The sequence below is a fragment of the Bradyrhizobium sp. genome, from assembly GCF_035935975.1.
In the GTDB taxonomy this organism is placed as follows: domain Bacteria; phylum Pseudomonadota; class Alphaproteobacteria; order Rhizobiales; family Xanthobacteraceae; genus Bradyrhizobium.
Map to the genome: position 1 here is coordinate 1 of NZ_DASYWN010000063.1, position 54921 is coordinate 54921.

The window sequence follows — 54921 nt, forward strand, 5'->3', positions numbered from 1 at the left end:
GCTCTTCGCGGTTCGATTCTGTTTTGTTCTCGATCCGATTCCGCAGCTTGTATGCGTCGCGTAGGTGCAATGCTGAACCAAGCCACGGAAGAGACTCGGGAATTTCCATATGCGATAGCCCTACCGCTTGCGGGGAGAGGCGAAGAACCCTCTACTCCTGCTTCCCGTAATTCGGCGCCAGCAGACGGTTGCGGATCAGATAGCTCATCGTGCGCGACCAGGATTCATCCGTATTTCCGCGCATGTCGGCGCTGGCGGCGGTGATCATGGTGCCGGTCTTCACGTCGCGCAGGTAGATGTTGAGGTTGATGATCAGGTTGGAGACCTTCTGCACCATGCCGGTGATCTCGAGTTCAGCCCCCAGCTCCCCCGCGAGCTTGAGATCGCAGCCGCCGCAGGCCTGCAGGTTGGCGTGACGGGCCGCGTCCCTGACCGGCGCGATATCGAGCACCTGGAACCTGCCTGACTCCGTCAGCTCCTTGCGGAGCTGCTCGCTGATGCGCAAGAGCCGCGCCTCTTCAGGCTTGGAGCCGTAGAACTCGCCGGGCAGGCTGGTGTCGATCAGCTCGAAATCGAACACCGCCAGCTTCGGCGGATCGGCGAGCGCGGCCGAGCCCGTCAACAGCAAAGCTGCGAAACAAATCAGCGCTCGCATGATCGTGATTCCCCGCCCCGCCGATGTGAGGACGAAATGCGGGGTTGCATGCCCTGACAAATCGGTCATGCTTTAGCAGAAACAATTCTCCACCGGCGGTCAAGCCGGGGAGAACGCCTGGAGGAAACATGATCCGATGGTTGGTCGGCCTGATCGGCTTGAGTCTCGCCGCGACGAGCGCGCTCGCGGCCGACCCGACCCAGATCGGCGTCGGCTATCTCGGCGTCGCCGGCACCAGATCGACACTGTCATTGGTCGACCAGCCCGCCGAGAATGACGGCGTCGCCGGCGCACGCCTTGCGATCGAGGACAACAACACCACCGGAAAATTCCTCAACCAGCGCTTTACGCTGGAGGAGCGCCGGATCAAGGAAGGCGAGGACGCGGTACAGGCTGCCACCGACCTCGCCGCGCGCAACGGTTTTATTATCGCAGACCTGCCGGCCGATACGCTGCTGAAGGTGTCAGACGCGTTGCGCGATCGCGGCACGCTGCTGTTCAACGCCGGCGCCATCGACGAGCGGCTGCGCGAGGCCGATTGCCGCGCCAACGTCATCCACACCGCGCCGACGCGCGCGATGCTGGCCGATGCACTCGGCCAGTACCTGGTGTGGAAGCAGTGGAAGCGCTGGGTGCTCGTGGTCGGCTCGCATGACGAGGACAAGCTGTTTGCCGACGCGCTCCGGCGTACCGCCACACGGTTCGGCGCCAAGATCGTGCAGGAGAAGACCTTCGAGGACAAGGGCGGCGCGCGCCGCACCGATAGCGGCGTCACGCTGATCCAGCGCCAGATGCCGGTGTTCACGCAGCAATTGCCGGCCTACGACGTGCTGGTTGCCGCCGACGAGAGCGAGGTGTTCGGCGCGTACCTGCCCTATCGCACCTGGGATCCCCGCCCCGTCGCGGGCTCGGCCGGCCTCGTGCCGAAAAGCTGGGACGCATCGCAGGATCAGTGGGGCGCGATCCAGATGCAGAACCGCTTCGTCAAGCTGAACTCGCGGCGGATGACGCCACTCGACATGCAGGCCTGGACGGCGGTGCGCATGATCGGAGAAGCCACCTCACGCACCAATTCCGGCGACGTCACGAAGGTCACCGATTTCATCAAGGGACCGGATTTCTCCGTCGCCGCCTTCAAGGGCACGAAGCTGACACTGCGCGACTGGAATCTCCAGCTCCGCCAGCCGATCCTGCTGGTCGACGGCCGCATGGTGGTGTCGGTGTCGCCGCAGGAGGGCTTCCTGCACCAGGTCTCCGAGCTCGACACGCTCGGCTACGATCGTCCGGAGAGCAAATGCAAGCTGAAATGAGGACGCAGATGTTGCGCACGTGGCGTGTGGGGTTGCTGTCCGGACTGGCGCTGGCGGCAGCGCCCGCACATGCGTTCATTGCCTATGTCTCGAACGAGAAGAGCAACACGGTCTCGGTGATCGACACCGACAGCTGGACCGTGACCAAGACCATCAAGGTTGGTCAGCGCCCGCGCGGCATCGACTTCACCCGCGACGGCAAGTTCGTCATGGTCGCGGTCGGAGACGACGACACCATTCAGGTGATCGACGCGAAGACGCAAAGCGTGGTGGACAGCCTCCCCTCCGGGCCCGACCCCGAGCTGTTCGCGCAGGATGCCGCCGGAAAGATCCTCTACGTCGCCAACGAGAACGACAACACGGTCACGGTGATCGACCTTGAGAAGCGCACCCGCCTCGGCGACATCCAGGTCGGCGTCGAGCCCGAGGGCATGACTATCAGCCCGGACGGCAAGACGCTGATCAACACCTCCGAGACGACTAACATGGCGCATTTCATCGACACCACCTCGCGCCAGATCGTCGCCAATGTACTGGTCGATGCCCGGCCGCGCTTTGCCGAGTTCAAGCATGACAGCTCGGAAGTGTGGGTGTCCTCGGAGATCGGCGGCACGGTGTCGATCATCGATCCGAAAAAGCATGAAGTGATCGGCAAGGTCACTTTCGAGATCCCGGGCCTGCGGAAAGAGGCGATCCAGCCGGTCGGCATCGGCATGACCAAGGACGACAAGACCGCCTTCATCGCGCTCGGCCCCGCCAACCGCGTCGCCGTCGTCGACGTCGCCTCGCGCAAGGTGACGAAATATCTGCTGGTCGGCCAGCGCGTCTGGCACATGGCCTTCACGCCTGACGAGAAATACCTGCTCACCACCAACGGCGTGTCGAACGACGTCTCCGTCATCGACGTTGCCGCGCACAAGGTGATCAAGACGATTCAGGTCGGCGAGTTGCCCTGGGGTGTCACGATCGCGCCATGACCAGCCCTGCTCCCATCACCGAACCACAGGCGGCGGCGCGGCCCGATCCGGCGGCCGTGCCGGCACTGGCGATCGCCGGCGTCAGCCATTCCTATGGCCCGCGCCGGGCGCTGATGGATGTGTCCTTTAACGTGCAGCCGGCGAGTTTCACGGCGCTGCTCGGCCTCAACGGCGCGGGCAAGAGCACGCTGTTCTCGCTGATCACGCGCCTGTTCGGCATCCAGACCGGGCGCGTCTCGATCTTCGGCCACGACATCAGCAAGAGCCCGGGCGAGGCGCTGCGGCTGCTCGGCGTCGTGTTCCAGCCGCGCACGCTCGATCTCGACCTGTCGCTGACGCAGAACCTGCTCTATCACGCCGCCCTCCACGGCATCAGCCGCCGCGACGCCGCCGCGCGCAGCGCCGAGCTGCTCGGCCGCATCGGGCTCGAAGAGCGCGCCGCCAGCAAGGTGCGCGATCTCTCCGGCGGGCAGATGCGGCGGCTGGAGATCGCCCGCGCCCTGTTGCACCGGCCGCGGCTGCTGTTGCTGGACGAGCCGACCGTCGGTCTCGACGTCAAGGCGCGCGCCGACATCATCAGCCATGTCCGCCAGCTCGTGACCGAGCAAGGCATCGGCGTGCTCTGGGCCACGCATCTGTTCGACGAGATCATGCCCGGCGACGACCTCGTGGTGCTGCACCAAGGCAAGGTGCTGGCGCAGGGACCGATGAACCGCGTCATTACCGAGGCCGGCGCACAGGACGTCAACACCGCCTTCATGCGCCTGACCGGCGCGCAGACCATGCCGGGAGGCGGCGCATGAGCAGCATCACCACGCGCGACGCGCCGCGCGGCTTCTCGGCCAGCGAGTACATGACCTGCCTCACCGGCATCGTCTGGCGCGAGGGCCTGCGCTTCCTGCATCAGCGCGAGCGCTTCGTCTCGGCGCTGGTGCGGCCCTTGGTGTGGCTGTTCATCTTCGCCGCCGGCTTCCGCCAGGTGCTCGGCATCTCCATCATCCCGCCCTACGAGACCTACATCCTCTACGAGGTCTATATCGCGCCCGGGCTGATGGCGATGATCCAGCTGTTCAACGGCATGCAGTCCTCGCTGTCGATGGTCTATGATCGCGAGATGGGCAATATGCGAACGCTGCTGGTGAGCCCGCTGCCACGCGGCTTCCTGCTGTTCTGCAAGCTGCTCGCGGGGACCGCGGTGTCGCTGCTCCAGGTCTATGCGTTCCTGCTGATCGCTTGGTTCTGGGACATCACCCCGCCGCCATCGGGCTATCTGACCGTACTGCCGGCGCTGGTGCTGTCCGGACTGATGCTGGGCTCGCTCGGCATGCTGATCTCCTCGGGTATCAAGCAGTTGGAGAACTTCGCTGGCGTGATGAATTTTGTCATTTTCCCGATGTTCTTTGCCTCCTCGGCGCTCTACCCGCTCTGGCGCGTGCAGGAGGGAAGCCCCTATCTGTACTATGTCTGCCAGGCCAATCCGTTCACCCATGCGGTCGAGCTGATCCGGTTTGCGCTGTACGGACAGGTCAACTGGATCTCGCTGGCAGTGGTGGCCGGCTGCACAATCGTCTTCATGATCGGCGCGATCTATGCCTATGATCCCTCGCGCGGGCTGGCGCGACGGGGGCCCGCGGGAGGCGAAGGATGAGGTTTCGGGTTCTGGCCATGGCGGTGTTGGCCCTCGCGCTTGCGAGCACCGCCGCGCGCGCAGCCGATCCGCGCTATCCCGACTGGCCCTGCGCACAGGCCAAGGTTCCGGAGATCTCGCTCGCCGCCGTCTGGGCTGGCCCGCCGCTCGACGACGCCGAGACCAAGTGGAAGAACGACGCCAAGGTCACCGCGCTGGTCGCAAAACTGTCGGCGCGCAAGACGCCGATGGACGAGGCCGAGAAATCCGTGAAGGAATTTCTGGCTGGCTCCGCCGCCGACAAATCCGCCAATGCAAAGATGCTGTTCGCCGGCCTGTTCGACACGCTCAATGCCCAGCGCTCCCAGGTCATGAACGGGCTCGAACGCGTCAGCCGCAAGCAGCGTGATGCGGCCGACAAGATCCGCGAGGAGACCATTCAGCTTCAGGCGCTGCAGAGCGCGGCATCGCGCGACGACACCAAGGTCGAGGCGCTCAGTAACGAGCTGATCTGGAAGACCCGCATTTTCGAGGACCGCAACAAGGTGGTGCGCTTCGTGTGCGAGGTTCCAACCGCGATCGACCAACGCCTGTTCGCGCTCGGACGCGTGATCCAGCAGGAAATGGAATAGCGTCAGCCTCGCTGACGGCTCATAAAAAGTTCCCGCAGTTTCCACACCAACGGTAACCTTTGCCGCGCTATCTGCCGGAACCAAATCGCTCTAGGATGTCTTGTCGATGTGAAGCTCGAAATGCCGGGAGGCCTCGATGGGAACCACGAAATTCATCCTCGCAGGCGCTGCGGTCATCAGCATGCTCGCATCCAGCGCCTTCGCCGACGACATGACCGGAATGGTCACCAGGATCGATCGGCTCAACAACACGATCTCGATCCAGGAGACGCAGAAAGGCACGGTCGGCGGCAGCGCAGGCGGAGCCGGCACTTTGCAGCAGTTCAAGGCCAAGGACGCTGCAATGCTCGATGCTGTCCACGCCGGCGACCGGGTGACGTACTCGGCCACCGACAATAACGGCACGGGGACGCTGACGAAGCTGCAGAAGCAGTAGCAGTCTCATCGCGGCCATCCTTCGAGACGCCCGCCGCCGGCGGGCTCCTCAGGATGAGGTCTGAATTCGCGGCGAGATGTTAAACCCTGATGGTGAGGAGACCGCGAAGCGGTCGTCTCGAACCAGAGGCCCCCGCTGCTGCGTCTCACCTACTGCTCAGGCCGTGGCTCCGGCTGCGCCTCCTCGGTCGGCAATTTCGCATGCTCCCAGGCGTCGGTGCCGTCGGGATACCAGGCGATGTTGGAATAGCCGTAAGCCAAGGCGCGCTTGGCGGCGTTCCAGGACATCCAGCAATCGGCGAGGCAGTAAATCACCAGCAGCGCCGCCTTGTCGCCGTGCGAGGCACGCGCCAGACCGCGCTGGAAATAATCGTCCATGGCCGGCGGCAATGCGCCATAGCCTGTATCCGGCAGCCAAAGGCTACCAGGAATGTTTCTGCGCGGCATATCACGCCACACCGTGCCTTCGGGAAGGTTCTTCGGCTTCGGTGCGCGCGGCAGCACGTCGATGAAGGCGCCGCTCTTCGCGCGCCAGATCGCCTCCGCCTCCGCCGTGCCGAGCACGCGCGCACCGGCAAGCGTCGCCGGCACCGGCGCGCGGTAATTGTCGGTGCGATAGCCCTCGGGCTCGAACGGCTCCTGCTGCTGCGCGAGCGCCGGCGCCGCCAACAGGGCGGCAACCAGCGAGGCCGCAACGCGCCGCCTCATGGCGTCTTCTTGGCCGTCTCCGCGCCGAGCGGCTTGTCACTTTCGTCCAGCAGCGGGACGCCGAAGTCGAGCAGGATCTTGTTGATCTCGCCCTGGTTCTCCTGGATCAGCTTGTTGAGCTGCCGCTTCCAGTTCTGGTCGGCCGGACGCACGCCCATGCCGATGCGATAGACCAGCTTCGGTCCCGTGGTTTCCTTCACCAGCGGCGTGACATGCAGCGAGCCGGCCTTCTTCGCGTAATAGCCCGCCATCGGTCCCCACAGCACGCCGGCGTCGATCTTGCCGGCCGCGAGGTCATCGATCATCGCCTGCGCGGAATTGTCGTAGCGGGTGTCGATCATCAGCGGATAGGGCTTTGCGTCCCCCATCAGGCCCGCGAGCGCCATGTTGGTGGCCGGCGGCGTGCCGGCAACGATGCCGACATGCTTGCCCTTCAACCGTGCATCCTCGAGCGTGTCGACCTCCTCGAGCCCGCTGCCCGCTTTCGAGACCAGCGCATAGGACGTGCGGTAATAGGGATTGGTGCCCTGCACGAGGTCGTCGCCTTGCGGAAAGCCCATGATGACGTCGCAGCGATGCGCGCCCAGCGTCATCCGCACGAAGCCGGTCGCCTGCGGAAAGAATACGTAGTCGAGCTTCTTCTGGAGCTTGTCCGCAAACAATTCGGCGAGCTTGTTCTCCAGCCCCTCGCCCTTCTCGTTGGAGAACGGCAGGTTGCGCGGATCGGCGCAGACCCGCAGCACCTTGGGGTCGACCAGTTCGAACGAGAGGTCACCCGTCTCGTTCGTCTGCGCCATGGCGATATCGCCGAGCACCCAGCATGCAACCAAAGCCCACAGTGAAACCAACCAGCGACGATGTCGTCCGGCCTCCGTCATCGCGCTTCCTCCTCATTTTGTTTGAATGTTATCCATGCAACGCATGACGCGCCATGTTTTGCCAAACTTTGCGCTGGCTTCATCTTGCTGCAGTGCAATGCGTACAACCCTTTGAACTGAGGCGGAAAAGTGTCTCGCATCGCTCTCGTGATCGCAGCCTTGTCCCTGCTGGGGCTGACGACGCTAGCACGCGCCGGGGGAGCCGAATTGCCTGTGAGCGAAGTCGCGCCGGGAATCTTCGTGCACTCCGGGACCATCGCCCTGATGACCCGCGAGAACAAGGGCGACATCGCCAATGTCGGCTTCATCATCGGCGAGGATGCGGTGGCCGTGATCGACACCGGCGGCAGTTTGCGCGAGGGCGAGGCGCTGCTGGCGGCGATAAGGGCGCGCACCAAAAAGCCGATCCGCTACGTCATCAACACCCATGGCCATCCCGACCACGTCTTCGGCAATGCGGCCTTCGTCGCCGAAGGGACCGGCTTCGTCGGGCACAGCAAGCTCGCACAGGCGCTGGCAACGCGCGGGCCGTATTATCTCGACAATTTTCGCCGCATCATGGGCAACGAATTGATCGATCCCGTGAAGATCGTGCCGCCCACAATGCTCGTGACTGACACGCTGACCCTCGAGCTGGGATCGCGCCGCCTGACCTTGCGGGCATGGCCGGCCGGGCACAGCGACAATGATCTCACCGTGCTCGACGAGACGACCCGGACGCTGTTCGCGGGCGACCTGGTCTTCCGCCGCCATATTCCGGTGATGGACGGCAGCATCCGCGGCTGGCTTCGTACGATCGGGGAACTCGAGACAATTCCGGCGCAACGCGTCGTTCCCGGTCACGGCCCGGTGAGCGACTGGCCCGCCGCGCTGGCCGACGAACGGCGTTATCTCACGACGCTGCTGGCGGACGTCCGGGCGTCGAACAAGAAGGGCGAGCCGATCCGGACCGCCGCCGACAAGGCGGCCGCCGCGGAACGGCCGAACTGGGAACTGTTCGACGACTACAACGCCCGTAACGCAACCGCAGCATTTTCGGAAATTGAATGGGAGTAGCGGGCGCGCTACGCTACAGGCAACCGGACTGCTTCGTCCGCACGGGATCATGACCATGACGGGATGCACACGCCGCCTGCTGATCGCCGCATTGCTCGGCATCGCCTTCGCCGTGCCGGTGCAGGCTGAGGAGGCCTACGATCCCTGGCCGGGGCTGGTGCAGGACATCTTCAGCAACCGTCCGATCAACGACGGCAGTGACGTTATCGGCATCGAGATGCCCTATCGCGCCGAGGACGCGGCGATCGTGCCGGTGACCCTGCGCAGCAAGCTGTCACCGGCGGATAGCCGTCGCATCCGTTCGATCACGCTGGTAATCGACCGCAATCCCGCGCCGGTGGCGGCGAAGTTCGAGCTTGGTGCTGATGCCAATGTCACCGAGATCTCCACGCGCGTGCGCGTCAACAACTACACCGATGTGCACGCGGTCGCCGAGCTCAGCGACGGCCAGCTCTACGTCTCGAAGGTGTATGTGAAGGCCTCGGGCGGCTGCTCGGCGCCGGCCGGCAAGAACGCCGAGGAAGCCAACAACCGCCTCGGCCAGATGCGCTACCGGCAATTCGCGCGCGAGGAAGCGCCAGCGAGCCGCATCCGCGAAGCGCAGATCATGATCGGCCATCCCAACAATTCCGGCCTGCAGATGGACCAGGTCACCCAGCTCTATATTCCCGCCTTCTTCGTCAACCAGCTCAAGCTGACGCAGGACGACAGCCCGGTGCTGTCGATGGAAGGCGGCATCTCGATCTCGGAAGATCCCAATCTGCGCTTCACTTACGTCTCAAACGGCGCCAAGCGCTTCCGCGCGGAAGCCAAGGATACGGATGGGCACGTGTTCCGCAACGAGTGGGATGTGGAGAAGCCGGGGACGTAGTCTCTCCGTCGTCATGGCCGGGCTTGTCCCGGCCATCCACGAACTTCGTGCCGACCATAAGAACGTGGATGCCCGGGACAAGCCCGGGCATGGCGGATACGGTTGGCATTCAGCAGGCCGTCAGAAACACCTCACCTCGGCCTCGGCCTGCGCGCGGCGCAAATCATTCACCGCCGTATTCGCCTGCTCCGAGGTCCGGAACTGGACGCCGAGATTGCCGCGGACCTGGGACATGCTCAGCGCGGTCTCGGCGGTGACGTAGCGGTCGTAGGATACGATTGAAGCCACCACGTCGATCGAGCAGGAACATTGCTCGATCGACTGCCGTGACTCGCCATTGGCCTTCATGCAGCCATAGACGTATTCGGCGCGCGCCGATGTCGGATAATCATTGGCCTCCTCGGCCCGCGCCATGGAGGCGGTCGCCGCCAATACCGCCAATGCGGCGACAATCGGTCGTAGCTGTCCCGCCAGATTCATGCGCGTCCTCCCGCTGGTTGCGAGGCAAGCTATGCTATGCCTATTGTCCTGAAAAGCACTCGTTTCGAGGAAACGGCTCACAAGGCGATGAGAATTTTGGGACGAACACTGGCGCTGGCGGTGACGCTGGCCGTGATGCTGACGACACCGGGCCGCGCCGCGGATACGATCCGCCTTGCAGTGCAGAAGACCGGAACATTCTCCTGGGAGCTGGCCACCATTCGCGCTGCCGGCCTCGACAAGGAGGCCGACCTCTCGCTCGACGTGACAGAGTTGGCAAGCCCCGAAGCCGGCAAGATCGCGCTGCGCGCCGGCAATGCCGACATCATGCTGTCGGACTGGCTGTGGGTGTCGCGCGAGCGCACGCTCGGCGCCAAGCTCACCTTCTACCCCTATTCCAGCGCGCTCGGCGCGGTGATGGTGCCGGCGTCCTCGCCGCTAAAGACGCTCGCCGACCTCAAGGGCCGCAAGCTCGGCGTCGGCGGCGGCGCGATCGACAAGAGCTGGCTGCTGCTGCAGGCGCGGATGAAGCAGGACGGCATCGACCTGAAGTCGGACGCGACGATCGCCTATGGCGCCCCGCCCCTGATCGCCGCCAAGGCGCTTGACGGCGAGATGGATGCGAGCCTCAATTTCTGGAATTTCTGCGCCCAGCTCGAGGCCAAGGGCTTCAGGCGCCTCGCCGGCATCGAGGACATTTTGCCGAAGCTGGGCGCCAAGGGCGCTGTGTCCGCCGTCGGCTATGTCTTCGACGAGAATTGGGCGGCCAGCCACAAGGACGCCGTGGCGCGCTTCATCGCGATGACCCGCAAGGCCAAGCAGTTGCTGACCACCTCGGATGCGGCCTGGGAGAAGATCGCGCCGCTCACCGGCACCAGCGATGCCACCATGCTGAAAACCTATCGCGACCGCTATCGCGACGGCATTCCGCGCCGGAACATCGCCGATGAGGAGGCCGACGCGCGCGTGCTCTACCGCGTGCTGGCCGACATCGGCGGTCGCGATCTCGTCGGCCCCGCGGCCGAGCTCGATCCCGGTACCTTCTATCACGCAGTCCCCGGAGACTGAGGTGCTGCGCCTGCTCTCGTTTGCCCTGCTTCTCGCGATCTGGTGGATTGCCGCGCTGTTCGTCGGCGGTGCAAAGCTGCCCTCCCCGCCTGATGTGCTGCAGGTGATGATCGCGGAGGCATCGAGCGGCGCGCTGTTCCTGCATCTCGGGGCGACACTGGCGCGCGTCATCCTCGCCTTCGTGCTGGCGATGTCGCTCGGCAGCGCCATCGGCTATCTCATGGGCCGGGTGAAGCTCGCCGACCGGCTCGGCGACCCCTGGCTGATCCTGCTGCTCAACCTGCCCGCGCTGGTCGTGATCGTGCTGGCCTATATCTGGGCCGGGCTGACCGAGGCAGCCGCGATCGCGGCGATCGCCATCAACAAGCTGCCGACCGCCATCGTCACCTTGCGCGAAGGCACGCGCGCGCTCGACCGCTCGCTCGACGAAATGGCAACCGTGTTCGCGATGCCGCGCTGGCGCGCCTTCCGCCACGTCGTGCTGCCGCAGCTTGCGCCCTACATCGCGGCCTCCGCCCGCTCGGGTCTGTCGCTGGTCTGGAAGATCGTGCTGGTCGCCGAGCTGCTTGGACGGCCGAATGGCGTCGGCTTCGAGATCGGCGTCGCCTTCCAGCTGTTCGACACGCCGCGGCTGCTGGCCTATTCACTCACCTTCGCGGCCGTCGTGCTCGTCATCGAGACCTTGCTGGTGCAGCCGTTCGAAGCCCGCGCAACACGGTGGCGGCCCCGTGCGGCTTGAGGTCGAGATCACGGGCAAGACCTACAGGAGCGTCGCGGGCGATACGCACGAGGTGCTGGCGCCGGTCAAATTCGCGCTCCAATCGGGCGAGGTCGGTGTGCTGATCGGCCCCTCCGGCTGCGGCAAGAGCACGATGCTGCGCATCATTCTCGGGCTCGACCACGAATTCCAGGGCCGCATCGCACGGCCACCGGAGGCGCGGATCGGCATGGTGTTCCAGGAGCCGCGGCTGTTGCCGTGGCGCTCGGTCGAGCAGAATGTGCGGCTGGCGGCGCCTGATGTCAGCGACACAAAACTGTCGGAGCTGTTCAGGATCCTCGAGCTGGAGGCGCATCGCAGCCACTTTCCCGGCGAGTTGTCGCTGGGTCTTGCCCGCCGCGTCGCGTTGGCGCGCGCGTTTGCGGTCGAGCCCGACCTGCTCGTGCTCGACGAGCCCCTCGCCTCGCTCGACGACGCACTCGCCGGCCGCCTGCGCGACGAGATCGCAACGCTGGTGGCGAGCCGCCCCGTGATGACGCTGCTCGTCACTCACAGTCTCGACGATGCGATCCGCCTCGGCGACCGCCTGTTCTTTCTGTCGCCACGGCCCGCGCGCATCGTACAGGAGGTGCCGATTTCCATTCCCCGCGCCGAGCGCAGCGAAGCCGAGCTCGGCAGGATCAGGGCGGAGCTCGCGACGCTCCCGCTTGAATCGAAATGAGAACTCGTGGTCAACTGGACTTAAACGAGATTGTCGAGGGAGGTTCACCATGCGGCGTACGCTGATTGCGATCGGCATCCTCTTGGTTGCGATGCCGGGCGCAGCGCTCGCGCAGGCCAAGGGCAAAGGCATCAGGCTCTGGAATCTGACGACGGAGACGATCTCCGGCTTTCAGCTCGCGCCGGCCGGCAAGACCGACTGGGGCCCGAACCAGTGCCTCAACGACAAAGACAAGGAGGTCGACCACGACGAGCGCCTGCGCATCACCGGCGTCGAACCCGGCCGCTACGACGCCAAAGTCAGCTATCCCAATTCACGGCAATGCATCGTCCGCGACATCGAGATCAAGGCCGACGCGGTGTTCTCGATCGCCGACAAGGATTTGAGGGACTGCAGCAAGTAGCGCCAGCGCGCCACAGGCACCTCCCCTCATCCTGAGGAGCTGCGAAGCGGCGTCTCGAAGGATGAAAGGCCCGGCTGCAGCAGCGCGGCCTGCATGGTTCGAGACGCGCTACGCGCTCCTCACCACGAGGGTCTCGCTCCGCTCACGCCTTGTCGTTCGGGTGCGGATATTCGCAGCGCCAGCGCACCGCCTGCCATTTCGGATGGTCGCCGACCCATTGCGCGATATAGGGCGGCGCGGCCATCACGCATTGCCGCGGTGACCCCGCGAAGTTGAATACCAGATGCTGCTCCTCGCAGGTCGCAGGCGAGAGCACCGCACACACAGTCACCACAAGGTCGATCGGGTTCATGCCGGAATCCTCTCGCGGGGCGCTAAAGACTAGCACAAAGGGCTACGTCCCAAGAAACGGGAAGTTTCAAGGCAGAGGATGTTCCCTCTCCCCGCTTGCGGCCGCACGCGGGGAGAGGCGAAGAGCGCGGCTAGAAATTAACGCCGAACACCAATCGCGCCTGATGCCGCTCGAAATTGACGAGGTCGAGATTGGCCCCCGATCCCGCCGGGCGGCCCCAGGCCTGCATGCTCCAGCTCAGGGTCAATCGCGACTTCTCGGAGAGCTGGAAGTACGCGGTGGGACCAACGAACAGCGCCTGCCCTGAGAACTCGCCGAGGCCAATGCCCTCGTACTGCCGGAAGTAACGCATCTCACCACCGAGCAGCACATTGGGGCGCACGCGCACCAGGCCGCCGAAGGCAGCACCGATGGTTGAGCTCTTCTCGGATACCCCCGCGACCTCGAAGCGGGCCCATTCCGGCTGATAGATCAGATTGAGCGCGCCGATGACGAAGTTCGGAACGAGCTCGCGGTCGAAGGCGAGCGTGAAGTCGGTTCCGTACATCCGTCCCTTGGCGCCGCTGGTCTCGTCGATACGGTCACCGTGGAGCTCGGCGGCGACCGTGAGCCCGAACGGCGCACGCTCACGGTCGAGCAGGCGGTAACGCAAATCGAGCGAGGCGCCCTGGAAATTGAACTGGCGGCGATCGTCGAGATCGGGGACGCCGGTGATGTCGTGCAAGGTCGCGGTGCCACCGAGCTCGATGCGGAAGTTCGGCAGCGGCACGACCTCGATCTCCACTTCCTGCTGGAGGGCGCGATAGGTGCCGCCGCCCTTGCCGAAGCGCCCTGTCGTCTCGGTCTGGAATTCGCGCTCGCCGGGATTGCCGACATCGGTGCCGATCATGAAGCCGAAGATGTGCTCGGTATCAAAACCCTCTTCGGCACCGGCGCATGCGGGCGTGAGCGCAATTATGCAGGCTGCTATGGTCCGGAATGTCTGGGCTCTCGCGCGCATCCCGAACACTACCACGGCTTCAACGGCATTTGCCATCGAAGCCGCGGCAGGTCGTCAGTCTCACTTGAAGTCTTACTTGCGCGCAGCGCAGGCGTACATGTTGATTTCCATGCCGACCGGCACTTCCACGATCTTCGGAGCTTTCCAAGCCATTCGGGTCTCCCCAAGTATTGAGCGCGACATCGCGCCGGGCAAAACCTAGGGCTGCGTCAGGCACAGCGCAAGCCTGGAATCAAAGCGCAAACACAGCGATGTGCCGCATTCCACTCGCGAATTTCCCTCTCGGGCAAACCGTCTTCGCTCCCAGTCAAGCGCGGTGTCTCTCACCGCAGCAGCCGCAACAGCGCGCGGCCCGCGCGCGAATTCAGTTCCTTCGCATCCAGCGTTCCGTCCTTGTCGGGATTCGCGGCGTTGAAGCGCTGCTCCACCACGGCCAAGTATTCGTCCAGCGTGAGAGTCCCGTCGTGATCGGGATCTGCGGCCGCGAGTTCTTTCGCCGTTAACCGTCCGCGCAATTCGCGCGCGTCCAGGGTGCCGTCGTGATCGGGATCGAGCTTGGCGAACAATGCGGTGGCAGCCTTCTTCACCTCGGCGAGATCGAGCGTGCCGTCATTGTCGGTGTCGAACATTTTGACGGCGTTGCCGGATGCCGGCCAGGCCGGACCGGACAGCACGGCAAGTGTGAGCGCAAGCGCAACAGAGCGACGCGATATCATTCAGACCTCCCTGACCAACAGCCCCGATTCGAGCGGGATCGTGACAATTTAAGTCTGCATGCGGGTCCCGGTTCAAGCCCGGAATTGCAAGCTTCTCGAAGAGTGGAACCCCGATACGCATCGCGCCAATCTTCGCGGGATGGAAATTGGTGCAGCGCATTCGCGCAAGACGAGCAAAATTCATCGATGATTACCGCGCGCAGTCTGGCATGTGGCGTCCAACATATCGGCAGCACGCGTTCGACTTTCGTATTGACGGGTTTTGCATTCGGGCGGAGTGTTGCGCTCGCAGCGTCAAAAGGCGCGCATATTGGGAGGAACGGATGAAACGCTTTGCGATGGCCGCGAGCCTCGTCATGCTTGCATCGACGTGTGCAAACGCCCAGACCACCGAGCAGCTGGTCAAGGGTGCGACCGATACATCGAACGTTCTCAACTACGGGATGGGCTACAATCTGCAGCGCTTCTCGACGCTGAACCAGATCAACAGGGATACCGTCAAGAATCTCGTCCCGGTCTGGAACTACTCCTTCAACGACGATCGCAGCGAGGAATCGCAGCCGCTGGTCTACCAGGGCGTGATCTACGTGACGTCGCACAATGCGACCATGGCGGTGGACGCCAAGACCGGCAAGCAGATCTGGAAATCCAAGATCGAATATCCCGCCGAGACGCCGCGCATCGTCTGCTGCGGCATCATCAACCGCGGCGCCGCGCTCTACGACGGCAAGGTGTTCCGCACCACGCTCGACGCCAACGTGATCGCGCTCGATGCCAAGGACGGCAAGGAGCTGTGGCGGCAGAAGGCGGCCGACATCAAGGAAGGCTATTCGATGACGGTGGCCCCGCTGGTCGCCGATGGCGTCGTCATCACCGGCATCTCCGGCGCCGAGTTCGGCACCCGCGGCTTCATCGACGGCTGGGATCCGGCCACGGGCAAGCACCTTTGGCGCACCCATTCGATCCCCTCGCCGGACGAGCCCGGCGGCGATACCTGGAAGGGCGACACCTGGAAGCTCGGCGGCGGCTCGACCTGGATCACCGGCTCCTACGATCCCGAGCTGAACACGGTCTATTGGGGCATCGGCAATCCCGGGCCGTTCAACTCGGCGGTGCGCCCCGGCGACAACCTCTACACCTGCTCCGTGCTGGCGATGGATCCCAAGACCGGCAAGATCAAGTGGCACTACCAGTTCTCGCCGAACAACCCGTTCGACTATGACAGCGTCGCCGAGATGGTGCTCGCCGACATGAATGTCGAGGGCAAGCCGACCAAGGTGCTGATGGACGCCAACCGCAACGGCTTCTTCTACGTGCTCGACCGCACCAACGGAAAGCTGCTCGCGGCCAATCCTTACGTGAAGGTGAACTGGGCAACCGGCATCGACATGAAGACGGGACGCCCGATCGAGACGGACGTCTCGAAGGACGCGCGTGACGGCAAGAAGGTCACGGTCTACCCGTCGATCCTCGGCGGCAAGAACTGGGAGCCGATGTCGTTCAACCCACAGACCGGCCTCGCCTACGCCAATACGCTCGCCTTCGGCGGCAGGTACAAGACCGAGCCCGTCACCTTCAAGCAAGGTGAGTGGTATCTCGGCATGGACCTCACTGACCTCTGGGAATGGGGTGATGGCGCGCGCGGTCATCTGAAGGCGATCGATCCCATGACCGGAAAAGCCAAGTGGGAAGCACCGAGCGACATCCCGCGCTTCTCCGGCGTGCTCTCGACCGCGGGCGGCGTCGTGTTCACGGGCGCGCTGACCGGTGAGTTCGAAGCCTTCGATGCCGACAGCGGCAAGAAGCTCTGGCAGTTCCAGACCGGCTCCGGCATCGAGGGACAGCCGGTGACCTGGCAGCAGGACGGCGTGCAATACGTCGCGGTGACGAGCGGCTATGGCGGCGTCTACTCGCTGTTCTCCGGCGACGAGCGGCTTGCCAAGGTGCCGCCGGGCGGCTCGCTGTGGGTTTTTGCGGTCAAGCAGTAACCACGGCGCGATGCTGAGAGAAGGACCTCACAAGACGGTGGCGATCCTCGCCACCGTCGCGGTGCTGACGGTCGCGCTTGCGGCGACCGTTCGTGCCGCGGACGACGCAACCGGCAATCCGCTGCAGGCGCAGATCGACCACGGCAAGTCGACCTATGCCTCGAAATGCTCGCACTGTCATGGCCCCAACATGATGAACTCCGGCACCATCACGCCGGACCTGCGCGCCTTCCCGGACGACAAGACCCGCTTCGTCACCACCGTGAAGAACGGCAAGAACAACAAGATGCCGCCCTGGGGCGACATCCTCAGTGAGGATGAGATCGGCGATCTCTGGGCCTTCGTCGCGAGCCGGAGGAAGCCATGAGGAGCTGGCTGGCGGCGTGGAGCCTTGCCACAGCCCTCGCGGCGACGGCAACGCTCGCGCGCGCGGCCGATGAGCCGCTGAAGGTTTGCCTCGACGAGGACCGGCCTCCGCTCTCGATGCACCACAAGGGCAAGCCGGATGCCGGCTTCGACCTGCTGTTGGCGCAGGCGATCGCGGAGCGGATGGGGCGACCGCTGAAGATCCAGTGGTTCGAGAGCAAGCTGGACGAGGATTCCAGCCCGCAGCTCGAGGCCAACGCGCTGCTCTCCGACGGCCGCTGCTCGCTGGTCGGCGGCTACGCGCTGACGCAGGATTCCCTGGTCAAGCCCGGCATGAAGACCGCCCGCCTGCCCGACTTCGCCGGCGCCACCCGCGACGACCGGCGCCGCCGCGTTGCGCTCGGCGTGCTCACGCCGAGCCAGCCTTACGTCTATTCGCCGATGACGGTCGTGCTCGGGCCGAAGGCGCAGGGGCGCAAGATCAGCGATATCGGCGACCTCGCCGGGCTTCGTCTCGCGATCGAGAGCGGCTCGCTGGGCGACGCCATCCTGATGACGTTCGACAAGGGGCGCCTGATCGACAGCATCACCCATCTCGTCCCGGGCCGCGACGATCTCCTGGGGGCACTCGCCCGGGGCGACTACGACGCGACCCTGATCGACCTGGGCCGCTTCGACGCCCACCGCACCGCGCATCCGGACACGGCGATCACGGCATCCGGCTATTACTATCCGATCGGCGCCAATCGCGGCTATGTCGCCCTCGCCAGCGATGGTGCGCTGCTCGATGCGGTCAACAGGGCGCTGACGAAGCTTGCCTCTGAAGGCAAGATTGCCGAGTTCGGCAAGCAGGCCGGGCTGACCTACCTGCCGCCGCGCGAGCCTGCGATCTTGGGCGACGTCTGGATGAAGATCATTCAGAGGTGACGCCTCGTCATTCCGGGGCGCCCGCAGGGCGAGCCCGGAATCCATTCCTCCACAGCACATGCGGCCCCATGGATTCCGGGTCTGCGCGCTTCGCGCGCATCCCGGAATGACAGCGGGTGTGGCAGGTGCTTGGCATCGGCTAGCTCCGCGGCCCCCGGAACCGTATGATGCGCTCGATTTCATTCACCCCCTCGGTGCCCCGTGAATTCCCCGACCATCGCTGCGAGCTTGCGCGACATCACCGCCCGCGAGATCAAGACCGGCGAGCTCTTGCGCGCGTTGATCGTCGTCGGCCCCATGGTCGCCGCCTATTTCATCGCGCGCGAGACTGCGCTGCTCAACCTCGGCCTGGTCGCGGTCTCGCTGCTCATTCCCGCGCTCAGGCAGCATTTTCCGCCGAAAGTCGTTGTGTGGCATTACCTCGCCATCCTCATCACTTTCGCCGCACTCTTCCTGGCCGCCCCGATCAAGCCGCTCTTTGTGGTGCTGACGGCGCTTGCCGGCTTCCTAGCAGTCGCGGGAACGCGCTATGGCGAACACATCCGCACACTCGGCAATTGGGTGTTCATCCCCGCCGTCTATCTCGCTTGCGAGGTGCGGGAGGGCGTCAGCGCCTCGGAAGCGATGCGTCATGCCGGCCTGATCATCATGTCCTCGCCGGTCGCGCTGGCGCTGGTCTGCGCTATCCAGATCTACGACCAGCGACGGCACGGCAATGCCGCGACCTCGTTCGGCTCCCCCGCGGCGGAGTGGTTTCTGCCCGCCACCGCAACCGCCATGGCGGTCTTTGCCGCGGCAGCCCTGGTCGAGATCCTCAACCTTGAGCAGGGACAGTGGGTGATGTGGTCGGCCGCAAGCGTCGTGGTCGGCGATCTCACCGCGTCCACCGGCAAGCTGAAGCAGCGGGCGATCGGCGCCTTGGTCGGCGTGCCGCTCGGCTTTCTCGCCGGTCTGGCCCTGCCGCAAAGCCGCGTCGGATACGCGATTGCGGTCCTTGCCGCCACCCTCACCCTGATCTCGTTCTCGCGCTACATCGTCGGCTTCGGCCTGCGCTGCTTCTTCATCGCGCTCGCGGCATCCTTTGCCGGCGGCGCCGGCGGGATCGCCGAAGAGCGCATCATCAACGTGCTGATCGGCGGCACTTTCGGCCTCATTGCCGTGGCCCTGACCGAAATCGTCTGGCTGCGCGTCGTGCGAAAGGTGCGATCGTCCGGGTGACGGAAAATGAACGCCGCACCGCCTGATCGAATGCGCCAATCTGTCTCGCCTGCCGCCCATGGCGGCGCCAGCCCGATGCAGTAGGTTCGGCCAAAATCAGGAGGGAATCATGTCTGCCAAATTCGATCGCCGCCACTTCATCGCCGCCGGTACCACGGCACTCGCGCTGCCCTTCGTTGCGCGCAGCGCCTCGGCGCAAGGCACCTGGCCGTCGCGGCAGATTCGCATGATCTGCAGCTATCCTGCCGGCGGCCAGACCGATTTGCTCGCGCGCGCCTATGGTGAATTCATCTCCAAGCAAGTCGGCAAGACCGTCGTCGTCGAGAACAAGCCCGGCGCCGCCGGCGCGATCGGCACGGCGGAGGTCGCCCGCGCCGAGCCCGACGGCCACACCATCCTGTGCTCGATCTCGACCACCTACATCATGAACCGCGTGGTGATGAAGAATCCCGGTTACGACATGGACAAGGATTTGACGCTGGTCAGCGTCATTCCGGGCGCAGGCCTGCTGCTCGTGGCGAACCCGAAAACGGGTGTCAAGACGCTGGAGGATTTCGTCGCCTTCGCGCGCAAGAACGGCAAGGTGAATTTCGGCACCTACAGCGCCGGCTCGGCGCCGCACATGACGATCAACGAGCTGAACAAGCAGTACGGCCTCAACATCGAGCCGGTGCATTATCGCGGCGAAGCCCCGATGTGGACGGGCATGCTGGAAGGCACGCTCGATGCCGCCATGGGCAGCTACACGGCGGCGCAATCGGTCCTGCAGAGCGACCGCGGCACTGTGTTCGCGGTGCATTCGAAGAAGGTCGACGCGATCCCGGCCGTCAAGACACTGCCCGAGCAGGGCGCGACGTCGAAGTTCTTCACAGTGAGCGGCTTCTCCGGCTGGGCGGTGCCGAAGGCAACCCCGCAGCCGGTGGTCGTTCGCCTCGCCGAGCTCTGCGTCGCCGCCAACAATGATCCGAAGGTGAAGGAGGTGCTCGCAACTTTCGTGCTCGAACCTGCGATCGGCTTCAAGGAAACCAACGAGCTGTATCAGCGCGAGCTGCCGATCTGGATCGAGAGCGCAAAGTCGCTCGGCCTCGAGCCGGCCTGAGCCTCGCGGCACGGCGGGCAGGCTCCCCTGCCCGCCCGGCGCCCGACCAAAGCCTAGTGTCGGAAATCCATTTGCCGGCTAAGATGGTGCGCTGCCGCCGGAAGAGCGGCGCGGACGAGAAAGTCGATCGCATGAAACCCGATGCCGTCGCCGTGGCCGCCCTGGTCATTCTGCTTTTTCCGATGGGCTATTTCCTGCTGGCATCACCAGCTTTCCTGCTCGTGAAGCTCGACATCCCTCCGGTCACCCAGCTGTTGCGCGGGATGTTCAACATCCAGTTCAGAATGATGAGTGTTGCCGGCGTCATCGGGACCGCGGCATTCCTCGTCGCCGGTCGGCCGCTTTTCGCAATCGGCATCGGCCTGATCGCGGCGTTCGCGATCTGGGGACGCAAATGGTTCATGCAGCGGATGGACGACCAGCTCGACGCCAGGGACGCGGGCGATAGCGACGCCGTGCGGCGGCTACGCCGGCTGCACTGGAGCGGGATGCTCTGCAATGCGGTCCTGATCGCGGCCATCGTGGCCAGCATTCCCTACGTGGCCATGACCGCGTGAGAGGATTGCGCGCGGTCTGCGACCGCCGCTCATGGCGAGCCGCTCACGCCGCCTAATTCTGGTCCACGGCGGCTACAGCGCCCTGCTGTCCCTTGTGGATCGAGGACGGCACCACGCCGAAGTATTTCCGGAACACGCGGCTGAAATGCGATGAGCTGGAGAAGCCCCAGGAGAACGCGACATCGGTGATGGTCTTGCCGCCGTGCGCCTCGAGCTCCTGGCGGCAGTTCTGCAAGCGGGCCTGCCAGATGTAGTCGCTCACCGTGGTGCCGCGCTCGGAGAACAGCATGTGCAGATAGCGCTTGGAGCAGCCGAGCTCGGCGGAGATCTGGTCGATGCACAGATCCGGATCGCGCAGATGCTCGCGGATGAAGAACTGCGCGCGCACATACATCGCCTCGGGCCCGACGCGATCGAACATCGTGTCGGCTTCGCGCAGCGGCAGCAGCAACAGGTCGATCAGCGAATCGGCGACGCCGACCGCGCTGTTCGCCGACAGTTTTGCCGCCTCGTCAAAGGTGGCATGGACGAAATCGTGGGCGATCCGCCCCGTGCCCGTCTTCGCCGACAGCTTGCAGGCCGGCATCCGCTGCGAGGGAAATCCGCGGTCGCGCAGCAGCGCCTTCGGCACGATCACCACGTCGTGGCGCGTGAAAGCGGGACTGATGATCGAATGCGGGCAAGAGACGTCATAGGCGATGATGTCGCCGGGATTGATTTCGATATGGCGGCCTTCCTGCTCGAAATAGGACACGCCGTAGGTCTGGAAGTGGATCTTGATGTACGGGTGTTCATTGGCCCTGGCGCGCGCCAGCGTGTGCGCAATGCGATGCTGGCTGACCTCGATCTGGCAGAGCTTCAGGCGCGAGACGCTGGTGTAGTCGATGCGGCCTTCGAGCGAGGTCGCCTCCAGCGGATCGACGTCGAAATACCCGCACAGGCTCGTCAGCCCGTCGATCCAGCTCTGGATCTGCCGCTTCGGCGTCATTCCGGTCGTCGAGAGCGTGTGAATTGTGTCGGACATTAATCCAGCCACTGGTTTGATCCGGAGCTTCGACGCGAATCGCAACCAGCGCTGCTGGAGCCCTCGGCCGTGATTGCGTGACGTTTACCTCGAAATTGAGCGGTCTTTTGCAACGAGCGCCATCGTTCCATTGCCACTCTTGAAACTTAATCCTCCGCCTTAGTTGCAGCGCCGTCAAGGGGAACCTGAGCGTAGAACCTGGTCCCACAACGGTGCGGAAGCCGCTGAATTCGCTACTGCAAAATCAAAATCTTCGCGTCCGTGCGCTGTCGAGCAAACCGCCTTCTCTCTTGGGCAAGTTTCCCGATGGCGAAGTCGTTAGGAATTGCGGCAGGAACAACAAGAACGGGCCGCTCCTGCACGTGGACCCGTGGCTCTCATCAGGAGGAGAAAACCCACAGCATCGTTTCTGGTCCCAATCGTGACCGCCCTGCACGAGCAGACGCCGGACGAGAAGCCCGGTGATTAAGCAATGCTTCGGAAACAATAAACGAGACCAACGGAGGAATAACTATGCGCAAGGTGCTACTGGCGACCTTTCTTGGCTCCGCGGCGGCTCTCGCCGTCGGGGGCGCGTCCGCCAATGACGAGCTGAACAAGATGTCGCAGAACCCGAAAGACTGGGTGATGCCGACCGGCGACTACGCCAATACCCGCTATTCCAAGCTGAACCAGATCAACGCACAAAACGTGGGCAAGCTCCAGGTCGCCTGGACCTTCTCGACCGGCGTGCTGCGCGGCCACGAAGGCGGTCCGCTGATCATCGGCAACATGATGTACGTCCACACGCCGTTCCCGAACAAGGTCTACGCCATTGACCTTTCCAACGAGAACAAGATCGTCTGGAAGTACGAGCCGAAGCAGGATCCGAACGTCATCCCGGTGATGTGCTGCGATACGGTTAACCGCGGCCTCGCCTTCGGTGACGGCAAGATCTTCCTGCACCAGGCCGACACGACCCTGGTCGCGCTCGATGCCAAGACCGGTCAGGTCGCATGGACCGCCAAGAACGGCGATCCCGGCAAGGGCGAGACCGGCACCTCGGCGCCGATGGTCGTCAAGGACAAGGTGCTGATCGGCATCTCCGGCGGCGAGTTCGGCGTGCAGGCCCACATGTCGGCCTACGACATCAAGACCGGCAAGCTGGCCTGGCGCGGGTTCTCCGAAGGGCCGGACGACCAGATCCTGGTCGACGACAAGACCACTGCGCTCGGCAAGCCGGTCGGCAAGGACTCGAGCCTCAAGACCTGGCAGGGCGATCAGTGGAAGATCGGCGGCGGCGCCACCTGGGGCTGGATCTCCTACGATCCCGAGCTGAACCTGATCTATTACGGGTCGGGCAATCCCTCGACCTGGAATCCCAAGCAGCGTCCCGGCGACAACAAATGGTCGATGACGATCTGGGCACGTAACCCGGACACCGGCGTTGCCAAGTGGGTCTACCAGATGACGCCCCACGACGAGTGGGACTACGACGGCGTCAACGAGATGATCCTCTCGGATCAGTCGATCAACGGCCAGGCCCGCAAGCTGCTGACGCATTTCGATCGTAACGGCCTCGGCTATACGCTCGATCGCGCCTCCGGCGAGCTTCTGGTCGCCGAGAAGTACGATCCGAAGGTGAACTGGACCTCCGGCGTCGACATGGACAAGAACTCGGCGACCTATGGCCGTCCGAAGGTGCTCGACGCAGCTTCGACCGACAAGGCCGGCGAGGACCACAACGTGAAGGGCATCTGCCCGGCCGCGCTCGGCACCAAGGACGAGCAGCCGGCGGCCTACTCGCCGGACACGCAGCTGTTCTACGTTCCGACCAACCACGTCTGCATGGACTACGAACCGTTCAAGGTGAGCTACACCGCGGGCCAGCCCTATGTGGGTGCGACGCTCTCGATGTATCCGCCGGCTGGTGAAAGCCACATGGGCAATTTCATCGCCTGGGACGGCAAGACCGGCAAGATCGTCTGGTCGAACAAGGAGCAGTTCTCGGTCTGGTCGGGTGCGCTCGCAACCGCCGGCGGCGTGGTGTTCTACGGCACGCTCGAAGGCTATCTGAAGGCGGTCGACGCCAAGACCGGCAAGGAGCTCTACAAGTTCAAGACTCCCTCCGGCATCATCGGCAACGTCACGACCTATGAGAACGGCGGCAAGCAGTATGTCGCAGTGCTCTCGGGTGTCGGTGGCTGGGCCGGCATCGGTCTCGCCGCAGGCCTGACCGATCCGACCGCCGGTCTCGGCGCAGTCGGCGGCTACGCAGCCCTCAGCAACTACACGGCGCTCGGCGGTACGCTGACCGTGTTCTCGCTGCCGGCGAACTAGCCCTCCCTTCGTGTCGCTCCGGCGCGTGGATCAACTCCACGCGCCGGCTCGTCTCACCTGATGTCTGCGAGGACAAATCTCTTGCGTAAAATCTGCTCTGCTCTTGCTGCGATCATCTTCGTTGCTTCGGGGGGAATTGCTGCTGCGGAAGGTCCGGGAGACCCGACCGCCGTGAAGAAGGAAGACGACGGAAAGTGGCTCGATAAGGAAGGCAACCCGACCTACAAGATCACCGACGGCACCGTGGACTGGTTCACCTATTCCGGATACCGCCGCTATCACTCCGACTGCCACGTCTGTCACGGCCCCGACGGCATGGGGTCCACCTACGCACCGGCGTTGAAGGACTCGGTCAAGACCATGAGCTACGGCGACTTCCTCGGCGTCGTCGCCTCGGGCCGCAAGAACATCTCGACCGCGCAGGAGAACGTGATGCCGGCGTTCGGCGACAATCCCAACGTCGCCTGCTACATGGACGATCTCTACGTCTATCTGCGCGCTCGCTCCGACGAGGCGTGGGGCCGGCAGCGCCCCTCCAAGAAGGAGGACAAGACGGAGGCCTATACCAAGGCGGAAGACGCCTGCATGGGCCATAAATGAACGTTACGGGGACTGCCAAGACTACTTCTTGGCGTCCTTTCGAGAATTTGAGGAGTTACCTATGAAGACACGTGCCGCCGTTGCTTTCGAAGCCAAGAAGCCGCTCGAGATCGTCGAGCTCGATCTGGAAGGACCGAAGGCCGGCGAAGTCCTGGTCGAGATCAAGGCGACGGGCATCTGCCATACCGACGCCTACACGCTCGACGGCTTCGACAGCGAGGGAATCTTCCCGTCGATCCTGGGACATGAGGGTGCAGGCATCATCCGCGAGATCGGCCCCGGCGTGAGCTCGGTGAAACCGGGCGACCACGTCATCCCGCTCTACACGCCGGAATGCCGGCAGTGCAAAAGCTGCCTCAGCCAGAAAACCAATCTCTGCACCGCGATCCGCGCGACGCAGGGCAAGGGCGTGATGCCCGACGGCACCAGCCGCTTCTCCTACAAGGGCAAGCCGGTCTACCACTACATGGGCTGCTCGACCTTCTCGAACTTCACCGTGCTGCCGGAGATCGCAGTCGCGAAAATCCGCGAGGACGCGCCGTTCGACAAGAGCTGCTACATCGGCTGCGGCGTCACCACCGGCGTCGGCGCCGTCGTCAACACCGCGAAGGTCACGCCGGGCTCGAACGTCGTCGTGTTCGGCCTCGGCGGCATCGGCCTCAACGTGATCCAGGGCGCCAAGATGGCCGGCGCCGACAAGATCATCGGCGTCGACATCAACGACGCCAAGGAGGAGTGGGGCCGCAGGTTCGGCATGACCGAGTTCGTCAATCCGAAGAAGGTCACGGGCGACATCGTCCAGCATCTCGTCGGCCTCACCGACGGCGGTGCCGACTACACCTTCGACTGCACCGGCAACACCACCGTGATGCGCCAGGCGCTCGAAGCCTGCCATCGCGGCTGGGGCACCTCGATCATCATCGGCGTTGCCGAATCCGGCAAGGAGATCGCCACCCGCCCGTTCCAGCTCGTCACCGGCCGCAACTGGCGCGGCACGGCGTTCGGCGGCGCGCGCGGCCGCACCGACGTGCCGAAGATCGTCGACTGGTACATGAACGGAAAGATCCAGATCGATCCGATGATCACCCACGTGCTCAAGCTCGAAGAAATCAACAAGGGATTTGACCTCATGCATGAGGGCAAATCCATTCGTTCCGTCGTCGTGTACTGAACCGGAAAACGTCACCCCCAAGGAGGATCGACCCATGACTGTTGCACTCCACCCATCGATCGACAACGGCCTCAAACAAGGCAGCGGCAGCTTTGCCGGCGGCACCCTCGCCTGCAAATGCAAGGACCATCAGGTCAAGGTCGGCATCAAGGGCGACGTCGCCCACAACCACGCCTGTGGTTGCACCAAGTGCTGGAAGCCCCAGGGCGCGACGTTCTCCGTCGTCGCCGTGGTGCCGCGCCAGAACGTGACCGTGCTCGAGAACGGCGACAAGCTCCAGATCGTCGATCCCTCCGCGGTGATCCAGCGCCATGCCTGCAAGGCCTGCGGCACGCACATGTACGGCCGCATCGAGAACAAGAACCACCCGTTCTACGGCCTCGATTTCATCCATCCCGAGCTGTTCCAGGAGCAGGGCTCGCAGGCGCCGCAATTTGCCGCCTTCGTCTCCTCGGTGATCGAATCCGGCGTCAAGCCGGAGCAGATGGCCGGCATCCGCTCGCGGCTGAAGGAAATCGGGCTCGAGCCCTATGACTGCCTGTCGCCCGCGCTGATGGACGCGATCGCGACTCACGTGGCGAAAGCCAAGGCGGCTTAAAATATGGCGGCTTGAAAGAAGGCGGCCTGATCAAGGCAGCCTGAACACAGACCCTGCCCGTCCGCTCGCTGGCCCGACCAACGCTAGTGCAGCGGGCGGGCCCGGCCCTGGGACGAATCGCGGCGATGCAGCCGCCTCTGTACGGCGCGTAGCGTGAGGGCCATCAGCTCCTCAGTCCTGGTCTCTGAATGACTGCGCAGTGCCGCCAGCTTCCCGTTCGAAGTCTACGGCGCTGCGTTTCTCCCTCCCTCGACTGAGGCATCCTGCTTCGTCCGCGCAGTCTTTCTGGCGGACGAAGCTTTTTTCGTTGCAGGCCGTATTTGCGGAAGCGCGGCACGATGTCGCGCCAAGCTTTTGACAAACCTCCGATGCAATCTTTTCCCGGTGAGAACACTCGGCTGTGAACGCCGGGCCGGCGCGATCCCTGCTAGGGTCGCGCCGTCACGATGCCGCACGACGTTCAATCAAACAAGAACAACACGGGGAGGTATCGCGCACATCCAGACATCGCCATCGGCGTTCCTGCTTCCCTCCGGGATTTGCCCGCGCGGGATAACGGCGGGACGTGAAGGCACGACGCACGAACCACCGCCGGCCATGCCGGCGGGTTTGAATTAAACATGCTTATGAAGAGCGAGGGACGATCATGATCAAGGTGAAGATCAACGGCCAGGAACAGAGCTGGGACGGCGACCCGGATCTCCCGCTACTCTGGTTCCTGCGCGACGAGGCCGGGCTCACCGGCACCAAATTCGGCTGCGGCCAGGCCCTGTGCGGCGCCTGCACCGTCATCGTGGACAAGGAAGCCGTGCGCTCCTGCATCACGTCGATCAACGACGTCGCCGGGCGCGAGATCACGACGATCGAAGGATTGCATCCGAACGGCGATCACCCCGTGCAGAAGGCCTGGCGACAGGTCAACGTGCCGCAATGCGGCTTCTGCCAGGCCGGCCAGATCATGCAGGCCGCAGCGCTGCTGATGGACAACCCGAAGCCGTCGCACGAGCAGATCCGCGAAGCCATGGCCGGCAACATCTGCCGCTGCGGCTGCTACCAGCGCATCGAGAACGCCGTCCATCTCGCATCGACGGGAGTGTGACATGAATTTCATCGACAATCCCCGGAAGCTTCGTGGCTTCGAGAAGAACATCAAGGTCGAGAAGGTTTCGCGCCGCAGCATCCTGAAGGGTCTCGGCATCACCGGCGGGTTCGTGCTCGCCGCCCCCGTGATGACGCGCCAGGCCTTTGCCTACGAGACCGGCGCCGGCAAGATGCCGCATGGCGTCGTGGTCGATCCGCGCGTGTTCGTCGCGGTCGCGCCCGATGGCACCGTCACTATTCTTGCCCACCGCTCCGAAATGGGCACCGGCGTGCGCACCAGCCTGCCGCTGATCGTGGCCGAGGAGATGGAAGCTGACTGGTCACGCGTGAAGGTGCAGCAGGCCCATGGCGACGAGGTCAAGTTCGGCAACCAGGACACCGACGGCTCGCGCAGCACGCGGCATTATCTGATCCCGATGCGCCAGATCGGCGCCTCCGCCCGCACCATGCTGGAGCAGGCCGCAGCCAAGCGCTGGGGCGTGCCGGCGACCGAGGTCAAGGCCGTCAACCACGAGGTCGTCCACAGCGCCAGCGGCCGCAAGCTCGGCTTTGGCGAACTCGCCGCCGACGCCGCCAAGGAATCGGTGCCGAGCATCGAAGGCCTCAAGCTGAAGGACCCGAAGGACTTCCGCTACCTCGGCAAGGGCCAGGTCGGCATCGTCGATCTCCACGACATCACCACCGGCAAGGCGCGCTACGGCGCCGATGTGCGACTGCCCGGCATGAAGTATGCCGTAATCGCGCGCCCGCCCGTGACCGGCGGCACGCTGGTCAATTTCGATCCGGACGCGGCGCTGAAAATTCCCGGCGTCGAGAAGGTGATGAAGGTTCAGGGCTGGCCGTGGCCCTCGAAATTCCAGCCGCTCGGCGGCGTTGCCGTGATCGCGCGCAACACCGGCGCGGCGATCAAGGGCCGCGACGCGCTGAAGCTGACCTGGGACGACGGCGCCAACGGCAAGTACGACTCGGTTGCCTACCGCAAGGAGCTCGAGGAGGCCGCGCGCAAGCCGGGCCTCGTCGTACGCCAGGAAGGCGACGCCGACGCCGCGCTCAAGAGCGCCGACAAGGTCATCGTCGGCGAATATTATCTGCCCCACCTCGCCCATGCCAGCATGGAGCCGCCGGTCGCGGTTGCCGACGTCAAGGGCGACAAGGCGGAGATCTGGGCGCCGGTGCAGAGCCCCGGCGGCACCCGCGAGGACGTCGCCAAGACGCTCGGCATTCCCGAGGGCAACGTCACCGTCAATGTGACGCTGCTCGGCGGCGGCTTCGGCCGCAAGTCGAAATGCGACTTCGCGCTCGAGGCCGCGCTCCTCTCGAAGGAGCTCGGCGCCCCCGTGAAGGTGCAGTGGACGCGTGAGGACGATGTCCATCACGACTTCCTGCACACCGTCTCGGTCGAGCGTATCGAAGCGGGGCTCGACAAGAGCGGCAAGGTGATCGCCTGGCGCCACCGCAGCGTGGCACCGACCATTGCCTCGACATTCGCAGCCGGTGCAAACCACGCAGCGCCCTTCGAGCTCGGCATGGGCCTCGTCGACATGCCGTTCGAGATCGCCAACATCTCTTGCGAAAATCCGGAAGCCGCGGCCTTCACCCGCATCGGCTGGTTCCGCTCGGTCTCGAACATCCCGCGTGCGTTCGCGGTGCAGTCGATGGTCGGCGAGATCGCCGCTGCGACCGGCCGCGACCAGAAGGAGACGCTGCTCGCGCTGATCGGCAGCCCGCGCATTGTCAAGCCGGCGGTGAAGGACATGTGGAACTACGGCGAGCCGCAGGACAGCTACCCGATCGACACCGCGCGCCTGCGCAAGGTTGTCGAGCTGGTCGCCGAGAAGGGCGAATGGGGCCGTCAGGTACCCAAGGGCCACGGCCTCGGCATCGCCGTGCACCGCAGCTTCGTCAGCTACATCGCAACGATCGTCGAGGTCGCCGTCGACGACAAGGGCAAGCTGACGGTACCGCGGGTCGACACCGCGATCGACTGCGGCGCCTATGTCAACCCCGAGCGCATCGCCTCGCAGATCGAGGGCGCGGCGATCATGGGCTTGAGCCTCGCCAAATATGGCGAGATCACCTTCAAGGACGGCAAGGTGGAGCAGAAGAACTTTGACGACTTCCAGGTCATCAGGATGGACGAGTCTCCGTTGGTGACCAACGTCTATATCGTCCCGCCCGGACCCGACACGCCGCCAAGCGGCGTCGGCGAGCCCGGCGTTCCCCCCTTCGCGCCGGCACTGATGAATGCGATCTTCGCGGCGACCGGAAAGCGCATCCGAAATCTGCCGCTCGGCAAGCAATTGGAGGCGTAGAAGAAAGGAACACAAGCGGCCTCGCGCCGTTTCCATCGATCTGACAGGAGCAGATCGATGACCAACATCTCAAGGGCGCTCGCAGTCTCGTTGCTGTCGGGCGCCTTTTTCTTGCCCGCCGCGGCTGCGTTCGCGCAGAGCACCGCCGCGCCGCCGACCACGGCGACGCGCCCCACCTCGCCGGATCAGAACTCTCTTCCCAACGCGACCGCACCGCCCGCTTCGACCACCCAGACCACCGGGCAGAGCAGCAGCGATCCCAAGGTTCAGGAGATGAACCAGAAGGAAAAGGACAAGGTGGACAGGCAGGGGAAGTAGTGGTCTTCGCGGACTGACCTTCTCTCGCCGTCATGGCCGGGCCTGTCCCGGCCATCCACGACCTTTGCCGCAGACCTGAGAACGTGGATGCCCGGGACAAGCCCGGGCATGACGAATGCGTCGCAACGGCCGCGATCCCGTCGCTCGCGCAAAATGCGGCGGACGTTGCCGTCCGCCGCATTTGCCCCCTGACGCTCCGCGCATTTCGATCCGCCCGCGGAGCTTATTTCTTCAGCGCGAACACCCAGATCACGCCGCCCTGCGGCACGTTGGACTCGATGCCGATATTGTTGGTGGCGAGCGCGTCCTGGATGCGTTGCGCGTCCACGCCCCATCCCGACTGGATCGCGATGTATTGCGTGCCGTCGATCTCATAGGACACCGGCATGCCCATGATGCCGGAATTGGTCTTCTGCTCCCACAACAGCTCGCCTGTCTTGGCGTTGAAGGCGCGGAAGTTGCGGTCGTTGGTGCCGCCGGCGAAGACGAGATCGCCCGCGGTCGCCGTCACCGAGCCGAACAGCTGCGATTTCGGGAAGTTGTGCTGCCACACCTTCTTGCCGGTGACGGGATCCCAGGCCTGCAGCTCGCCGAAATGATCGGCGCCGGGCTTGGCCTTCAGGCCGATGTCCTCAGGCTTTGTGCCGAGCCAGAGCTCGCCGGGCTTGAGCGGGAGTTTCTCGCCGGTGAACCCGCCGCAGAAATTCTCGTTGGCGGGCACGTAAACGAGGCCGGTCTTCTGGCTGTAGGCCGCCGACGGCCAGTCCTTGCCGCCCCACAGCGACGGGCAGAACTCGACGCGCTTGCCGACGACCGGCTTGTGCGCGGGATCGACGATCGGCTTGCCGCTCTCATCGATACCCTTCCACACGTCGGTTGCGACGAACGGCCAGCCGGCGACATAGTTGATCTTGGTCGGGGTGCGCTCGAGCACCCAGAAGATCGCGTCGCGGCCCGGATGGATCAGGCTCTTGATGTTGCGGCCATCACGCTGCAGATCGACCAGGATCGGCGCTTCGACCTCGTCCCAATCCCAGGAATCGTTCTGGTGATACTGGTGATAGGTCTTGATCTTGCCGTTGCTCGGATCGAGTGCGAGCACCGACGAGGTGTAGAGATTGTCGCCGGGATGCATCTCGCCGGGCCATGGCGCGGCGTTGCCGACACCCCAATAAATCGTCTTGGTGTCCTTGTCGTAATTACCGGTCATCCAGGCCGAGCCGCCGCCGTTCTTCCAGTCGTCGCCCTGCCAAGTGTCATGGCCGGGCTCGCCTTCGCCGGGGATGGTGAAGGTCCGCCACAACTCCTTGCCGTCCTTGGCATCATAGGCGGCCACGTAGCCGCGCACGCCGAACTCGCCGCCGGAGCCGCCGACGATGACCTTGCCGTCGACGATCAGCGGCATCAGGGTCATGTACTGGCCCTTCTTGTAGTCCTGCACCTTGGTGTCCCACACCACCTTTCCGGTCTTGGCGTCGAGCGCGACCACATGATCGTCGGTGGTGGCAAGATAGAGCTTGTCCTCCCAGAGGCCGACGCCGCGGCTGGTCGGATGCAGCTGGAATAGATCGTCCGGGAGCTGCCGCTTGTAGCGCCAGTACTCATCGCCGGTTTTCGCGTTGATCGCGATCACCTGCCCCATCGGGGTCGCCACGAACATCACGCCGTTATTGACGATCGGCGGCGCCTCATGGCCTTCGACCACGCCGGTGGCGAAGGTCCAGACCGGCGTGAGGCTCTTCACGTTCGAGGTGTTGATCTGGTCGAGCGGGCTGTAGCCCTGCCCGTCATAGGTGCGCCGATAGAGCATCCAGTTGCTCGGTTCCGGATTCTCCAGGCGCTGCTGGGTGACTGGTGCGTAGTTCTCGATCGGGCCGGCGATTGCTGCGGTCGAGGCAAGACACGTGAAGGCGACGAAGCCGGACAGCAACCATTGCTTCCTGGTCATGGACGTTCCCCTTTTTCATCCGTTTGAATTCTTGTTTTGAATTCTTGTCGTTCGTCCCGACGTCCGCCCGTCGGCGGATGCGGCCTCTCGTGACGCGGGCATACCCCGCACCGTCCATCATCCTGGCTGCACGCCACCTACCTTTCCCAAGAAGTTGCCGGCAACACTGAGCGAACCGTCAGCGAGCGACAGCGGCAGCGCCGCGAGCCGTCGCGGTGCCGGCCCGAACACGACCTGCGCGCCCGCGCGGGGATCGTATTCGGAGTTGTGGCACATGCACTTGAACACGTCCTTGTCGCCGACATCGCTCTTCACCCAGGCGGTGACCGGACAGCCGGCATGCGAACAGATCGCCGAATAAGCGAGAATGCCGTCGACGGCACGCGCCTTGGTCTGTTCGTCGAGCTCGGCCGGATCGAGCCGAATGATGAGGATCTCGTTGAGGCGCGAAGCGCTGCGCACGACCGACGTCTTGGGATCCTTCGGCCAGGCATGCACCGGCGGCCCGCCGGCTGGCAGATCGGCCGCGGTGATGAGCTTTCCTTCCTGCTCTCCCTCGGAGAAAACAAGCTGGTCGCCCTTCTGCGGCCGCTCGTCCGAACCGGGTGGATCCTCGCCGGCATGCGCTTGCGCGGAACAACCGAGACAGGCGGTGGTGGCGAGCGCACCGAGCAGCAGCGTTCGCCGCGTCTGCTCCACGCCCGCGTCGACTTCAGGTTCCGCGGTGCTCTCGGACGATGATGAAGTGTTGTTGATTGATGCGCGCGCCATGCACGCTAGCAGGCGCTGGAACTCTGCCGAAAACAAGGCGAAGAATTGGCACCGCAGTGCATCAATATGTCTTTGCTCGTTTTGATTGAATGCGAATAAGCGAATTCAAGCGCGTTTTCGCAAATGCTACGTCACACCGCGCGAGCGGCATGATGATTTTGCAGATCAGACCGATGATGTTGGAATTGGTGCAGCGCGTTGTTAACAGCGCGCTGCAACCTCGAAGCGATTCAACTGCACGTTTTAAAGGCAGCTTCGCCGTGGTCAGGACCTGAGCACGTGACGCGGCGAAGCGATGCGGCCGGCGATCGTCGCCGATGCCATTTCAAAACTGTCGGCGATACGCCGCGCCTTGTCGATGAAGAGCGCAGCCGCCGCAGGCGGACAGACCTCGCGCGTGGTCTGTTCGAACAGGTCGAGCCAACGATCGAAATGATCCCCGATCAGGCTCAGTGGCATATGCGCCCGCATCGGCGAGCCGTGATAGCGGCCGCTCATCAGCACGACCGACGACCAGAAATCCCTGAGCTTGTCGAGATGCTCATCCCAATTCTGCACGACCGCGAACACCGGCCCGAGCAGCGTGTCCTCGCGGACGCGTCCGTAGAAGCGGGTGACGAGTTCCCCGATCATCTCTTCGGTGATCCCGGTACGCTCGATCGCATCCCGGGTCAGCAGGTTCCGCCGCGCGGCCGCAGCTTCCCGCTCGGCCTTCAGTCGATCCGACATGTCCTTCGTTTTCCGTTTCGTTGTTCCCGCGAAGCCGCCCGTTCGACATTGTCGGGCCCATTGCGCGCGGCGTCTTTGTCGCAGCGCAAATTGCGGGATCGAGCGGCGGGCGTTTTGGAGCCCACCGCCGGCGCCAATATCAGGCGCTGTAGGTGTAAAAGCCCTGCCCGGTCTTGCGGCCGAGATGGCCGGCATCGACCATTTCCTTGAGCAAGGGGGCCGGACGATATTTGGGGTCGTTGAAGCCCTTATAAAAGACCTCCATCACCGACAGCATGGTGTCGAGGCCGACGAGATCGGCCAACGCCAGCGGCCCGATCGGATGGTTGCAGCCGAGCTTCATGCCGGCGTCGATCTCTTCCGCCGTCGCGATCCCCTCCTGGAGCGCGAAGATCGCCTCGTTGATCATCGGGCACAGGATGCGGTTGACGGCGAAGCCCGGGCTGTTCTTCGCGGTGATCGCCACCTTGCCGACGCGCTGGGCGAAATCGAGCGCCTTGGCGTGGGTGTCGTCCGAGGTCTGCAGGCCGCGGATGAGCTCCAGCAGCGCCATCACCGGAACCGGGTTGAAGAAGTGCATGCCGATGAAACGGTCCGGGCGATCGGTCGCGGCGGCAAGCTTGGTGATCGAGATCGACGACGTGTTGGTCGCAACCAGCGTGCGCGGCGACAGCGAAGCGCAGAGGTCCTTCAGGATCTTGACCTTGAGCTCCTCGTTCTCGGTCGCGGCCTCGATGACGAGGTCGCAGTCGGAGAGCTTGGCGCGGTCGGTGGTGCCGGTGATGCGCTTGAGCGTCGCATCGCGATCGGCAGCCGACATCTTCTCCTTCTTGACCAGGCGCTCGAGGCTGCCGCCGACGGTCGAGATCCCGCGGTTCACCGCCGCATCGGAAATATCGACCATCACGACCGAAAGCCCGGCCGCCGCGCAGATTTGCGCGATGCCGTTCCCCATGGTCCCTGCCCCGATGATGCCGACGGTCTGGATCATTGCCTCTTATCCTTCATCTTTGCGGGCGTGCCGGTAGCGGCCCGGCCCATTGTTCCTGCATCAGGGTCTAGCACCGCCCACGGGCGGGTGCGACCTGATCCTGCCCCTTCCTTAAAGCATCCATGGCCGGAATAAAGCCGCCCGTCCGCGGCGAAAGGCCATGAATTGGCGCTTCCGCGGCCGGTTTTGCCCGGATTTTGTGCCGTTTCCCGCCCGACGGACGGAGGCTGCGGGGACCGGGCCTGATCGGCTGAGGCCGCGTCTCAGGGAAGCCGGAGCACCTTGCCCGGATTCATGATGTTCTTGGGGTCGAGCGCCTGCTTGATCGTCCGCATGATGTCGAGCTCGGTCCTGGAGCGGTAATGCGCGAGCTCGTCGAGCTTCTCGATGCCGATGCCGTGCTCGGCCGAGATCGAGCCGTCCATGGCGGTGATGAGGTCGTTGACGGCCCGCGTGATCGCCGCGGAATACTGGCCAAGCGTGGCGCGATCCATGCCCTTCGGACCCATGAAGGAGAAGTGCACGTTGCCGTCGCCGATGTGACCGAGTGGATAGGGACGGATCGTCGGCAGGATGTCGAGAATGGCCTTGAGACCCTTGTCGATGAACTCGGGAATCCTGGAGATGGCTACCGACACGTCGTAGCTCAGGCCCGGCCCCTCGGCGCGCGAAGCCTCGGCCACGCTCTCGCGAATCCGCCACATGTTGCGCGACTGCGCGTCGGTTTGCGCGATCACCGCATCCAGCACCCGGCCCGCCTCGAGCTGGTCGGCCAGGAACAGCTCCATCTTCTCCGACATGCCGGTGCCGCCGCCCGGCCGCGGGCGCGCCGACGACCATTCGAGCAGGAGATACCATTCGGTCTCTGCCTTGAGAGGATCCTGGGTCCCGGGAATATGGCGCAGCACCATGTCGGTGCAGGCGCGACTCATCAGCTCGCAGGAGCCGACATTGCCGTCGGATGCCGCATGCGCCTCCGACAGGAGCTCGATGGCTGCCACGGGATCGCGGATCGCAAGCCACGCCGTGCACACATCCTTCGGCGCCGGCCACAGCTTGAGCACCGCCTTGGTGATGATGCCGAGCGTCCCTTCGGCGCCCATGAACAGGTGCTTGAGGTCATAGCCCGTGTTGTCCTTCTTGAGCGCGCGCAGCCCATTCCAGACTTCACCATTGGCCAGCACCACCTCGAGACCGAGCACCAGATTTCGCGCGTTGCCGTAACGCAGCACCTGCACGCCGCCGGCATTGGTGGAGAGATTGCCTCCGATCATGCAGGAGCCCTGGGCACCGAGGCTGAGCGGAAACAGGCGGTCATGACGCGCAGCCGTCTCCTGCAGCGTCTGCAAGATGCAGCCCGCCTCAACGGTCATGGCGTAGCCGACGGCGTCGACATGCAGCACATGGTTCATGCGACCGAGCGACAACACAATGCCGCGGTGCGCAGGCCACGGCGTGGCGCCCCCCATCAAGCCGGTGTTGCCGCCCTGCGGCACGATCGCAACGCCGTTGTCATGGCAGAGCTTGACGACGGCGGAGACTTCCGCAGTGCTGGCCGGACGCACGACCGCCGCGGCCTGCCCCGCCAGCTCGCCGCGCCAATCGGTCACGAACGGCCGTTTGTCATGCTCGTCCAGGATCAGGCCCTTGTCACCCACGATGGCGCTCAAGCGGTCGAGAATGGCTGGTGTCACGGGCGCGGACGGAATCGAGGGAGCGGTCGGAAGGGCTGCACCCGGCATGGTTTCCTCTCTTTGCGGCTCTTCCGCGCAGCCTTTTGGCGGCGCGCCGGCCTTCATTATCGTTTTCAAGTCTAGACGTTTGCGTAACGAGCCTAGCATGAAGATCGCACTTGCGGGAACGTCAGGCCCCGAATTCCTTGATCCAGATCAATCGGTTGGTGGAGCGCGGAGCGAACGCTGAGCGTGAGACAGGCCGGGTTGCGAGCTCCAATTCGCACCTGCAAGTCGAACTGATCGTCGCAACGAGCCGGTCTCAGCACAGAGCGACCCGGAGGCTTTCATGTCCCGTTACCTCATCGGCGTTCTCTTTCTCGTCTTCTGTTTCGCCGAAGCGAGACCAGCGCATGCCGGGCGCTATTGTCTGCAGGGGGATCAATGGGGCTATCCCGGCAATTGCAGCTTCGCGACCCACAGCCAGTGCCGGGCATCGGCATCAGGCACGCGGGCGCATTGCGGCGTCAATCCACGCTATGCGCATCAGCGTCGCGCGCAGCAGCAATGAGCTTTGTCGCAAGCTACCGCACACAAAAGTCACACGACATTTTTGTGACATAGACCACATCGCGCCGGTGTCCGAGCTGTTAGCGTCGTGCACATGACCAAACACATCAGGCTGCCGATCGTCCTCACCGCTCTGCTCGTCGCCACGCAATGCCTGGCGGCCGAGACCAAGGGAGCCGGATCAACCTTCGTTTCGCCCGTGATGGCGAAATGGATCGACGCGTACAAGGCCAAGACCGGAAACGTCGTCAGCTATCAGGCCGTCGGCTCGAGCATCGGCGTCGGCCTGATCAAGAAGGAAGCCGTCGATTTCGGCGCAAGCGACATGCCGCTCGACCCGAAAGACCTGGACAGGCTCGGCATGATGCAATTCCCGATCGTGATCGGAGGCGTCGTGCCTGTGGTCAATATCGACGGCGTCAAGCCCGGCCAGATCCGCTTTACAGGACAGATGCTCGCCGACATCTATCTCGGCAAGCTGAAATCCTGGAACGATCCGGCCATTCGCGCGATCAATCCCGACATCAAATTGCCGAACACGGCGATCACGGTGGTCCACCGCATCGACGGATCCGGCACGACATTCAACTGGTCGAACTACCTCTCGAAGGTCAGCCCGCAATGGAAGACGAGCGTGGGCGAAGGCACCTCGGTCGAATGGCCGCTCGGCCTCGGCGGCAAGGGCAATGACGGCGTCGCCTCGCTCGTCAGCCTCGTTCCGGGCTCGATCGGCTATCTCGAATACACCTACGCGCTGCAGCGCTTGGACAAGATTTCCTTCGGCGTGGTGCAGAACAGCGCCGGCAATTTCGTGGTGCCCGACGCTGCATCGTTCCAGGCGGCGGCATCGAGCGCCGACTGGAAGGCGGAGAAGGATTTCCATCTCGTGCTCACCAACGCGCCCGGCGAAGATGCCTATCCGATCACGGCGACGACCTTCGTGCTGATGCCGAAGGCGCCGAAATCTCCGGAACGATCGGACGCCGCGATCGACTTCGTGCGGTGGTCGCTGGAGAACGGAAAAGCCCAGGCCGAGACGCTCAACTACGTTCCGCTGCCGACCGCCTTGATCGACCAGATCGAACGCTACTGGCAGCAGAGCCTGACGGCGGTCTCGGCATCGGCCAGCGTCAAGCGCTGAACTGGAAGATCCGAAGCCCTGCCGCCGGACCGCTCTCGACCTCCAAGGTGAGCGGCTCGGCGGCTCCGTTATCCGGGGGCACCACGATCCTTCTGGAAACTCCGCGGTGAATCGTGATTTAGTCGGCGAAAGGCCTGTTGCCGGCTCGCCGCGGTGAGACTACGCGAAGGCCCATGAGAAGCAGCCGAGTCGCTGCCGAGCCCGGGGACTTTCGAATGGACGCCATGAGGCCCGATCGCTTGCCGTCGCAACAGCGCCCGGCCGGATGAACGACTTCGCGCGATCGATCGCCGCCGCCTTCGCGCTGATCGGCGACGCCGACGCCGAACTGCTCGGCATCGTCGCATTGTCGGTCCGCGTCAGCCTGACCGCCGGCATCATCGCGCTGCTGATCGGCGCGCCGATCGGGGCGCTGCTTGCGATCACACGTTTTCGCGGCCGACAGGTCATCATCGTGCTGACCAATGCGCTGCTCGGACTGCCGCCGGTCGTGGTCGGATTAGCGCTCTATATTCTGCTGTCGCGATCCGGCCCGCTCGGGGCGGCCGGGCTGTTGTTCACGCCGACCGCCATGGTGATCGCGCAGACGCTGCTCGCGACTCCGATCGTGGTGGCGCTGGTGCACCGGCCGGCAAGCCTGCTCTGGGCCGAGTATGGCGACCTGGCGCGGATCGACGGGTTGTCGGCGCTCCGCAGCATGGCGCTCCTGTTCGCGCTGGGACGGACCTCGCTGCTGACGGCCTTTCTCGCGGCCTTCGGGCGCGCCATCGCCGAGGTGGGCGCGATCATCATCGTCGGCGGCAACATCCGCGGTTTCACACGCACGATGACGACCGCCATCGCGCTGGAGACGAGCAAGGGAGACCTGCCGCTGGCACTGGGGCTCGGGCTGATCCTGCTCGCGCTCAGCGTCTTCGTGTCGACCGTCGCGTTCCTGCTAGTGGGACGCGTTGGGGAAAAATAGCTGCTCGCCGCCGACCTTGTAGCCGGCGATCGCATCCTGCCCCTTCGGCGAGATCAGCCAGTCGATGAAGGCCTGCCCGTCCTTCGCCTTGACGTTCGAATGCTTGTCCGGATTCACAAGCATGACGCCATACTGATTGAACAGCCGCTTGTCGCCCTCGGTCAGGATGGCGAGCTCGCCGCGGTTCTTGAACGACAGCCAGGTGCCGCGATCCGACAGCAGATAGGCATTCGCCGACGAGGCCATGTTCAGCGCCGGGCCCATGCCCTGCCCGATCTCGCGATACCAGCTGTCCTTGCCGGCAGCGATATCGACGCCCGCGTCCTTCCACAGCCTAAGCTCCGCCGCATGCGTGCCGGACTTGTCGCCGCGCGAGATGAACGGCGCCTTCGCCGCCGCGATCTTGCGCAGCGCATCCGTGACGTCCTTGCCGCCCGCGATCTTCGCGGGGTCGCTCTTGGGCCCGACGATGATGAAATCGTTGTACATGACGTCGAAGCGCTTCACGCCCTGCCCTTCGGACATGAACTTGTCCTCGGCCGCCCTGTCGTGGACGAACACCACGTCGGCATCGCCGCGCCGCCCGATATCCAGCGCCTGGCCGGTACCGACGGCAACGACCTTCACCTCGATGCCCTCGGCCTTCGAGAACAGCGGCAGCAGATAGCCGAACAGGCCCGACTGTTCCGTCGACGTCGTCGAGGCCACGGTGATGGTGCGATCCTGCGCGAATGCGCATGTCGACCAGACCAGAACCGCTGCAATGGCTGCAAGCTTCTTCATGTGTCGTCCTCACTCCCCAGGCGTTCCAAGTTAAGCTGGAGAGGATGACGCTGGAAAGCCCAACGTTCGGCGCAGGAATCAATGGCCGGGGCAGTACCGCATCATGCAAGCGTATCCGGGCTCGGTACCGCATCTCTGTGGGGGTGGTCACATTGGTCGGCGCTCGGCGGGTTCATGACGACCGCAGCTTGTCGATAATGACGGTCACGTCGTCCAACTCAGACTTGGCCCTGGCCAGAAGATCGAGCAAATCCCGCGCCGACTGCGCGGCTCCCGCTGTGGCAGATTGATCGATCGCACTCAAGCCGTCAGTGAGACGCGAGATGATTTGCACGAGCTCGTCACGCCGGGTCTGAAGGTCCGCAAGCGTTGCGTCAAAGCGCTCGTCGAGCCGGGCGCCTTGCAACGAGCGGATCGGAACGATCCTGTCGTCGGGAGGATCGGACATGCGAGCTCTTCGCGTTGCTGCCCGCCTAGTCTAGGCGCGACCTCCCTCGCTCCGACGGTGGTGCTTTGTCGCATCCGGGTTCCCGGGACGGTTTGTCGCGCATCACGCGCCAAAGGCGGCGCGTCCACACGCCCGCCTCACGCCTTTTGAACCCCTCGTGATGTCGCATGCTGTCCGGAAATATCCGGCGTAGCGGGGCAGTCCCGTCACTGGATTGCACTGGAGCCTCCCATGACAAAGACAACCATCTTCACGGCTTTGCGGCTCGCCCTCTCACTCGCCACGGCCGGCCCGGCACACGCCGGCGGCACCGACCTCGCACCGCCGAACGCAATCGTCCTCGTTCACAGGGCGCATTCGCATCTCCGCACCAAAGAGCACGCCACCATCCAGCGCCCTCAAGCGACGCGCTCGCCGGATCGCGAGGAAGATCCGCTCGCAATGATGCATTTCGAATGAGGGATGCAGGACCGCTCGTATCGCCATCATTGAGCGGTCCAACGCCGAGGCGGCGATAACCCCACATTTTCCCGTGCGTAGCCGACGTCGATGTTCTGCAATTGGTCCCGCCCACATTGACATCGATGTGACGGCCGGGGCAGTTTTTCACATTGCTGGCGAATCAGCGATTGCCTCACGCCGAGTACCTCTTGGACAACTCCCAGTGCTTTCGAGACTGATATCGTTGCTGCGCCGCATTCCTGCGGTGAGATGGGTGTTCGACCGGCTTCGTCCCTTGCCGCAGATCGGCAGTACCGAGGTCACACCGATCGCGGCGGATGAGCCTCAGGCTCCCGTTGCGGACATCACCGAAACTTCTCCAGCGGCAGAGATCGCGGCTGCCCCGCTGCAAGAGGACGCGGCTGTCGCAGTAGCGGTTCCCGTCGCGGTCGATGAGACTGTTGTTCCCGATGTCGAGGACAGCCCGTCCGCCGCGCCGTCCGATATCAGCACCGCTGTGGATTTGTCTGGCGAACTCCCTGCCGCTATCGATCCGGTCGCCGCCGCGGAGCCTGCGATCCTTTCCATAGAGATGGAGAGCGAACAGGTTGACGTCGCTGACCACATCGACAGCAGCGACGCTTGCGCCGGCGAAGCCGCAGACGTTGAACCTGATGGTGCAGAGGACGTCTCCGCTCCGCTTGCTGACGACTTGCGGCCTGTGGCGGACTCTTCCGATCTAACCATCAGCGAGCCGGTCACTGAAGTTCTCGCGGACGCCGAATCCGCCGACGCAGAGGTCGCTTCCGTGCTGCTCGTCGAGGCCGAAAGTCCAGCGGTTGAGATTCCAGACCTCGTCGCCTGTGAGCAGTCCGCTGAAACCGCAGCGGAGGCCGAGCCCGCCTGCGCAGAGGCCGCTTCCGCGCCGCTCGCCGAAGCCGAAAGTCCAGCAGCTGAGATTCCGGACCTTATCGCCGCCGAGCAATCCGCTGAAACCGCAGCAGCTGCCGAGCCCGCCAGCGCAGAGGCCGCTTCCGTGCCGCTCGTCGAGGCCGAAAGACCAGCGGCTGAGATTCCGGACCTCGTCGGCAGCGAGCAGTTCGCTGAAATCGCAGCGGATGGCGAGCCCGTCCACATGGAAGCCGCGACCACGCCGCTCCCCGAAGCCGAAAGCCTGCCAGCTGACGTCTCCGATCTCGTCGTCGCCAGCGAACCTACCGCTGAATTCAGTGCCGACGTCGAGGTCGCAGGGCCAGACGACGCGTCCGTGGTGCTCGTCGAAGCTGAAAGCGCCGCGGCTGATGTTCCCGACCTCACCGTCGCCGGCGATCCATCTCCCGGCGTCGCCGCGGATGTCGCGCCTGTCGCGGCAGAGGTTCCGTCGCCCGCCTTGCCCGTTACTACGGACGAAGCCCCGGCAGTCTCCCCGGATTCCGGCTCGAGCGGCGCGCCCACTTTGGTCGCACTGCCGTCGCCGCCAAGGCGCAGCCGCGCACCGCGAACGCCGACGAGAGCGGCTGATCCCACCGATCGCGCCATATTGATCCGGCAGCGCTGGACGGAAACCGGGATCAGGATGTGGAATCCGCGGATTCACGGCACCGGCGACTCCGCGTTGAACATCCAGGGACGAAGCGAGCTGCTGCCGCCCGCGCCGGGCGAGACGATGCCGCGCTACGACAGGCTCGAATTCAAGATGCTCGGCGGCCAGATCGTCTGCGAAGGCGTCATCGTCGAGGCGCCCGCGCATGCAAGCCAGCGCAGCTTCACCCGGCTTGCCGAGACGGCAAAGGCCGCCCGCGAGCCGGCGCGGGAACGCCAGACCGCCCTCGCCTGATCCTTTTATCTCTGGCGGCGCTCACCATATGCTAGGCTGATGCCCTGGATGTGGGAGATCGCATGCCCGCGAAATCGCTGACATTGATCGTGATCGCCACCCTCTGCGTCTCGCAAGGCGCCTTTGCGGCGTCCAGCAAGCGGCAGCGCCACACGGTCGCGGCGACCGCCACCGATCGGGCCGCGCCGTACAAGGCCGACCGGCTCTCGTCCTCGCGCGGCGAGACGATCCTCAACACGCCCGGCCAGACCACGGTCCTGACGCGTGAGGTCCTCGACGACAAGAACGCGACGAGCCTTCGCGACGCCATGCGCTCGACCGCAGGCGTGACGATTGGGCGCTAGAGCCTTTCCCGTTCCGATGGAATCGGAACGGGGCTCTAGATTCTTGTCTTGACGCGTTTTCTTGACGCGAACCGGTATCCACCTCGCTGGAAAACGCTCTAACCCTTAGGGGATCGGATAACCCTTCCAGACCCACTCCAGCGCCGACGGCAGCGTCTGCGCGATCGTCGGCCGGTCGACGTGCTTGGCGTTGCGCACGAACAGGAACTGGTAGTGATATCCCTTCTCGGCCAGCACCTTCGCCATCAGCGCGTTGGACAGGGTCCAGTCGTGCATGCCGTCGGGAATGGTGGGGTTCGGATAGAACAGATCCTGGTCGCCGCCGAAGAACCAGAAGCGGATCGGCTTTGCCGGCGCAGCGACAATCAGCGGCACACCGGGCGGATCGGCCGGCGTGAGCACGCCGGCCTTCGAGATGAGGTTGGGACCGGCCGGCCCGGTCCATGCGCTGTGATATTCCCATGCGCCGCCGCGCAGCGATGGATCATGCGGCCATTGCTGGTTGACCATTGTCGGCGAGAAGGCCAGCACACGGTGATAGAGGTCCGGATAGAACCAGGCCATGGTGAAGGCAGCAGCCCCGCTCGAGCTCAGCCCCATGGTCGCGCGCCCGTCGGGATCCTTGGTGAGCTTGACATCCGCATTCTTCTCGACCAGCGGCAGCACCTCGCGCTCGACGAACTGCGCGTACGCGCCCGACACAGCGTCGTATTCGCGGCCGCGCTGGCTGCCTTGCGCGTCCTGCCCGCCATTGCCGATCTGGATCGCGATCATCGGCGGCACGCGGCGCTGCGCGATCAGATTGTCCAGCGTCGTGGCGAGATCCTTGTAGGCGTTCGAGCCGCCGTCGCCGACCACGATGAACGGCGCCTCGGTGCCGCGCACATATTGCGCCGGCACGTAGACGTCGATCATGCGTGACCAGATGCCGGGATGACTGGTGGTGACGATCATGTGCGACTTGTCGTCCGGCGCGGTCACCGTCGTCATGATCGAGGAGTTGGTGCAGCCGGCGACATCATCGCGGATCAGGCCGGGATTGTAGATCGTGCTCTCCTTCGACGTCAGCGTGAAGGATTTCGTCGCGCCGCGCGGCACGCCCTCTTTCGCGATGGTCTCCGGCGCAGGGTTGTGAGTGGGGCCGATGATGAAATTGCCCTCGGCGCCAGGAGGCGGCAGCGTTCCGTCAGGCAGCTCGGTCGCGCGTGGATAGTTGGCGCTCGCGGGATCGCGCGTCGGCGGCGCGGTCTTGAAGTCGAGCCCTGTCGTGTCGATGAAGAACGGCGCGGCCTTGTCGGTGGTGTTCGCGCCGGGCGGCACCGCCATGTTCTGGGTCACGCAGGCCGGCTGCGCCAGCGCCACTGAAGTCAAGGAGACGATGGAAATCAGCGCCCCCGCAAGGACGGACAATGAATTGGTCATTTCAGCTCCCATTGCTGACGAGTCTTGCCGGCTCGTCTTGCGACGAAGTATGCCGACCGGCCTGCTCGCGGTCAAACACAAGGGCCAACCGCGTTGCAGCAATGGTCGTCATGCTCAAACCGGATGGGGTTCATTATTCCACGCATGCCACAGGATATTTGTGGACATGAGGCGGTTGCTGCCGCACCTCGCACGACGTAACTTGCGCGCCGGTCGAGCGTGCGCGTCCGATCAAAACGACAAGAACAATTCGGGAGGAAGACGATGAGAAGGCTCACGGCCGCGCTGTGCGCATTGACACTGTTCACGACGGCAGCGCAGGCGCAGACCATCAAGGATTTCCTGGCGACGGTCATGCAGAAATGGACCGCGCCGTTCGAGCCGTTCCAGCTCATCGGCAACATCTATTATGTCGGCACCGACGGCATTGCCGTCTATGTCATCAAGACATCGCAGGGCCTGATCCTGATGGACACGGCGATGCCCCAGTCGACCGGGATGATCAAGGACAACATCGCCAAGCTCGGCCTCGAGGTCGCCGACATCAAGGTCATTCTCAACTCGCACGCCCATCTCGACCACACCGGCGGTTTTGCCGAGATCAAGAAAGAGACCGGTGCACAGCTCGTCGCCGGCGAGCGCGACAAGCCGCTGCTCGAGGGCGGCTACTATCCAGGCGACGAGAAGAACGAGGACCTCAGCTTCCCCGCGGTGAAGGTCGATCGCACCGTCAAGGAGGGCGACAAGGTCACGCTCGGCGACACCACGCTGACGGCGCATGCGACGCCCGGCCATTCGCCGGGCTGCACGAGCTGGGAGATGACCGTCAAGGACGGTAAGGAGGACCGCGAGGTGCTGTTCTTCTGCAGCGGCACGGTGGCATTGAACCGGCTGGTCGGGCAGCCGACCTATCCCGGCATCGTCGACGACTACCGTGCGACCTACGCCAAGGTGAAGGCGATGAAGATCGACGTGCTGCTCGGACCGCATCCGGAAGTCTATGGCATGCAGGCCAAGCGCGCCGAGATGAAGGACGGTGCACCGAACCCGTTCGTCAAGCCGGGTGAGCTCGTCACCTATGCAACGAGTCTGTCCGAGGATTTCGACAAGCAACTCGCCAAGCAGACCGCTGCGCTGGAGAAGAAGTAACGACGAGTAGACATTGTCGCACGTCGACCCGCGCAGTCGACGTGCGACAATGCAGCGACAAGCATGGTTAGCGTGACCTGACCACGAACGGCTTGGCATGAGCCGAAGTGCCCGTCGCGGGCGGTTCATATGCTTAACCGGACCTCACCAATGCACGCGGTCGGAAAACCCTGCGGTCGCGTGCAACTTGCGCTGGGCTTTCCCCGTGGAACCCGTCTAACGCGCCCTTTACCCCCGCCGTGCAAGATCACCCTCGTTTTGAAGGGATCCGGGGCGCGTATTGCAATGCCTGTCGCCAATTTGAAGTCTCTGCTCGCCGCCGTGATGCGGCTGTTTCGCGTGCCGGATGACCCGGACCTGACGCGCGCACAGTTCGACGCCTTCTCCAAGCAGATCCCGCTGCTCTACTTCATCCTGATGAGCAACACGATCGCGGTCGCCTATACCTATGTGAGCGTGGCGCCGGATTGGCTGACGATGGTCGTGCCTGGTGTGCTCACCGTGCTCGCGGCCCTGCGCACCTTCTGGTGGCTGCGCCAGCGTCACCTCGTACGCAGCGATGCCGACATCCTGCGCAATCTGCGCGCCACCAACTGGATGACATTGCCGATCGGCGCGGGCTTCACCGCCTGGTCCTTCGCGCTCTATCCTTATGGCGATCCCTTCGCTAAGAGCCAGGTCGCCTTCTACATGGCCGTGACCGTGATCGGCTGCATCTTCTCGCTGATGCATCTGCGCTCCGCGGCGCTGATCGTGACGCTGGTCGTCGACGTACCCTATGTGCTGTTCTTCTGGGCCACGGGCGAGCCGACGCTAAAGGCAATCGCCGTCAACAATCTGCTGGTCTCGGGCGCGATGGTGACGGTGCTGTTCATCTACTATCGCGACTTCGCCGATCTCGTCGCCAGCCGCAAGTCGCTGCTGGCGCAACAGGCGGCGACCCAGGCACTATCGGACGAGAACTTCCGCCTCGCCAATCTGGACTCGCTCACCGAGCTGCCGAACCGCCGCCGCTTCTTCGCCGAGCTGTCGAGCGCCTTCGCGGACGCCGAGCGCCGGAGCGTTCGCGTCGCGGTCGGGATCATCGACCTCGACGGCTTCAAGCCGATCAACGACAATTACGGGCACTCGGTCGGCGACCGCGTCCTGATCGAGGCGGGCCGGCGCATCCGCGAGGTCTGCGAGGGCTTTGGTCCGCAGCGGGTGGAATTCGCCCGGCTCGGCGGCGACGAGTTCGGCCTCGTCGTCTGCGGCGATCCCGACGATTCCGATCTGCTGCGGCTGGGCGAACGCATCGGCGACAAGGTCAAGCTTCCGTACCAGGTCGATACCGCCCATACCGGGCTGTCCTGCTCGATCGGCTTCGCATCGTTTCCGCAATCGGCAACGACGGCGGAAGCGCTCTATGAATGCGCCGACTATTCGCTCTACCACGCCAAGCGCCAGCTGCGCGGCCGCACCGTGATCTTCTCGAGCGAGCTCGAGGCCGAGATCCGTAGCCGTGGCGTCATCGAGAACCTGCTGCGCACCGCCGATTTCAGCACCGAGATGGACCTGGTGTTCCAGCCGATCGTCGATGCCATGAGCGAGCACACCGCCGGCTTCGAGGTTCTGGCACGCTGGCGCAGCTCCCGCCTCGGCGTGGTTTCGCCGGCCGACTTCATTCCGGCTGCAGAACGTATCGGCCTGATCCGGCCGCTGACGCAGGCGCTGCTGGTTCGCGCGCTCGCGACGGCAAAGACCTGGCCCGACCACATCCGCCTGTCGTTCAACCTCTCCGCCCACGACGTCTGCTCGGCCGAAGGCATCCTGCCACTGATCAGCATCGTCGAAAAGAGCGGGGTGCCGCCGCACCGGATCGATTTCGAGATCACCGAGACCGCCGTCACCTTCGACTTCGTGCGCGCGCAGCAGTCGATCGCGGCATTGAAGGCGATGGGCTGCGGCATTTCGCTGGACGATTTCGGCACCGGCTATTCCTCGCTGAGCCACGTGCACCGCCTGCCGCTCGACAAGATCAAGGTCGATCGCAGCTTCGTCGCCGACATCAACGACAACCCGGTCAGCCACAAGATCATCAAGTCGCTCACCGGCCTCTGCGACGACATGGAGATCGCCTGCGTCGTCGAGGGTGTCGAGACGCGTGCCCAGCTGGACACCTTGCGCCGCCTGGGATGCGACTACATCCAGGGCTATTACTTTGCGAAGCCGATGCCGGGCGATGCGATTGATGACTATCTCGCAGAGGAGCGGCAGCGTCTCGACGGCGCAGCGACGCCCACCGCCAAGGTCGTGGCCTGAGGCGAGCCTCCGGTCACATCAACTGAGAGTTGATCCCGCCCCTGTCAACTCGACCACTTCACATGCGTCCAAATGCCTCCGGCGACTCCGCCTGTGATGTGGATGCTTGTCAGGGTCTCCAAAAAGCGCGATAGTCAATTTCAGGGGGAAAGTCATTAAAAATACAACTAATTGATCTGTGACTTTCAACTGGGCGCGGCGGCAAACACGGTTGTGAGTTGGCAATCGGGAGGCAGGCATGTCGTCCAATGCGTCATTTCCGGCAGGGCGCCATGCCCCGCTGCAATCTCATTTCGCCATTTCGCATCCATCACGGCCACCGGCCGCGCTAGACAGCGGCGGCGTCCGCCCCGTCCGTCTCTTCATCCTGAGTGATGTACGCCTGCTCTGCGAGGGCCTCGGCTCATGCCTGGCACGGCAGGAATGCTTACACATCACCGGACACGGCGATCTCGCAACCCCGCCCGAGCAGATCATCGACAGCGGCGCGCAGGTGCTGCTGGTCGACATCGCGACGCCGCGAGGCCTGACGCAATCGGCAGCCTGTCGCGCGCTGTCACCTAGCCTCAAGGTCGTCGCTATCGCCGTCGCGGAGGTCGAACAGGACATCCTCGCCTGTGCGGAAGCCGGTGTGTCCGGCTTCGTGCTGCGTGACGGTTCCATCGGCGACGTCGTTGCTGCCGTCCACAACGCGATGCGCGACGAGCTCGTCTGCTCACCCAAGGTCGCCGCCGCCCTGTTCGGCCGGCTCGCGACACTCTCGTCCCGGGCAGCGGTACGAGAGCCCGCGGCCGGCGTCGACACGTTGACGCCGCGCGAGCACGAGATCATCCGCTTCGCCGGCGAGGGCCTCTCGAACAAGGAGATCGCGCGCGCCTTGCGGATCCGCAATTCGACCGTCAAGAACCACATGCACAACGTGCTCAGCAAGCTGCAGATTCGCCGCCGTGGCGAGATCAGCAAGCATCTGCACGCAAACGGCTGGCTGGCGTCCCCAACCTTGCGGGTCCAGACCCGCTAGACTTTTCGGCCTAGATCCTTTGATCCGGCATTGGCCCGCATAGCGCGCAGGAGCGGCACGCTGCGACGCGTCGCGCAAACGCTCGCGACATCGATAACGCCGCGCCGCGCGCATGATCTGGACCATCAGCTGCATCCTCTCTGAACCCTTTGGCTCATTCGCGCCGCCGCGCCTTGTGCAAGGCTCGCCGCAAAGGTGGCCATTGCGACAGAGACGCATCCTCATTGCAGGGTTTCCGAGGCTGATGACCGGTATTCTGGAGCATGTCGTCGCGAACGATCCGGCCTTGTCCGTGGTCGGCACGAGCGACGAGGCCAATCTGGCGAGGGAAGCCCGCCGCACCCGTGCCGACGTCATTGTGGTCGCGCAGAAGGCCCCGGACGAGCGCGACAGTCTGGCAAGCCTGCTGCACAGCCGGCCGCGGCTGAAGGTCGTCACCATCGTCGCAAGCGGCGACAGCGGCGCGCTCTACGAGCTGCGCCCGCACCGCACCGTCATCACCGAGATCACGACGCAGTCCCTGTCCGAAGCCATTCGTGATCCGCCCGGCCCGAGGCGCCGGCCGCGCCCAAGGCGCACGCGCAGGTCGGGCAAGACCATCGCTGCGATCTGACCGAGCGAGACAGACCGCCAAATCACAGGAGCCGACATGCCCTCAGCCCTTCTGCAACCCGGCGTCTATATCGAGGAAATCCCCAGCGGCGTGCGTTCGATCTCGGGCGTGGCGACGTCGATCGCGCTGTTCATCGGCTGGGCGCCGCGCGGCCCCACCGATCGCGCGGTGCGCATCTCGAGCTTTGCCGATTACGAGCGGGCCTTTGGCGGGCTCGACCGCCGCGCCTATCTCGGCTACGCGGTGCGCCAGTTCTTCGATAATGGCGGGAGTGACGCCTACATCGTGCGGATCGCGCTGTTCAATTCGGGAACGCCCGCCAACGACGCGAAGACCGCGGCCTGCGCATTCAACGATCTCGGCGTCCAGGCGAGCTCGCCGGGCCAGTGGGCCAATTCCTACAGCGTCACGCTGACGCTGCGCGCCGACGACAACACCCGCTTCCGGCTCGACGTCATCGGCCCGTCGCCAAGCACCAGCATCGTGGAGACGTTCCAGGATCTGTCGATGAACAAGGCCGATCCGCGTTACGCGCCCAGCGTCGTCAACGGCCGCTCCGCCTTCATGGACAAGCTGACCACGGCATCGGCGACTGTACCGACCGCGACCACGAAGCCATTTACGGGCGGCGCCGACGGCACGGTTCTGCTCGCCAATGACGGCACCTTCGTGAACGCGATCGATCCGTTGTTCGCGACCGGCGGGATCGTCGACCGCATCGACCTGTTCAACCTGGTCTGCGTTCCCGGACTCACCAACACCAATGCGGCGACCCAGGCCGCGCTCGCCAAGCTGCAACAGCGTTGCCACGCCCGGCGCGCCTTCCTGATCGTGGACAGTCTCCAGAACGAGACGGTCGCCAACATGAGCGGCGCCGCCGGCGAAGCCGGCCTGACCGGTAACGACGGCAATTTCTCCGCGCTGTATTATCCCTGGGTGATGCAGGCCGATCCGCTGCAATCCGGCGTCGTGCGTGACTTCCCGCCCTGCGGCTTCGCCGCCGGCGTCTATGCCCGGACGGACGCTACGCGCGGGGTCTGGAAAGCACCGGCGGGCACCGACGCCAGCGTCAACGGCGGCGTCGGCTTCGCGCTGACCTTGAGCGATGCCGAGAACGGCCAGCTCAACCCGATCGGCGTCAATTGCCTGCGCACGCTGCCGGTCTACGGCAACGTGGTCTGGGGCGCGCGCACGCTGCACGGCCAGAACGATCGCGGCTCGGAATGGAAATACGTGCCGGTGCGGCGCATGGCACTGTTCCTGGAGGAGAGCCTCTACCGCGGCACGCAATGGGTGGTGTTCGAACCCAATGACGAGCCGCTGTGGGCGCAGATCAGGCTCAACATCGGCGCCTTCTTGCAAGGGCTGTTCCGCCAGGGTGCGTTCCAGGGCCGCACGCCGCGCGAGGCCTATTTCGTCAAATGCGACCGCGAGACCACGACGCAGGCCGACATCAATCTCGGCATCGTCAACATCATCGTCGGCTTCGCGCCGCTGAAGCCGGCTGAGTTCGTCGTCATCCAGATCCAGCAGATCGCCGGCGACATCCCAACCTGAGGCAAGCAAATGGCACAGTTCTCGGTCAATCCGCAGCGCTTCGATCCCTACAAGAACTTCAAGTTCCGCGTGAAATGGGACGGCCGCTACGTCGCCGGCATCAGCAAGGTCTCGGCGTTGAAGCGCACCACCGAAGTGGTCGAGCACCGCGAGGGCGGCGATCCCTCCACGGGGCGCAAATCGCCCGGCCGCAGCAAATTTGAGGCGATCACGCTCGATCGCGGCGTCACCCACGACACCGAGTTCGAGAAATGGGCCAACAAGGTCTGGCATTTCGGAGCGGGCCTCGGCGCCGAGGTCTCGCTGAAGGATTTCCGCAAGGACATCATCCTCGAGGTCTACAACGAGGCCGGGCAACTCGCGCTCGCCTACAAGATCTTCCGCTGCTGGGTCTCGGAATACCAGTCGCTGCCTGATCTCGACGCCAACGCCAATGCGGTCGCGATCCAGCACATCAAGCTGGAGAACGAGGGCTGGGAGCGCGACCAGGCCGTCACCGAGCCGTCCGAGCCGACCTTCTCTGATCCGGCCTGAGGCAACCCATGCTCTCCGCCGCCGCACGACGCGAGCAGGACATTCTGGCGCTGTGGGACCAGGCCGCCGGTCGCGCGCGGCACCAGCGCGACGATGCCCTGCTCAACGCGGCCGGCGCCGTACCGACGGATACGATCGGCGCCGGCAATGCCGCGCTCCTGGCGTTGCGCACAAAACTGTTCGGCGCGTCCTGGCGACTGCGCGCCGCCTGCCCAGCCTGTCACGGCGACTGCGAATTCACCGCCGACAGCGCAGCGCTTGCGGATGGGCTCGCGCCACAGGCCGACGCCGTCCCGCCACGCATCGCGATCGGCGGCCAAGAACTGACGCTGCGTCTGCCGGTGCTCTCTGATCTCGCCAACCTAGCCGCAGCGCCGGACTCCCTGGCCGCGGCCCAGTCGCTGCTCGCGCGCTGCCTCGGCGATATGCCGTCGACAGCGCTCGATCAGGACACGCGCGACCGGATCGAGGCCGAGCTCGAACGTTGCGATCCCGGCGCCGTCATCGCCTTCGCCCTCGATTGCCCCGATTGCAGCCATAGCTGGCAGGCCGTCATCGATATCGCGCCGGCGCTCTGGGCCGAGATCCAGGCCGCGGCGGAGCGCAGCCTGCTCGAGGTCGATGCGCTTGCGCGCGAATATGGCTGGAGCGAAGCCGAGGTGTTGGCGCTGCCGCAGGCCCGCCGCGCCGCCTATCTGCAATTGGCGGGTGTCTCATGACGGGCCTCCTGCAAAACCTCGCGTGCCTCGGACGCGGCGAGCCGATCGCAGGTGCCGCACGCGTCGCGCTGCCGCCGCGCTTTTCCGCTCCGGTCCGGACCGACAATGCACCGATGCTCGAAACATGGCCGGCCGAAGGGCAACCGTCGCCGCCGCAGACGCCGATAGGCCGTATCGCCGAGGATCATCCGCGCATCGCAGCGCAGTCACCGCAGCCCGCGGAGACAGAGCCCGATCATGCGGAAGCGCCCCTGCGCCCGGCGGCCAAGGCCGCAGCAGTGATCCGGCCCGTTCAATCGAACACGGCGCCGCCAGGACCGCCGGCCCATGTCGCTCCCTCCGTCGCGCCGCGCGAGCTGCCAGCCATGGCGCCCGCGCGCGAGACGGTTGTACGCGAGACGCTCCGCGTTCGAAACGAGACAGCAACGCCGCCAGCGCCGCCGCTCGGCGAGGCCGTGCTCGCCGGCCAGGCACAGCGCCGGCGCGAGACGCCGCCCGTGATCAAGGTGACGATCGATCGCATCGACATCCGCTCGCCGGAGCCGCCGCGCGCAGCACGCGCCGTCAAGCCGGCATCAAAACCGTCGGTGTCACTGTCCGACTATCTGCGCCGTCCGGGATCTGGAGGCCGCGCATGAGCTCACCACTCGCGATCGGCGCGGTCAGCGCGGTGCTGCGCAACCTGCTCGACAACGGGTTGATCCAGGCCGGCCCCGCGGTCGGCAGCACGGTCAATGTCAGCGCCGTCGCGCCCGACACGATCGACCTCACCAGTCCCGAGGAGCAGCCGCGCCTCAATCTGTTCCTGCATCAAGTGACGCCAAATCCGGGTTGGCGCAACCAGGCCCTGCCGTCCCGCTCATCGAGCAGCGGCGAGCGCCTCACCAATGCACCGCTCGCGCTCGACCTTCATTATCTGCTCACGGCCTATGCCCGGGTCGATTGCCAGGCCGAGATCCTGCTCGGCTACGGCATGCATCTGCTGCACGAGCGCCCGGTGCTCGACCGTGCCGCCGTGCAGCGCGCACTGAATCCCAACCCGATCAATATCCCGATGCTGCCGCCGGCATTCCAGGCCCTCGCCGCCGCCGACCTCGCCGACCAGGCCGAGTTGATCAAGATCACGCCGGCCGTGATGGGCCCGGAGGAAATGTCGAGACTCTGGGCGGCGATCCAGTCGCATTACCGGCCGACAGCCGCCTATGTGGTGTCGGTGGTGCTGATCGAGGCTACCAAGCCCGCAATCTCGCCGCTGCCGGTGCTGTCGCGCGGGATCGTCGACCCCGCGACCAAGCGCGACCGCGGGGTCGTCGTCAATCCGGACATGCTGCCGCCATTGCCGACGCTGTTCGCCGCGACGCCGCAGTTGAAACAGGCCGGCGCGCGGCTCGGCGAGCCCGTGGTTCTCACCGGCATCCGCCTGAGCGGCAGCAATTATCGCGTCCGGCTGGCGCATCCGCTGTTTCCGGTTCCCGTCGAGCTGATTCCGGGCGCGCCCAACGCCGACGGCACCGAGCTCACCGTAACGCTGCCGAACGATGCCGCCGCGCAAGCTGCGTTGGCGCCAGGGCAATGGAGCCTGACGCTACGGTTCCTGCCAACCGGCGAAGCCAATGAGCGCGAGACCAACGCGATCGCGCTGATCATCGCGCCTGCCCTGGTGATCGCGGCCGATGCGCCGCTGTCGCTGCCAGCGGCGACCGTGCTGCGCAAGACCGCGCCGCTGCGCGTTACCGCAACGCTGTTCTCGCGCCCGCAGGTGCAGCCACGCCAGCGCGCGAGCCTCGTGCTCGGCACGGTGGAAGCCATCGCCAATCCGCGCACGGTAGCCACCGATCCGCTGGTGTTCGACTTCGCCCCGACGCTTCCTGCCGGCGCCTATCCGGCTCGGCTGCGCGTCGACGGCGTCGACAGCCTCCTGCTCGATCTCAGCGGCGATGCGCCCGCCTACGACGCCTCGCAAACCCTGAGCGTGCCGCCATGAACATGCACGACAGACCGCAAGCGCAGTCCACGCTCGATTGGGCCAGCCGCAACCAGCAATGGCTGACGGCGCAGCTCGCCGCGCTGCGCTCGCGCCTCGCGCAACAATTGGAGGATCCGTCTGCAAGTGCCGAACCGGCTCCTCCCGAATGCGACGACGATTTCGAGCCGGCGCTCGATGCGCTGACGAAGCTGTTCGGCCTGACGCCGTTCGAGCGCGACGTCGTGCTGCTGGCGGCCGGCGTCGAGCTCGACAGCGCACTGCGCCGCCTCGTCAGTGGGGCGATCGCAGAGCGGTCCGATGCAACCTCGAACCCGCAGCCGACGCTCAATTTTGCCATGCAGGTGCTGGCTGAGCCGCATTGGGATGCGCTGTCGCCGCTGCGGCCGTTGCGGCGCTGGCGCCTGATCGCCTGCGACGGCCGCGAAGCACCACCGCGCCGGCCGATCCAGATCGACGAGCGCGTGCTGCATTACCTGACTGGCGTCGCCGCGATGGACGTCCGCCTGATCGCCCTCGCCCGCTGCGAGCCGGCCGGACCGCGCGAGCCCGACACGCCACTCGCGGGCACGATTGCGCAGGCCCTCGGCAGCGGCGCGGCGGCGCTGGTCGCGCTGGGTCATGCGCGCGGCGAGATCGAGCCGCAGCGCGACCTTGCGCGTGCGGCCCTCAGCGAGTTCGGCGCGAGCGGCCTCTGGCTCCATGCCCGCGACCTGCCACATGATCCGCGCGACATCGCCGAGATCGCCCGCCTGCTCGACCGCGAGGCAGCGCTC

Annotated in this window: 58 protein-coding genes (1 of these 58 only partly in view); 41 read left to right on the top strand and 17 right to left on the bottom strand. The window is 64.7% G+C overall.

Translation table 11 applies throughout. From position 1 onward, the window contains the following. Nucleotides 1-151 precede the first annotated feature (151 nt). Nucleotides 152-724: a DUF3280 domain-containing protein gene (locus tag VGR99_RS38675; RefSeq protein ID WP_326905200.1), complete on the bottom strand. Its 573-nt coding sequence runs from the start codon at nt 722-724 to the stop codon at nt 152-154. A 59-nt stretch (nt 725-783) separates the two neighbouring features. Between VGR99_RS38675 and VGR99_RS38680 the strand changes: the two genes are divergently transcribed. The 6 genes from VGR99_RS38680 (at nt 784) to VGR99_RS38705 (ending at nt 5637) form a co-directional block, all read left to right on the top strand. After that, nucleotides 784-1965, top strand: coding sequence for an ABC transporter substrate-binding protein (locus VGR99_RS38680; RefSeq protein ID WP_326905201.1), 1182 nt, complete (start codon nt 784-786; stop codon nt 1963-1965). A gap of 8 nt (nt 1966-1973) precedes the next feature. Continuing rightward, a complete protein-coding gene (locus VGR99_RS38685; protein WP_326905202.1) occupies nt 1974-2942 on the top strand; it encodes a YVTN family beta-propeller repeat protein in 969 nt (322 codons plus the stop codon). Next, on the top strand, nt 2939-3745 hold the full coding sequence (locus VGR99_RS38690; protein ID WP_326905203.1) for an ABC transporter ATP-binding protein: 807 nt from the start codon (nt 2939-2941) through the stop codon (nt 3743-3745). The genes VGR99_RS38685 and VGR99_RS38690 overlap by 4 nt, the downstream gene beginning before the upstream one ends. Further along, nucleotides 3742-4590 (top strand): ABC transporter permease, encoded by an 849-nt coding sequence (locus VGR99_RS38695; RefSeq protein WP_326905204.1) that lies wholly within the window; start codon nt 3742-3744, stop codon nt 4588-4590. Before VGR99_RS38690 ends, VGR99_RS38695 begins: the two co-directional genes overlap by 4 nt. Then, a complete protein-coding gene (locus VGR99_RS38700) occupies nt 4587-5201 on the top strand; it encodes a hypothetical protein (protein WP_326905205.1) in 615 nt (204 codons plus the stop codon). The genes VGR99_RS38695 and VGR99_RS38700 overlap by 4 nt, the downstream gene beginning before the upstream one ends. A gap of 136 nt (nt 5202-5337) precedes the next feature. Continuing rightward, entirely contained in the window at nt 5338-5637 is a 300-nt protein-coding gene (locus VGR99_RS38705; RefSeq protein WP_326905206.1) for a copper-binding protein, read from the top strand. A 149-nt stretch (nt 5638-5786) separates the two neighbouring features. Here VGR99_RS38705 and VGR99_RS38710 read toward each other — a convergent pair whose 3' ends face one another. Next, nucleotides 5787-6344 carry a PQQ-dependent catabolism-associated CXXCW motif protein gene (locus VGR99_RS38710; RefSeq protein WP_326905207.1) on the bottom strand — a complete coding sequence of 186 codons (558 nt, stop codon included), beginning with the start codon at nt 6342-6344 and terminating at the stop codon, nt 5787-5789. Continuing rightward, nucleotides 6341-7222, bottom strand: coding sequence for a substrate-binding domain-containing protein (locus VGR99_RS38715; protein WP_326905208.1), 882 nt, complete (start codon nt 7220-7222; stop codon nt 6341-6343). The genes VGR99_RS38710 and VGR99_RS38715 overlap by 4 nt, the downstream gene beginning before the upstream one ends. A 129-nt stretch (nt 7223-7351) precedes the next feature. On the opposite strand from VGR99_RS38715, the gene VGR99_RS38720 reads away from it, so the two are divergent. Both VGR99_RS38720 and VGR99_RS38725 read left to right on the top strand, forming a co-directional pair. Further along, complete coding sequence (locus VGR99_RS38720) at nt 7352-8278, top strand: quinoprotein relay system zinc metallohydrolase 2 (RefSeq protein ID WP_326905209.1); 927 nt, start codon at nt 7352-7354, stop codon at nt 8276-8278. Between the two features lie 55 nt (nt 8279-8333). Further along, on the top strand, nt 8334-9149 hold the full coding sequence (locus tag VGR99_RS38725) for a quinoprotein dehydrogenase-associated SoxYZ-like carrier (RefSeq protein WP_326905210.1): 816 nt from the start codon (nt 8334-8336) through the stop codon (nt 9147-9149). A gap of 120 nt (nt 9150-9269) precedes the next feature. On the opposite strand, the gene VGR99_RS38730 is transcribed toward VGR99_RS38725, so the two are convergent. Then, the gene (locus tag VGR99_RS38730; protein ID WP_326905211.1) at nt 9270-9629 is read right to left on the bottom strand and encodes a hypothetical protein; all 360 of its coding nucleotides are present in this window, start codon (nt 9627-9629) and stop codon (nt 9270-9272) included. 87 nt (nt 9630-9716) lie between these two features. Here VGR99_RS38730 and VGR99_RS38735 point away from each other — a divergent pair, with 87 nt between their 5' ends. From VGR99_RS38735 to VGR99_RS38750, 4 genes are read left to right on the top strand one after another with little or no spacing between them, the layout of a single operon-like run. Further along, a complete protein-coding gene (locus VGR99_RS38735) occupies nt 9717-10697 on the top strand; it encodes an ABC transporter substrate-binding protein (RefSeq protein ID WP_414645222.1) in 981 nt (326 codons plus the stop codon). A gap of 1 nt (nt 10698) precedes the next feature. Next, nucleotides 10699-11436 (top strand): ABC transporter permease, encoded by a 738-nt coding sequence (locus VGR99_RS38740; RefSeq protein WP_326905212.1) that lies wholly within the window; start codon nt 10699-10701, stop codon nt 11434-11436. Then, the gene (locus VGR99_RS38745; protein ID WP_326905213.1) at nt 11426-12136 is read left to right on the top strand and encodes an ABC transporter ATP-binding protein; all 711 of its coding nucleotides are present in this window, start codon (nt 11426-11428) and stop codon (nt 12134-12136) included. Before VGR99_RS38740 ends, VGR99_RS38745 begins: the two co-directional genes overlap by 11 nt. Before the next feature lie 49 nt (nt 12137-12185). After that, the gene (locus VGR99_RS38750) at nt 12186-12539 is read left to right on the top strand and encodes a hypothetical protein (RefSeq protein WP_326905214.1); all 354 of its coding nucleotides are present in this window, start codon (nt 12186-12188) and stop codon (nt 12537-12539) included. A 142-nt stretch (nt 12540-12681) separates the two neighbouring features. On the opposite strand, the gene VGR99_RS38755 is transcribed toward VGR99_RS38750, so the two are convergent. The 4 genes from VGR99_RS38755 to VGR99_RS38770 form a co-directional block, all read right to left on the bottom strand. Beyond that, the gene (locus VGR99_RS38755) at nt 12682-12891 is read right to left on the bottom strand and encodes a hypothetical protein (RefSeq protein WP_014493627.1); all 210 of its coding nucleotides are present in this window, start codon (nt 12889-12891) and stop codon (nt 12682-12684) included. Nucleotides 12892-13021: 130 nt separating this feature from the next. Then, the gene (locus VGR99_RS38760; protein ID WP_326905215.1) at nt 13022-13927 is read right to left on the bottom strand and encodes a hypothetical protein; all 906 of its coding nucleotides are present in this window, start codon (nt 13925-13927) and stop codon (nt 13022-13024) included. Nucleotides 13928-13963: 36 nt separating this feature from the next. Beyond that, complete coding sequence (gene pqqA, locus VGR99_RS38765; protein ID WP_012029362.1) at nt 13964-14044, bottom strand: pyrroloquinoline quinone precursor peptide PqqA; 81 nt, start codon at nt 14042-14044, stop codon at nt 13964-13966. 170 nt (nt 14045-14214) lie between these two features. Further along, entirely contained in the window at nt 14215-14607 is a 393-nt protein-coding gene (locus VGR99_RS38770) for a calcium-binding protein (protein ID WP_326905216.1), read from the bottom strand. Nucleotides 14608-14930: 323 nt separating this feature from the next. On the opposite strand from VGR99_RS38770, the gene VGR99_RS38775 reads away from it, so the two are divergent. The 6 genes from VGR99_RS38775 to VGR99_RS38800 all read left to right on the top strand — a co-directional run bounded on the left by VGR99_RS38775 (nt 14931) and on the right by VGR99_RS38800 (nt 20762). Beyond that, nucleotides 14931-16595 carry a methanol/ethanol family PQQ-dependent dehydrogenase gene (locus VGR99_RS38775; protein ID WP_326905217.1) on the top strand — a complete coding sequence of 555 codons (1665 nt, stop codon included), beginning with the start codon at nt 14931-14933 and terminating at the stop codon, nt 16593-16595. A gap of 10 nt (nt 16596-16605) precedes the next feature. After that, nucleotides 16606-16962 (top strand): cytochrome c, encoded by a 357-nt coding sequence (locus tag VGR99_RS38780; RefSeq protein WP_326905218.1) that lies wholly within the window; start codon nt 16606-16608, stop codon nt 16960-16962. Beyond that, the gene (locus tag VGR99_RS38785; RefSeq protein WP_326905219.1) at nt 16959-17888 is read left to right on the top strand and encodes a transporter substrate-binding domain-containing protein; all 930 of its coding nucleotides are present in this window, start codon (nt 16959-16961) and stop codon (nt 17886-17888) included. Before VGR99_RS38780 ends, VGR99_RS38785 begins: the two co-directional genes overlap by 4 nt. A 201-nt stretch (nt 17889-18089) precedes the next feature. Next, a complete protein-coding gene (locus VGR99_RS38790) occupies nt 18090-19106 on the top strand; it encodes an FUSC family protein (protein ID WP_326905220.1) in 1017 nt (338 codons plus the stop codon). 109 nt (nt 19107-19215) lie between these two features. Then, a complete protein-coding gene (locus VGR99_RS38795) occupies nt 19216-20205 on the top strand; it encodes a tripartite tricarboxylate transporter substrate binding protein (RefSeq protein WP_326905221.1) in 990 nt (329 codons plus the stop codon). 131 nt (nt 20206-20336) lie between these two features. Then, nucleotides 20337-20762: a hypothetical protein gene (locus tag VGR99_RS38800; RefSeq protein ID WP_326905222.1), complete on the top strand. Its 426-nt coding sequence runs from the start codon at nt 20337-20339 to the stop codon at nt 20760-20762. A 52-nt stretch (nt 20763-20814) separates the two neighbouring features. Here VGR99_RS38800 and VGR99_RS38805 read toward each other — a convergent pair whose 3' ends face one another. Further along, complete coding sequence (locus tag VGR99_RS38805; protein ID WP_326905223.1) at nt 20815-21786, bottom strand: helix-turn-helix domain-containing protein; 972 nt, start codon at nt 21784-21786, stop codon at nt 20815-20817. A 513-nt stretch (nt 21787-22299) separates the two neighbouring features. Here VGR99_RS38805 and xoxF5 point away from each other — a divergent pair. The 7 genes from xoxF5 to VGR99_RS38840 all read left to right on the top strand — a co-directional run bounded on the left by xoxF5 (nt 22300) and on the right by VGR99_RS38840 (nt 30205). Beyond that, nucleotides 22300-24105: a lanthanide-dependent methanol dehydrogenase XoxF5 gene (xoxF5, locus tag VGR99_RS38810; RefSeq protein WP_326905224.1), complete on the top strand. Its 1806-nt coding sequence runs from the start codon at nt 22300-22302 to the stop codon at nt 24103-24105. Between the two features lie 111 nt (nt 24106-24216). Next, on the top strand, nt 24217-24705 hold the full coding sequence (locus VGR99_RS38815; RefSeq protein ID WP_326905292.1) for a c-type cytochrome, methanol metabolism-related: 489 nt from the start codon (nt 24217-24219) through the stop codon (nt 24703-24705). Nucleotides 24706-24766: 61 nt separating this feature from the next. Next, entirely contained in the window at nt 24767-25876 is a 1110-nt protein-coding gene (locus VGR99_RS38820; RefSeq protein WP_326905225.1) for an S-(hydroxymethyl)glutathione dehydrogenase/class III alcohol dehydrogenase, read from the top strand. Nucleotides 25877-25910: 34 nt separating this feature from the next. Next, nucleotides 25911-26474, top strand: a complete 564-nt coding sequence (gfa, locus tag VGR99_RS38825) for an S-(hydroxymethyl)glutathione synthase (RefSeq protein ID WP_326905226.1) — start codon at nt 25911-25913, stop codon at nt 26472-26474. Between the two features lie 646 nt (nt 26475-27120). Beyond that, nucleotides 27121-27573, top strand: coding sequence for a (2Fe-2S)-binding protein (locus VGR99_RS38830; protein ID WP_326905227.1), 453 nt, complete (start codon nt 27121-27123; stop codon nt 27571-27573). A gap of 1 nt (nt 27574) precedes the next feature. Then, nucleotides 27575-29887, top strand: a complete 2313-nt coding sequence (locus VGR99_RS38835) for a xanthine dehydrogenase family protein molybdopterin-binding subunit (protein ID WP_326905228.1) — start codon at nt 27575-27577, stop codon at nt 29885-29887. Nucleotides 29888-29944: 57 nt separating this feature from the next. Then, on the top strand, nt 29945-30205 hold the full coding sequence (locus VGR99_RS38840; protein WP_326905229.1) for a hypothetical protein: 261 nt from the start codon (nt 29945-29947) through the stop codon (nt 30203-30205). Nucleotides 30206-30428: 223 nt separating this feature from the next. Here the strand turns inward: VGR99_RS38840 and VGR99_RS38845 are convergent, their stop codons facing one another. The 5 genes from VGR99_RS38845 to VGR99_RS38865 form a co-directional block, all read right to left on the bottom strand. Next, nucleotides 30429-32153 (bottom strand): methanol/ethanol family PQQ-dependent dehydrogenase, encoded by a 1725-nt coding sequence (locus VGR99_RS38845; RefSeq protein WP_326905230.1) that lies wholly within the window; start codon nt 32151-32153, stop codon nt 30429-30431. 117 nt (nt 32154-32270) lie between these two features. Continuing rightward, nucleotides 32271-32924, bottom strand: coding sequence for a ubiquinol-cytochrome c reductase iron-sulfur subunit (locus tag VGR99_RS38850; RefSeq protein WP_326905231.1), 654 nt, complete (start codon nt 32922-32924; stop codon nt 32271-32273). A 264-nt stretch (nt 32925-33188) separates the two neighbouring features. After that, complete coding sequence (locus VGR99_RS38855) at nt 33189-33653, bottom strand: group III truncated hemoglobin (RefSeq protein WP_326905232.1); 465 nt, start codon at nt 33651-33653, stop codon at nt 33189-33191. Nucleotides 33654-33792: 139 nt separating this feature from the next. After that, the gene (locus VGR99_RS38860; RefSeq protein WP_326905233.1) at nt 33793-34644 is read right to left on the bottom strand and encodes a 3-hydroxybutyryl-CoA dehydrogenase; all 852 of its coding nucleotides are present in this window, start codon (nt 34642-34644) and stop codon (nt 33793-33795) included. A gap of 263 nt (nt 34645-34907) precedes the next feature. Beyond that, on the bottom strand, nt 34908-36386 hold the full coding sequence (locus tag VGR99_RS38865) for an FAD-binding oxidoreductase (RefSeq protein WP_326905234.1): 1479 nt from the start codon (nt 36384-36386) through the stop codon (nt 34908-34910). 280 nt (nt 36387-36666) lie between these two features. Here VGR99_RS38865 and VGR99_RS38870 point away from each other — a divergent pair, with 280 nt between their 5' ends. The 3 genes from VGR99_RS38870 (at nt 36667) to VGR99_RS38880 (ending at nt 38992) form a co-directional block, all read left to right on the top strand. Next, entirely contained in the window at nt 36667-36888 is a 222-nt protein-coding gene (locus tag VGR99_RS38870) for a DUF3551 domain-containing protein (protein WP_326905235.1), read from the top strand. A gap of 93 nt (nt 36889-36981) precedes the next feature. Beyond that, the gene (gene pstS, locus VGR99_RS38875) at nt 36982-38028 is read left to right on the top strand and encodes a phosphate ABC transporter substrate-binding protein PstS (protein ID WP_326905236.1); all 1047 of its coding nucleotides are present in this window, start codon (nt 36982-36984) and stop codon (nt 38026-38028) included. A 265-nt stretch (nt 38029-38293) separates the two neighbouring features. Further along, nucleotides 38294-38992, top strand: coding sequence for an ABC transporter permease (locus tag VGR99_RS38880; RefSeq protein WP_326905237.1), 699 nt, complete (start codon nt 38294-38296; stop codon nt 38990-38992). On the opposite strand, the gene VGR99_RS38885 is transcribed toward VGR99_RS38880, so the two are convergent. Continuing rightward, entirely contained in the window at nt 38966-39775 is an 810-nt protein-coding gene (locus VGR99_RS38885; protein ID WP_326905238.1) for an extracellular solute-binding protein, read from the bottom strand. The two genes, VGR99_RS38880 and VGR99_RS38885, sit on opposite strands and share 27 nt — an antisense overlap. 172 nt (nt 39776-39947) lie before the next feature. Next, the gene (locus tag VGR99_RS38890; protein WP_326905239.1) at nt 39948-40223 is read right to left on the bottom strand and encodes a hypothetical protein; all 276 of its coding nucleotides are present in this window, start codon (nt 40221-40223) and stop codon (nt 39948-39950) included. Between the two features lie 231 nt (nt 40224-40454). On the opposite strand from VGR99_RS38890, the gene VGR99_RS38895 reads away from it, so the two are divergent. The 3 genes from VGR99_RS38895 (at nt 40455) to VGR99_RS38905 (ending at nt 42845) form a co-directional block, all read left to right on the top strand. After that, complete coding sequence (locus VGR99_RS38895; protein ID WP_326905240.1) at nt 40455-40682, top strand: hypothetical protein; 228 nt, start codon at nt 40455-40457, stop codon at nt 40680-40682. 256 nt (nt 40683-40938) lie between these two features. Continuing rightward, nucleotides 40939-42501, top strand: coding sequence for a hypothetical protein (locus VGR99_RS38900; protein WP_326905241.1), 1563 nt, complete (start codon nt 40939-40941; stop codon nt 42499-42501). Nucleotides 42502-42563: 62 nt separating this feature from the next. After that, complete coding sequence (locus tag VGR99_RS38905) at nt 42564-42845, top strand: TonB-dependent receptor plug domain-containing protein (protein ID WP_326905242.1); 282 nt, start codon at nt 42564-42566, stop codon at nt 42843-42845. Nucleotides 42846-42950: 105 nt separating this feature from the next. On the opposite strand, the gene VGR99_RS38910 is transcribed toward VGR99_RS38905, so the two are convergent. Continuing rightward, nucleotides 42951-44267: an alpha/beta hydrolase gene (locus VGR99_RS38910; RefSeq protein ID WP_326905243.1), complete on the bottom strand. Its 1317-nt coding sequence runs from the start codon at nt 44265-44267 to the stop codon at nt 42951-42953. Between the two features lie 264 nt (nt 44268-44531). On the opposite strand from VGR99_RS38910, the gene blaBJP reads away from it, so the two are divergent. The 10 genes from blaBJP to VGR99_RS38960 form a co-directional block, all read left to right on the top strand. Then, the gene (blaBJP, locus tag VGR99_RS38915) at nt 44532-45416 is read left to right on the top strand and encodes a BJP family subclass B3 metallo-beta-lactamase (RefSeq protein ID WP_326905244.1); all 885 of its coding nucleotides are present in this window, start codon (nt 44532-44534) and stop codon (nt 45414-45416) included. A 285-nt stretch (nt 45417-45701) separates the two neighbouring features. Beyond that, a complete protein-coding gene (locus VGR99_RS38920) occupies nt 45702-47717 on the top strand; it encodes a putative bifunctional diguanylate cyclase/phosphodiesterase (RefSeq protein ID WP_326905245.1) in 2016 nt (671 codons plus the stop codon). 238 nt (nt 47718-47955) lie between these two features. Next, on the top strand, nt 47956-48738 hold the full coding sequence (locus VGR99_RS38925; RefSeq protein WP_326905246.1) for a response regulator transcription factor: 783 nt from the start codon (nt 47956-47958) through the stop codon (nt 48736-48738). Nucleotides 48739-48982: 244 nt separating this feature from the next. After that, a complete protein-coding gene (locus VGR99_RS38930; protein WP_326905247.1) occupies nt 48983-49351 on the top strand; it encodes a hypothetical protein in 369 nt (122 codons plus the stop codon). A 36-nt stretch (nt 49352-49387) separates the two neighbouring features. Then, a complete protein-coding gene (locus VGR99_RS38935; protein WP_326905248.1) occupies nt 49388-50908 on the top strand; it encodes a phage tail sheath family protein in 1521 nt (506 codons plus the stop codon). A 9-nt stretch (nt 50909-50917) separates the two neighbouring features. Continuing rightward, a complete protein-coding gene (locus VGR99_RS38940) occupies nt 50918-51442 on the top strand; it encodes a phage tail protein (protein ID WP_326905249.1) in 525 nt (174 codons plus the stop codon). Between the two features lie 8 nt (nt 51443-51450). Next, nucleotides 51451-52161 (top strand): hypothetical protein, encoded by a 711-nt coding sequence (locus VGR99_RS38945; protein WP_326905250.1) that lies wholly within the window; start codon nt 51451-51453, stop codon nt 52159-52161. Continuing rightward, complete coding sequence (locus VGR99_RS38950) at nt 52158-52799, top strand: hypothetical protein (protein ID WP_326905251.1); 642 nt, start codon at nt 52158-52160, stop codon at nt 52797-52799. The genes VGR99_RS38945 and VGR99_RS38950 overlap by 4 nt, the downstream gene beginning before the upstream one ends. Then, on the top strand, nt 52796-54145 hold the full coding sequence (locus tag VGR99_RS38955; protein WP_326905252.1) for a DUF4255 domain-containing protein: 1350 nt from the start codon (nt 52796-52798) through the stop codon (nt 54143-54145). Before VGR99_RS38950 ends, VGR99_RS38955 begins: the two co-directional genes overlap by 4 nt. Next, nucleotides 54142-54921: the 5' end (the start) of an ATP-binding protein gene (locus VGR99_RS38960; protein ID WP_326905253.1), read on the top strand. 1194 nt of this gene lie beyond the right edge of the window; only the first 780 of its 1974 coding nucleotides appear in the window; its start codon is at nt 54142-54144; its stop codon lies beyond the right edge, outside the window. The genes VGR99_RS38955 and VGR99_RS38960 overlap by 4 nt, the downstream gene beginning before the upstream one ends.

What these genes read in the sequence shown, in the direction of transcription:
- VGR99_RS38675 (WP_326905200.1), bottom strand. Translation starts at nt 724, where the DNA reads ATGACCGATTTGTCAGGGCATGCAACCCCGCATTTCGTCCTCACATCG.
- VGR99_RS38680 (WP_326905201.1), top strand. Translation starts at nt 784, where the DNA reads ATGATCCGATGGTTGGTCGGCCTGATCGGCTTGAGTCTCGCCGCGACG.
- VGR99_RS38685 (WP_326905202.1), top strand. Translation starts at nt 1,974, where the DNA reads ATGTTGCGCACGTGGCGTGTGGGGTTGCTGTCCGGACTGGCGCTGGCG.
- VGR99_RS38690 (WP_326905203.1), top strand. Translation starts at nt 2,939, where the DNA reads ATGACCAGCCCTGCTCCCATCACCGAACCACAGGCGGCGGCGCGGCCC.
- VGR99_RS38695 (WP_326905204.1), top strand. Translation starts at nt 3,742, where the DNA reads ATGAGCAGCATCACCACGCGCGACGCGCCGCGCGGCTTCTCGGCCAGC.
- VGR99_RS38700 (WP_326905205.1), top strand. Translation starts at nt 4,587, where the DNA reads ATGAGGTTTCGGGTTCTGGCCATGGCGGTGTTGGCCCTCGCGCTTGCG.
- VGR99_RS38705 (WP_326905206.1), top strand. Translation starts at nt 5,338, where the DNA reads ATGGGAACCACGAAATTCATCCTCGCAGGCGCTGCGGTCATCAGCATG.
- VGR99_RS38710 (WP_326905207.1), bottom strand. Translation starts at nt 6,344, where the DNA reads ATGAGGCGGCGCGTTGCGGCCTCGCTGGTTGCCGCCCTGTTGGCGGCG.
- VGR99_RS38715 (WP_326905208.1), bottom strand. Translation starts at nt 7,222, where the DNA reads ATGACGGAGGCCGGACGACATCGTCGCTGGTTGGTTTCACTGTGGGCT.
- VGR99_RS38725 (WP_326905210.1), top strand. Translation starts at nt 8,334, where the DNA reads ATGACGGGATGCACACGCCGCCTGCTGATCGCCGCATTGCTCGGCATC.
- VGR99_RS38730 (WP_326905211.1), bottom strand. Translation starts at nt 9,629, where the DNA reads ATGAATCTGGCGGGACAGCTACGACCGATTGTCGCCGCATTGGCGGTA.
- VGR99_RS38735 (WP_414645222.1), top strand. Translation starts at nt 9,717, where the DNA reads ATGAGAATTTTGGGACGAACACTGGCGCTGGCGGTGACGCTGGCCGTG.
- VGR99_RS38750 (WP_326905214.1), top strand. Translation starts at nt 12,186, where the DNA reads ATGCGGCGTACGCTGATTGCGATCGGCATCCTCTTGGTTGCGATGCCG.
- VGR99_RS38755 (WP_014493627.1), bottom strand. Translation starts at nt 12,891, where the DNA reads ATGAACCCGATCGACCTTGTGGTGACTGTGTGTGCGGTGCTCTCGCCT.
- VGR99_RS38760 (WP_326905215.1), bottom strand. Translation starts at nt 13,927, where the DNA reads ATGGCAAATGCCGTTGAAGCCGTGGTAGTGTTCGGGATGCGCGCGAGA.
- pqqA (WP_012029362.1), bottom strand. Translation starts at nt 14,044, where the DNA reads ATGGCTTGGAAAGCTCCGAAGATCGTGGAAGTGCCGGTCGGCATGGAA.
- VGR99_RS38770 (WP_326905216.1), bottom strand. Translation starts at nt 14,607, where the DNA reads ATGATATCGCGTCGCTCTGTTGCGCTTGCGCTCACACTTGCCGTGCTG.
- VGR99_RS38775 (WP_326905217.1), top strand. Translation starts at nt 14,931, where the DNA reads ATGAAACGCTTTGCGATGGCCGCGAGCCTCGTCATGCTTGCATCGACG.
- VGR99_RS38780 (WP_326905218.1), top strand. Translation starts at nt 16,606, where the DNA reads ATGCTGAGAGAAGGACCTCACAAGACGGTGGCGATCCTCGCCACCGTC.
- VGR99_RS38785 (WP_326905219.1), top strand. Translation starts at nt 16,959, where the DNA reads ATGAGGAGCTGGCTGGCGGCGTGGAGCCTTGCCACAGCCCTCGCGGCG.
- VGR99_RS38795 (WP_326905221.1), top strand. Translation starts at nt 19,216, where the DNA reads ATGTCTGCCAAATTCGATCGCCGCCACTTCATCGCCGCCGGTACCACG.
- VGR99_RS38800 (WP_326905222.1), top strand. Translation starts at nt 20,337, where the DNA reads ATGAAACCCGATGCCGTCGCCGTGGCCGCCCTGGTCATTCTGCTTTTT.
- VGR99_RS38805 (WP_326905223.1), bottom strand. Translation starts at nt 21,786, where the DNA reads ATGTCCGACACAATTCACACGCTCTCGACGACCGGAATGACGCCGAAG.
- xoxF5 (WP_326905224.1), top strand. Translation starts at nt 22,300, where the DNA reads ATGCGCAAGGTGCTACTGGCGACCTTTCTTGGCTCCGCGGCGGCTCTC.
- VGR99_RS38820 (WP_326905225.1), top strand. Translation starts at nt 24,767, where the DNA reads ATGAAGACACGTGCCGCCGTTGCTTTCGAAGCCAAGAAGCCGCTCGAG.
- gfa (WP_326905226.1), top strand. Translation starts at nt 25,911, where the DNA reads ATGACTGTTGCACTCCACCCATCGATCGACAACGGCCTCAAACAAGGC.
- VGR99_RS38830 (WP_326905227.1), top strand. Translation starts at nt 27,121, where the DNA reads ATGATCAAGGTGAAGATCAACGGCCAGGAACAGAGCTGGGACGGCGAC.
- VGR99_RS38835 (WP_326905228.1), top strand. Translation starts at nt 27,575, where the DNA reads ATGAATTTCATCGACAATCCCCGGAAGCTTCGTGGCTTCGAGAAGAAC.
- VGR99_RS38840 (WP_326905229.1), top strand. Translation starts at nt 29,945, where the DNA reads ATGACCAACATCTCAAGGGCGCTCGCAGTCTCGTTGCTGTCGGGCGCC.
- VGR99_RS38845 (WP_326905230.1), bottom strand. Translation starts at nt 32,153, where the DNA reads ATGACCAGGAAGCAATGGTTGCTGTCCGGCTTCGTCGCCTTCACGTGT.
- VGR99_RS38850 (WP_326905231.1), bottom strand. Translation starts at nt 32,924, where the DNA reads ATGGCGCGCGCATCAATCAACAACACTTCATCATCGTCCGAGAGCACC.
- VGR99_RS38855 (WP_326905232.1), bottom strand. Translation starts at nt 33,653, where the DNA reads ATGTCGGATCGACTGAAGGCCGAGCGGGAAGCTGCGGCCGCGCGGCGG.
- VGR99_RS38860 (WP_326905233.1), bottom strand. Translation starts at nt 34,644, where the DNA reads ATGATCCAGACCGTCGGCATCATCGGGGCAGGGACCATGGGGAACGGC.
- VGR99_RS38865 (WP_326905234.1), bottom strand. Translation starts at nt 36,386, where the DNA reads ATGCCGGGTGCAGCCCTTCCGACCGCTCCCTCGATTCCGTCCGCGCCC.
- VGR99_RS38870 (WP_326905235.1), top strand. Translation starts at nt 36,667, where the DNA reads ATGTCCCGTTACCTCATCGGCGTTCTCTTTCTCGTCTTCTGTTTCGCC.
- pstS (WP_326905236.1), top strand. Translation starts at nt 36,982, where the DNA reads ATGACCAAACACATCAGGCTGCCGATCGTCCTCACCGCTCTGCTCGTC.
- VGR99_RS38880 (WP_326905237.1), top strand. Translation starts at nt 38,294, where the DNA reads ATGAACGACTTCGCGCGATCGATCGCCGCCGCCTTCGCGCTGATCGGC.
- VGR99_RS38885 (WP_326905238.1), bottom strand. Translation starts at nt 39,775, where the DNA reads ATGAAGAAGCTTGCAGCCATTGCAGCGGTTCTGGTCTGGTCGACATGC.
- VGR99_RS38890 (WP_326905239.1), bottom strand. Translation starts at nt 40,223, where the DNA reads ATGTCCGATCCTCCCGACGACAGGATCGTTCCGATCCGCTCGTTGCAA.
- VGR99_RS38895 (WP_326905240.1), top strand. Translation starts at nt 40,455, where the DNA reads ATGACAAAGACAACCATCTTCACGGCTTTGCGGCTCGCCCTCTCACTC.
- VGR99_RS38905 (WP_326905242.1), top strand. Translation starts at nt 42,564, where the DNA reads ATGCCCGCGAAATCGCTGACATTGATCGTGATCGCCACCCTCTGCGTC.
- VGR99_RS38910 (WP_326905243.1), bottom strand. Translation starts at nt 44,267, where the DNA reads ATGACCAATTCATTGTCCGTCCTTGCGGGGGCGCTGATTTCCATCGTC.
- blaBJP (WP_326905244.1), top strand. Translation starts at nt 44,532, where the DNA reads ATGAGAAGGCTCACGGCCGCGCTGTGCGCATTGACACTGTTCACGACG.
- VGR99_RS38920 (WP_326905245.1), top strand. Translation starts at nt 45,702, where the DNA reads ATGCCTGTCGCCAATTTGAAGTCTCTGCTCGCCGCCGTGATGCGGCTG.
- VGR99_RS38925 (WP_326905246.1), top strand. Translation starts at nt 47,956, where the DNA reads ATGTCGTCCAATGCGTCATTTCCGGCAGGGCGCCATGCCCCGCTGCAA.
- VGR99_RS38930 (WP_326905247.1), top strand. Translation starts at nt 48,983, where the DNA reads ATGACCGGTATTCTGGAGCATGTCGTCGCGAACGATCCGGCCTTGTCC.
- VGR99_RS38935 (WP_326905248.1), top strand. Translation starts at nt 49,388, where the DNA reads ATGCCCTCAGCCCTTCTGCAACCCGGCGTCTATATCGAGGAAATCCCC.
- VGR99_RS38940 (WP_326905249.1), top strand. Translation starts at nt 50,918, where the DNA reads ATGGCACAGTTCTCGGTCAATCCGCAGCGCTTCGATCCCTACAAGAAC.
- VGR99_RS38945 (WP_326905250.1), top strand. Translation starts at nt 51,451, where the DNA reads ATGCTCTCCGCCGCCGCACGACGCGAGCAGGACATTCTGGCGCTGTGG.
- VGR99_RS38950 (WP_326905251.1), top strand. Translation starts at nt 52,158, where the DNA reads ATGACGGGCCTCCTGCAAAACCTCGCGTGCCTCGGACGCGGCGAGCCG.
- VGR99_RS38955 (WP_326905252.1), top strand. Translation starts at nt 52,796, where the DNA reads ATGAGCTCACCACTCGCGATCGGCGCGGTCAGCGCGGTGCTGCGCAAC.